Below are 45,142 nucleotides of genomic sequence, written 5' to 3'. Positions count from 1 at the left end.
GTCTGCTCGCGCAGGGGACGGGAGTTACTTGACCAGGGTGAACTGGCACACGTTGGTGTAGCCGTCGCGGAACAGGTCCGAGCAACCGCGCAGGTACTTCATGAAGGTGTCGTACTCCTGCTCACCCTTGAGCTCGATGGCCTTGTCCTTGTGTGCTTCCAGCGCATCGGCCCAGGCGTTCAGGGTGGGCACATAGTTCTTGCCGATGAAGTGGTGACGCTCGATCTTGAAACCCGCCTCGGTCGAGTACCGGTCCACCTGCTCGACCTGGGGCAACTTACCGCCGGGGTAGATCTCCTTGAGGATGAAGCTGATGAAACGCAGCAGGCTCATCGTGGTCTTGAGGCCCATCTGCTTACCCTCTTCGGCGGTGGGCACCACGATGGAGTGCAGCAGGAAACGGCCGTCGTCGGGCAGCAGGTTGTAGTACTTCTTGAAGAAGGTGGCGTAGCGCTGGTAGCCGGCGTCACCGGCCCCGTCGGCGAAGTGCTCGAACGCCCCGAGCGACACGATCCGGTCGATCGGTTCGTCGTCGAATTCCTCCCAGCCCTGCAGACGCACCTCTTTGCGCCGCGGGCTGTCCATCTCGGCGAACTTCTGCTCGCAGTGGGCGAGCTGGTTCTCGCTGAGCGTCAGGCCGATGACGTTGACGTCGTAGTGCTCGACGGCGTGCCGCATCGTCGAACCCCAGCCGGAGCCGATGTCGAGCAGGGTCATACCCGGCTCGAGGTTCAGCTTGTCCAGCGCCAGCTTGCGCTTGGCGAACTGCGCCTCCTCGAGCGTCTTGCTCTGCGGCTCGTCGATGTTGGGTTTCTCGTCGAAGTAGGCGCAGCTGTACGTCATCGACGGGTCGAGCCACAGCTTGAAGAACTCGTTCGACCGGTCGTAGTGCGACTGCACATCTTCAACCGGGGGCTGTAGTTGGGTGCCTTCTGAAGTCATTAAAACGACGCTACCTGCTCTGTTTAGATGGATGCAATTGCCGCGACGGTCGCCTCGGCCTGATCGTCGTGCTTCGCCGCTTCACCGAGCATAGTGACAATGCTGGTCACTACCGGATTTCCGTCGGCATCGGTCACTTCGCTTCGGATTTCGGCCAACACCGTCCCGTGGGACTGGATCACCGAATCCAAATACGTGTCGAAGTGTAGTTCGTCGCCCACCAAGATCGGCCGGTGGAACAGGAACTTCTGGTCACGATGCATTACCCGGGCGATGTTGATCGGGATGCTGAACTTGGTGAAAATCTCCAGCTGCACGCGCCGACCGGCGATGGCCAGGAAGGTCAGCGGGGCCGGCAGCACTTCGTAACCGGCTTCGGCGGCGACGGCTTCGTCGTAGTGGATCGGGTTGTCGTCCTTGACCGAAGCGGCGAATTCCCGGATCTTCTCCCGCCCGACCACGAAGTGGTCTTCCTGCCGGTAGTGCTTACCGATGATGCCTTCGGCTCCCTGAGGAACAGTCATGCCGCCGCTTTCTCGAATAGTTGCTCAGCGGCGCAGCTTATCAGCGCGGTTGCCGTCGAGAGGCGAGCGCGGCCAACGCGCCCCCGGCGGCTCCCAGCGCCAATGCCGACGGAACGCCGATGCGGGCGGCTTTGCGGGCGGTCCGGAAGTCGCGGATCTCCCAGCCCCGTTCACGGGCCAGGCTGCGCAACCGGGCGTCGGGATTGATAGCGACGGCGGTACCCACCAGCGACAGCATCGGGACGTCGTTGTAGCTGTCGGAATAGGCGGTGCAGCGCTTGAGGTTCAGGCCTTCCCGGATCGCCAGCGAGCGCACCGCGTGCGCCTTGCCGACGCCGTGCAGGATGTCGCCCACCAGCCGGCCGGTGAACACCCCGTCCACCGATTCGGCCACCGAGCCCAGGGCGCCGGTCAGCCCGAGCCGACGGGCGATCGTCGCCGCGAGCTCGTACGGCGTGGCGGTGATCAGCCATACCTGCTGGCCGGCGTCCAGGTGCATCTGAGTGAGCTCGCGGGTGCCCGACCAGATCTTGTCGGCGATGATCTCGTCGTAGATCTCTTCGCCCAGGCGCACCAGTTCGTCGACGGACCGGCCCTCGATGAAGGCCAGTGCCTTGCGCCGCCCGGCCGCGACGTCCTCGGCGTTCTCCTTGCCCAGCACCTGAAACTTGGCCTGGGCGTAGACGAATCCGAGTACGTCGCGGTAGGTGAAGTAGTCGCGGGCGGCCAGCCCGCGGCCGAAGTGCACCGCCGAGGAGCCTTGCACCAACGTGTTGTCGACGTCGAAGAACGCGGCGGCGGTCAGGTCGACCGGCGGCGGCGGACGATCCTCTGCGGGGGCGGCGTGCAGGTCGTCGAGGGCGCGTTCGGCGCTGGCGTTGGCGGCCAGGTTCTCCAATTCGGGGTTACCGGTCTGGACGGCGTTTTTCGCGGGGTCGGAGGAAGCCATCTCAAACCTCCCAGATCGCTGTGTAGCCCGGTTCGCGGTCCCTGCAAGCCGCCGACGTCAACCCTATCCGGCCGCGCCGTCGAACGGATTCAACCGCGGCTCGCGCCCGGCGAAATGCCACACTGATGCCCATGACGCCAACCGCACGCCGCCCCCGGGTGGAGTTGCTGACCCGCGCCGGATGTGCGATCTGCCTGCGGGTCCACGCCCAGTTGGCCGAGTTGGCCGGCGAGTTGGACTTCGACCTGACCAGCGTCGACGTCGACGCCGCGGCGGCCGCCGGAAACCCCGGCCTGCGGGCCGAATTCGGCGACCGGCTGCCGGTGGTACTGCTCGACGGCCGGGAGCACAGCTACTGGGAGGTCGACGAACCCCGGTTACGCGCCGACCTCGCGGCCCGCTGACTGTGACCGGCATCCGTCCCGCGGCATTTGGTAGCCCACCTGCGAACCGACTACCGTAGGTAGCAGTTCACTTTCCGACGCTGCAAGGGAGCGGGCCAGGTGATGCTGCCGTGAGCATCCTGCTCTTCGGAGTTTCGCACCGCAGTGCGCCGGTCTCCATCCTGGAACAACTCAGCATCGACGAGTCCGATCAGGTCAAGATCGTCGACCAGGTGCTGCAGTCCCCGTTGGTGACCGAGGCCATGGTGCTCTCGACGTGCAACCGTGTCGAGGTCTACGCCGTGGTCGAGGCGTTTCACGGCGGGCTCTCGGTGATCGGGCAGGTGCTGGCCGAATACTCCGGCATGTCGATGGGCGACCTGACCAAGCACGCCTACGTGCGCTACAGCGAGGCCGCCGTCGAGCACCTGTTCGCGGTGGCCAGCGGCCTGGATTCGGCGGTCGTCGGCGAGCAGCAGGTGCTCGGCCAGGTACGCCGCGCCTACGCGTCCGCAGAGGCCAACAGTGCCGTCGGCCGGGTGTTGCACGAATTGGCCCAGCGGGCTTTGTCGGTGGGCAAGCGGGTGCATTCGGAAACCGCGATCGACGCCGCCGGTGCCTCGGTGGTGTCGGTGGCCCTCGGCATCGCCGAGCGCAAGCTGGGCACCCTGGCCGGCAAGACCGCCGCGCTGGTCGGAGCGGGGGCCATGGGTGGGCTGGCGGCGTCGCATCTGGCGCGCGCCGGCATCGGGCGGGTGTACGTCGTGAATCGGTCGGTAGCCCGGGCGCAGCGACTGGCGGCACGGCTCACCGAGTCCGGTGTACCGGCCGAGGCGCTGGGCTTGGACGGGCTGGCCGATGCCTTGGCCGACGCCGACGTCGTGGTCAGTTGCACCGGCGCGGTGAGCCCGGTGGTGTCGCTGGCCGACGTGCACCACGCGCTGGCCGGCGCCCCCCGCGACGAAGCCACCAGGCCTTTGGTCGTCTGCGATCTCGGGATGCCCCGCGACGTCGATCCGGCGGTGGCCGGACTGCCCGGCGTCCTGGTCGTCGACGTGGACCGGGTGCAACACGAGCCGTCGGCGCACGCCGCGGCGGCCGACGTCGACGCCGCTCGCCACATCGTCGCCGCCGAAGTCGCCGCCTACCTGGCGGGGCAACGGATGGCCGAGGTCACCCCGACGGTCACCGCGCTGCGCCAGCGCGCCGCCGACGTGGTCGAGGCGGAGTTGCTGCGCCTGGACAACCGGTTGCCCGGGCTGGAGAGCGCCCAGCGCGAAGAGGTGGCCCGCACGGTGCGCCGCGTCGTCGACAAGCTGCTGCACGCGCCCACGGTGCGGATCAAGCAGCTCGCCAGCTCTCCCGGCGGCGACAGCTACGCCGAGGCGCTGCGCGAACTCTTCGAGCTCGATCAGACCGCTGTCGATGCGGTGGCCGCCGGCGAATTACCGGTCCTGCCAATCGGATTCGACAACCACTCAGCCGACTAACCGATTGGCGCATGTGATTCGGATAGGCACTCGTGGCAGCCTGCTGGCCACCACCCAGGCTGCGACCGTCAGGGACGCACTGATCGCCAACGGCCATCCCGCGGAGCTGGTGACCATCAGCACCGCGGGCGACAAGTCGTCGGCGCCGATCGAAACGCTCGGAGTGGGGGTGTTCACCACCGCGTTGCGCGAAGCGATGCAGGACGGCCGCGTGGACGCCGCGGTGCACTCGCACAAGGACCTGCCGACCGCCGACGACCCCCGGTTCACCATCGCGGCCATCCCGCCACGGGAGGACGCCCGCGATGCCGTCGTGGCCCGCGACGGGTTGGTGCTGGGAGAGTTGCCGGCCGGTTCGCTGGTCGGGACGTCTTCGCCGCGACGGGCCGCACAGCTTAGAGCATTGGGTCTCGGTTTGGAAATCCGCCCCCTAAGAGGCAACCTAGATACCAGGTTGAACAGGGTAAGCAGTGGTGATCTTGACGCCATCGTGGTGGCCCGGGCCGGTCTGGCTCGACTGGGCCGTCTCGACGACGTCACCGAGACATTGGAGCCGGTGCAGATGTTGCCAGCGCCTGCTCAGGGCGCGCTCGCCGTCGAATGCCGGGCGGGCGACAGCGGGCTCGTCGCGGTGCTGGCGGAGCTGGACGACGCCGACTCGCGGGTGGCGGTCACCGCGGAGCGAGCTCTGCTCGCCGAACTGGAGGCGGGTTGCTCCGCGCCGGTGGGGGCGATCGCCGAAGTGGTCGAGTCCATCGACGAGGAGGGGCGCATCTTCGAGGAGCTGTCGCTGCGCGCTTGCGTGGCGGCGCTGGACGGGTCCGACGTGATCCGCGCGTCCGGCATCGGCACCTCTGAGCGGGCCCGGGAGCTGGGTCTCTCGGTCGCCGCGGAGTTGTTCGAGCTGGGCGCCGCAGAGTTGATGAGGGGAGCACGGGAAGAGCCCGTGCAAGGAGATTGAAAGAGACTGTGGGAGCGACAACGATGACGCGAGGGCGTAAGCCGAGGCCGGGCCGCATCACATTCGTGGGCTCTGGTCCTGGCGACCCCGGTCTGCTGACCACCCGGGCCGCGACGGTACTGGCCAATGCGGCGCTGGTGTTCACCGACCCCGACGTGCCGGAGCCGGTATTGGCGCTGATCGGCAAGGATCTGCCGCCGGTGTCGGGTCCGGCGCCCGCCGACGCGTCGGGCAGCACCGACGCGCCGACCGGGTCGGAGGTCCCGCCGGCGGTGGTGGCCAGCGGTCCTGACATCCGCCCGGCGCTGGGTGATCCGGCCGAGGTCGCCAAGACGCTGACCCACGAAGCCCGGTTGGGCGTCGACGTGGTGCGCCTGGTGGCCGGTGACCCGCTGGCCGTCGACGCGGTCATCACCGAGGTGAACGCGGTCGCACGGACCCACCTGCACGTCGAGATCGTGCCCGGGCTGTCGCCCAGCAGCGCCGTGCCGACCTATGCCGGGTTGCCGCTGGGTTCGTCGCACACCGTCGCCGACGTGCGCGACCCGCATGTGGATTGGGACGCTCTGGCCGCCGCGCCCGGTCCACTGATCCTGCAGGCCACCGCCTCGCATCTGGCCGATGCCGCGCGCACGCTGATCGACCACGAGTTGGCGGACTCCACGCCGTGCGTGGTGACCGCGCAGGGCACCACCTGCCAGCAGCGTTCGGTGGAGACCACACTGCAGGGTCTCACCGACCCCGCCGTCCTGGGCGGCGGTAACGATCCGGCCGGCCCGTTGACCGGGCCGCTGGTGGTGACCATCGGCAAGACGGTGACCAGCCGGGCCAAGTTGAACTGGTGGGAGAGCAGGGCGCTGTACGGCTGGACCGTGCTGGTGCCGCGCACCAAGGACCAGGCCGGTGAGATGAGCGAGCGGCTCACCTCCTACGGCGCGCTGCCGATCGAGGTGCCGACCATCGCCGTCGAGCCGCCGCGCAGCCCCGCGCAGATGGAGCGTGCCGTCAAGGGACTGGTCGACGGCCGGTTCCAGTGGGTGGTGTTCACCTCCACCAACGCGGTGCGCGCGGTGTGGGAGAAGTTCGGCGAGTTCGGTCTGGACGCCCGCGCGTTCTCCGGGGTCAAGATCGCCTGTGTCGGCGAGTCGACGGCCGACCGGGTCCGCGCGTTCGGGATCAGCCCCGAGCTGGTGCCGTCCGGTGAGCAGTCCTCGATGGGCCTGCTGGACGAATTCCCGCCCTACGACAGCATTTTCGACCCGGTGAACCGGGTGCTGCTGCCGCGCGCGGACATCGCGACCGAGACGTTGGCCGAGGGCTTGCGCGAGCGTGGCTGGGAGATCGAGGACGTCACCGCCTACCGGACGGTGCGGGCCGCGCCGCCGCCGGCGGCCACCCGCGAGATGATCAAGACCGGCGGCTTCGACGCGGTGTGCTTCACCTCCAGCTCCACCGTGCGCAACCTGGTCGGCATCGCCGGCAAGCCGCACGCGCGGACCATCATCGCCTGCATCGGCCCCAAGACCGCCGAGACCGCCGCCGAGTTCGGGTTGCGGGTGGACGTGCAGCCCGACACCGCCGCGGTGGGTCCGCTGGTGGACGCGCTGGCCGAGCACGCGGCCCGGTTGCGGGCCGAGGGTGCGCTGCCGCCGCCGCGCAAGAAGAGCCGCAGGCGATGACGTATCGTGCGTTGACTCTGCGTCCAGGGCGCAATTGTTCGAGTAACTTCCGCCCTCAACGCAGAGTCAGCGCACGGATGAGGCCCTAGCCGTGCGACAGCGTCCGCGCCGGCTGCGTGCCACGCCCGCGCTGCGGCGTCTGGTGGCGCAAACTTCGCTGGAGCCAAGGCATTTGGTGCTGCCGATGTTCGTTGCCGACGGCATCGACGAACCACGCCCGATAGCGTCGATGCCGGGGGTGGTGCAGCACACGCGGGACTCGCTGCGCAGTGCCGCCGCCGACGCGGTCGCCGCCGGGGTGGGCGGACTGATGCTGTTCGGGGTGCCGCGCGGGCAGGACAAGGACGCGCTCGGCTCAGCCGGTACCGACCCCGACGGCATCCTCAACGTGGCGCTGCGCGACCTGGCCAAGGACCTCGGCGACTCGACGGTGTTGATGGCCGACACCTGCCTGGATGAGTTCACCGACCATGGACACTGCGGCGTGCTGGATGCGCGCGGCCGCGTCGACAATGACGCTACCATCGCCAGCTACGTGAAACTTGCTGTGGCACAAGCGGAGTCGGGCGCACACGTGGTCGGGCCCAGTGGCATGATGGATGGTCAGGTGGCCGCTATCCGCGACGGCCTGGACGCAGCGGGTCACACCGACGTGGTGATCCTGGCGTATGCCGCGAAGTTCGCCTCGGCGTTCTACGGTCCATTCCGCGAGGCGGTCGCCTCCAGCCTCTCCGGGGACCGGCGCACCTATCAGCAGGAGCCCGGCAACATCCGGGAGGCGTTGCGCGAAGTGGAGTTGGACCTGGCCGAGGGGGCCGACATCGTGATGGTCAAACCCGCTTTGGGATATCTGGATGTGGTAGCCGCAGCGGCGGCGCGATCGGACGTGCCGGTGGCGGCGTACCAGGTGTCGGGGGAGTATTCGATGATTTGTGCGGCGGCAGCCAATAATTGGATCGACGAACACGCCGCGGCACTGGAGTCGTTGACCAGCATCCGGCGGGCGGGGGCCGATATCGTGCTCACCTATTGGGCCGCGGACGCGGCGGGATGGCTTTCTTGAACCGGTGAGGCGCACATGACAGCAGCGGGGGATCCCACGGAAGACCAGCCCCTGTTCTACGAACCGGGTGCCAGTCGGTACTGGTTGCTGGCGGGCCCGGCGTCGGCGGCATCGCTGATCTACATCCAGTGGAGCAACCATGTGCAGATCTCGCTGCTGGTGCCCGCCGTCTTCCTCGTGCTGGTGACGGCGTTCGTGGGGTTACAGGTGCACGCCGCGCGGATCCACACCTCCGTCGAGTTGACCGAGGACGCGTTACGGCAGGGCACCGAGACCATCCTGGTGTCCGAGATCGTCAAGGTGTTCCCGGAAGCCGAGAACTCGGTGGCCTCGGGGAAAACGCTGGCCAGATGGCAGACGGCGCGGGCGCTCGGCGAGCTCGTGGGGGTGCCGCGCGGCCGCTACGGCATCGGCCTGAAACTCACCGGCGGGCGCACCGCGCAGGCCTGGGCCCGTCGTCATCGCCACCTGCGGGACGTGCTGACCCCGCTGGTCGAGCGGCGGCATGGGCCGTTCGTCCCGGATATCGCCGACGATCTGGACATCGACGACGACGAGTCGCAGCTGTGAAGGCCCGCGCTGTCGTCGAACTGATGCTGGCGGGGGCCGCGGCGGTGGCGACGGGTTTGTGCTGGCTACATACCCGCTCGACGATCGCGGTTGCGCCGGTGGTCGAGGGGCAACCGTCCACGTGGTCGGTCGTCTACCACCCGCAGCAGTTGGTACTGACGCTGTCGTTGGCGACGGTCGCCGGGATTTTCGCGGTGGTCGGTCTGGCCAGGTTGCGACGGACCGCTACGCGGACTTCTTGACCAGCGGCAATACCAGCCGGCGGCGCGCCGCGATGCCGTCGGCCAGGTGCCGCAGTGCCGCGTGCACCGAGCGGGTAACCGGGAACGGTGTGTCGTCGGAGTCTGCCAGCAATGCGCCCACGATCGGGTTGGCGACGATCATCCACTCCACCCCGGCGGCGCGGCACTCCTCGTCGAGCACGCAGAACAGCGAGATCCCGGCGGTGGAGAAGTGATCCAGTTCGCTGAGGTCGAGAACGATCGGGCTGTCACCGAGGACGAAACGCCGGACATACTCGCCGACCCGGTCGACGTTGACGGCGTCGATCTCGCCGCGAATGGTGACCACGGTGGCCAGGTGGCGGCAGTGCGCTCGGATCTGTGCACCGCCACAGTCGACGGCGCCCGAAACCGGTCCTGCGATCGCAATCGTCATGAACTGCCCCATTTCCCCGCGGCCGTCTCCCCAACCGTGGAAGACCAAACCTTGCCTATAAGGTGCCCGCAAAACATAAAGGGACCGGTAGTTACGACTAATTCTTTGCTAAGAAGCGGCTGTTAGGCTGCTCTGGCCAGAGACCAGACGGAAAGAACCACGTGCCAAGCGGAGAACTCAAGGGCCAGATCAAAGGTGAGATCAAGGCCCTGACCGGACTCCGCATCGTCGCCGCGGTATGGGTGGTGCTGTTCCACTTCCGGCCCATGGTTGCCGACGTCTCGCCCGACCTGCGGGAGAACCTGGCGCCGGTGCTCAACTGCGGCGCGCAGGGCGTCGACCTGTTCTTCATCCTCAGCGGGTTCGTCCTGACCTGGAACTATCTCGACCGCATGGGCCACTCATGGTCGCTGCGCGCCACCGTGCACTTCCTGTGGCTGCGGCTGGCCAGGGTGTGGCCGGTGTACCTGGTGACCCTGCACCTGGCGGCCTTCTGGTGGATTCTCACCCTGCACATCGGGCACACGCCCTCACCCGACATCGGCCGGCTGACCGCGATCAGCTACGTGCGGCAGGTGCTGCTGATCCAGCTCTGGTATCAGCCCTACTTCGACCTGTCCAGCTGGGACGGGCCGGCCTGGTCGATCAGCGCCGAATGGCTGGCCTACCTGCTGTTCGGCGGGCTGGTGCTGATCATCTGGCGGATCCAGCACGCGACGCGGGCGCGTGGGCTGATGATGCTGGCGGTCGCGGCGTCCTTGCCGCCCGTGGTGCTGCTGCTGGCCAGCGGGGTCTTCTACACGCCGTGGAGTTGGTTGCCGCGCATCGTGACCCAGTTCGCCGCCGGAGCGATAGCGTGCGCGGCCGTGCGCCGGCTGCGGCTCGGCGAGCGCGGGCGTCGCATCGCCGGGTATCTGTCCCTGCTGCTCGTCGTCGCACTCGTCGGCATCCTGTACTTCCTCGATGCGCACCCGATCACCGGGGTGTATGACAGCAGCGGGGTAGTCGATCTGCTGTTCGTGCCGCTGGTGATAACCCTGGCGATCGGCATCGGCAGCCTGCCGGCGCTGCTCTCGACGCGACTGATGGTCTACGGCGGGGAGATCTCCTTCTGTCTGTACATGGTGCACGAGTTGGTGCACACGCCGTGGACGTGGGCGGTGGTGAACTTCGAATTGCGTCCTTGGGAGCAGGACAGTCCGTGGAAGTGGAATATCTTTGGGCTGCTGGCGATCTCGGTGGGGCTGTCGATGCTGCTGTACCGGTTAGTGGAAGAGCCCGCGCGGCGTTGGATGCGCCGGATGGTCGACGCCAGGCCCACCCCCGCAGGCCATGAACCCGACGATTCCCCGGGCACCAATCTCGATCCCATCCACGTCGCACGCGAAGAGAACTCGGCGCGGGCCGCGGCGATCTGACGCTCACCGCGCGTTGACGAGTGTTCGCGTCGACATCGGCCTACGATTCAGGGACTGGTCTGAAACGTCTTTATGGAGGCGCGTGGTGGTGGGTCGGCTGGCCACGTGGGTCATCGGTGTCGCGTTCGTGCTCGGTCTGGTCGCTCCGATCACGGCGCAGTCGGCTTATCGCCCAACGAGTTTCGACTTCCGGATGAGCCGCATCGCGGTAATCGGCGACTCCTACACCACCGGCACCGACGAGGGTGGGCTCGGGCCGAAAGCGTGGACGGCCCGTGCCTGGCAGCTGCTGTCGGCGCGGGGCCTGCGCATCGATGCCGACGTGGTGGCCGAGGGCCGTGCCGGGTACGGCATGGTCGGTTCCCGCGGCAGCGTGTTCGCGGATCTGACCGCGCGGGCGGTCAAGCCGGACGACGTGCTGGTCATGTTCTACGGCTCCCGCAACGACCAGGGTGTGGAGCCCGGGTTACTCGCCGACCGGGTGCGCATCACCTTCGAGGCCGCGCGCCGTCTGGCGCCGTCGGCGCGGTTCCTGGTGATCGGACCGCCGTGGCCCACCGCCGACGTGCCCGTTGCGGTATTGCAGATTCGCGACGTGCTGCACGTCGCGGCCCGGGGCGTCGGTGCGGCGTTCGTCGATCCGATCGACCAGCGCTGGTTCGTCGACCGGCCGGATCTGATCGGCACGGACGGCGTGCACCCGAACGATGCGGGGCATTTATACATGGCGCGCAAGATCGCGCCGTTGGTGCGTACGCAGTTGGCGCGGTGAGCGGGGCTCGACCTGACCGGAACGCCCAACGCTACGAGGGCGCCAGCGCGCTCCCCTTGCGCCACTCGTCCCAACTGATCGTCCAGTCGCCGTTCTGCTCGATCTTCAGCGGCGCCCCACCGGTGTTTCGCACCTCGACGACGTCGCCCGGCACGGAGAAGTCGTAGAACCATTTGGCGTTCTCGCCGTTGAGGTTCAGGCAGCCGTGCGAGGTATTGGTATGGCCCTGAGCCCACACCGTCGAATCCAGCTGATGCAGATAGATGCCGTCGATGCTGATCCGGGTGGCGTAATTGATCGTCTCGCGGTATCCGAGCCGGGAATTCTTGGGCAGCCCGAATGTCGAGGAATCCATGATCACCGGGTTTCCCCTGTCCAGCACGGTGTAGACGCCCGGCGGGGTCCAGAATGACAAGGTCCGTCCGCCGACGGTCTCGGTACCGCCCATCCCCATTGAGGTGGGCATCGTCCGGACCAGTCTCCCGTTGTCGAAGACGCTGACCATCTTGGTGGTGTCATCGGCGATGGACACGTGCGCATCGCCGATGCGAAATGACACCCGGCTGTCCTCCTGCCCGAACATGCCGCCGCCCAACGCAATACCGTAGATCTTGGCTTCGGCCGTCACCGTGGTACCGGGTGCGTAGTAGTGCTCGGGTCGCCAGTGGGCGTTCTGCGAGTCGACCCAATGCCAGGATCCCGGCACGGCGGGGTTGGTGGTCACCACCAACTGGCGCTCGGCGGCGGCCCGGTCGGCGATCTCCTCGTCGAAGTGCGCGACGACCACTGTTCCGACCCCGTAGGTGCCGCCTTCCCGCAACGCGGCCTCCGACGTCATCGTGAACGACACCTTGGTCTGGTTGGACGGCCGCACCGTGGCGAAGGACGAAACCTGCCTATTCTCAACGCCGTTGGTTCCGCGGCTGGTGACATTGAGGGTGTAGGTGCGCGCGTAACCCAGCGGGCCGGTCGGTTTCCACACCGTGCTATCGGGTGTCATGACGCCGTCGATCGGCTTGCCGGCGTCGTTGACCATGCGCACCTCGACCAGTGTTCCCGTGTCGGCTTTCACCTGCACCGGCGCCGCCGGTTGGACATCGCGCGCATCCGGCCCCGGCGTGATCGTCACCCGCGCGGGACCCGTCGCGGCCGGCGCGTCCCCCGGGGAATGGCAGGCGGATACCGCCAGTCCGAGCACCACGAGCACGCACAGAAACCGACCTAGGAACATATTGGCTTTCATCACCGAGGGAATTAGCCAACGACATGGGCTTCAAACCGTTGCCTAGCTCACCCGGACGCGAGAGATCATGGCGTTATGGCCGACGACGAGCTCGATACCCTGTACCGGGTCCCGGCGGATCAGTTCACCGCCGAACGCAAGAACCTGGCCGCCGCGGCCAAGAAGCGCGGCGATAACGAAGCGGCCAAACGGATTTCCGCAGCCCGCAAACCCACCACAGCGGCGTGGATCGTCAACCGGTTGGTGATCGACCATAGGGACGCGCAGACCCGCTTGGGCGAGCTGGGTGACAGCCTGCGCGACGCGCACGCCGCGATGGACGGCGCACAGATCCGCGAGTTGTCCGCCCGGCAACATCGTCTGATCAACGAACTCACCGAAGCCGCAATCGATGCGGCCGAGGTGAAGAACCCGTCGGCGTCGATTCGCGACGACATCACGGGCACGTTGCAAGCCGCGATCGCTGACCCCGAAGTGCGCGCGCGTCTCGGCCGCCTGACCAAGGCCGAACGCTGGTCGGGCTTCGGCGAGTTCGGCGACAGCGCGACGGTTTCAACAGCCGCCGGACCCAAGCGGTCCGCGCCGGCGGCCAAGCAGGCGCCGGAGCGGGAGCGGGAAAAGTTGACGGCCGCGGTGGCCGCGGCCGAGCAGGCGGCGGCGCAAGCTGACAGCGTGCTGGCCGACCGGCGAGCGGAGCGTGACGCCGCCCGGACGCGGCGTGACGAAGCAGCAACAGCTCTGAGCAAGGCAGAGCGCGCTCTAGCCAGTGCTGAGAACAACTACGAAAAGGCGCTCAAAGCCGGTCGCGATGCCGCGCAGGCGCTGAAAGAGGCCAAAGCTGAACTGAAACGGACGTAGCAACCCCAAACCGGTTGCCGCTCAGTCGATTCGCGTCTCAGTCCTCCGCGTGCCGCTCGTAGTCCCAACGTTCGAGTCGAGCCTGCAGCTGCACTAGACCGAGTCCGGCGACCGGCGCGGCTGCGGTGAGCAGTACCGCAACAATCGGACTCATCATCAAAACCTCCAAAACCCTTTCATTCGTACCACGTTCGGCGCGAGATCGTGGTTCATTCGGCAACGATGTCGCCACGAATTCGACGCAATTCAGGCACCCGACAGCGCGCGGTCGGCCAACGCCCCGATCACCGGCGCCAGCAACTGCGCGTACTGCGTGGTGACGTGGTTGTCGTCGCGGAACACCAGGGTGTTGCCGACGATCATCGGGCAGCGCTCGGGGGTGCAGAACAGGTCGGTCAGGTCCGCGTAGGAGCCGCCGGCCGCGGTCGTCACCCGCTGCTCGGCCGCGACGCCGTCGCCGTTGACCGCGACCGATCGCCCCGGTGCGCAGGCGCCCGCGTTGTCCAGATGCGCGGACAGGCACGTCGGCGCCGAGGACTGCGGGTCGGCGACCGGACCCAGCACCAGTACGGTCGACCCCATGCCGCGCAGGTAGGCGACGATGGCCCCCAGTTTGTCGATCCAGGCCGGATCGTAGGAGGCGAAGCTGAAGTCGCCGTGATAGCGCCGGCTCATGCTCAGCACCACCAGCCGCGGCCGCTCGGCCCGCAGCCGGTCGACGATCTCGGCCCGCCACTGCTCGCACTCGGTGTACTTGCGGCCCAGGTAGGGACTGACGATCGGCAGGTCCAGGAACGGGCAGGTGACCTTGGCCATCGTCTCCAGCCGCCAGTGCCGCTCGGCGGCGACCCGCTGCAGCGCCGGGTCCCACATCGCGGCGTGCGAGTCGCCGATCAGCGTGACCCGGACAGGCGAGGCGGTGTCCGCGGTCGCGCATTCGCTCTGGCCGACGTCGCGCCAGGAACGCATGCAGCCGTTGACGAACACCGGCGCCTTGTCAGCCGGCGCCGCGGCCAGCGACGGGTTCAGATTGGACGGCACCGCACGCAACCCGGCAGATGCCGCCAACGCCGCACGGGCCTGCGCGAACGCCTGACGTACCGCGGCTTCCTGCGGACTGACCTGCGGGTCGGGGACCGGAGGCAGCGCCGCGATCTTGGCCTGCGGAGCCGCGGCCCCATGACCCACCGGCGCCGGCACGGCCGTCAGCAACACCGCACACGCGCACGCCGCGACGGCACTGGCCGCACCGGCGACTGCCAGGCTGGCCTTGGCCGAGCGGCGCAACGCCGCGGCGAACCGGCCGGGATTCTCCACCGCATGCATGGTGATCAGCGCAAGACCGGCCGACACCGTCGTCGCCGCCAGCCGGCCCGGCAGCCCGCCGGGATCGCCCAGCAGGGGCGGCAGCAGCAGCAGCACCGGCCAGTGCCACAGGTACCACGAGTACGACACCCGCCCGATTGCCCGCATCACCGGCGGGCACAGCACCCGGCCGACCCCCATGCCCCCGGTCACGCAGCCGCCGCCGATCACCAGCGCGGTGCCCAGCACCGGCAGCAGGGCCGACGTGCCGGGATACGGGGTGTGCGGCCCCAACTGCGTGCAGGTCAGCAGGATCAGCCCCAGACCTCCCCAGCCGACGATCGTCGCGGGCAACAACGGCAGCCGCCGCCACTGGTCGATGGTCAGCGCCACCAGCCCGCCGGCGGCCAACTCCCAGGCCCGGGTGGGCAGCGAGAAGAACGCCCATGGCGGCGAGATATGCGTCCAGAACACCGCCGCGGCCAACGACGCCGCACCGACCACCGCCAGCACCACGGCATACGGTGCCGTCCTGGACATCAGGCCGGGGCGGAACCGGCCGACCAGCCACGCCGTGCCGATGATCAGGGCCGGCCACACCAGATAAAACTGCTCCTCCACACCTAGCGACCAGTAATGCTGGAACGGTGACGGCAGGTCGGAACCCATGTAGTCGGTGCCCTGGACCGCGAACCGGTAGTTGCCGACGTAGAGCATGCTGGCGATGCCGTCGACGAACACCCGTCGGGCCTGCAGCGGTGGCAGCACGATGGCCGCCGCGACGGCGGTGACGACGCCGACGGCGGCCGCCGCCGGCAGCAGGCGCCGGGCGCGTGCGGCGTAGAAGCTGCCCAGCGCAACGGTTTTCGTGGTCGACACTTCGCGCCAGAGCAGTCCGGTGATCAGGAACCCGGAGATGACGAAGAAGATGTCGACGCCGATGTAGCCGCCGCCGATGCCGGGGATGCCCGCGTGGTAGAAGACGACGGCGATCACCGCCACGGCACGCAGGCCTTCGATGTCCGGCCTGAAGCGTCCCCGGGGAGTCATCGGCTAGGTCGCCATCCAGGCGAGCTCGCCGGGTAGTTGGCCACGCCAGAATTCGACGTCGTGTCCGCCGGGGGAGAAGCTGCCCGCCGGCTTCTTCTTGAGTTGGCCGACGAACTGGCTGCTGGCGAAGAAGAAGCGGTCACCGATGCCGCAGTCGACCCGGATCGGTATCGAGTTCAGCACCGGGAGGCCGAATACCGTGTTGCGGTTCCAGTCGTCGACGCTGTCGAACGCCCCGGGTGCGGCGCCGAGGTAGGACAGGTACAGCGCCGGGCTGATCGCGCAGATCCCGGCGGTGCGGGCCGGTCCGAGACGGGCGCCCAGCAGCAGTGCGCCGTAACCACCCATCGACCAGCCGAGGAATCCGACGCGGGAGGTGTCCATCCCCATCGAGGTGAGCATCGGCAACAGTTCTTCGAGCACCATGGTCCCGGCGTCCTCGCCATTGCTGCGCCGGTGCCAGTAGGAGCTGGCGCCGCCGTCCACACCCACCACCGCGAACGGCGGTTTGCCCTCGGCGACCAACTGCGCCAGCGCATCCTCGACGCCGCAGTCCAGCATCATGTTCGCGTCGCTGTCTTTGCCGTGCAAGGCGATCACCGGGCGCAGCATCTTGGTCTGACCAGGCGGCATGGCGATCACCCAGTTGGTCTTGACCCCGCCACGCGCGGCTGAGACGAACGAACCGGTGAGCTTGGTCGGCAGCGTCTTGCCCGCGGTGGGAGGGTCGAACGGCGCCGGAGCCTGGGGCGCGGCAAGGGGTTTGGCTGGATCCAACAGCGCACCGAGCGCGAACAGGCCCGCAGCGCCCGCGCCGGCGCCCATGCGCAGCACCGTACGGCGGGACAGGTCGGCCACGAGCGTCAATGATGCCGTGCCGACGGCCTTCTCGGGGATGAGCCACGCCGTATTGCAAGGCAGTCGTAACGGCGGTGTGACCCCCATGGTGCCCCGAGGCGTGGATGTGCTGTGGTTAGCCATGGCTAGCACTTCGCAGCTGCGCCAAGACTTGTCGCAACGGCAGCTCAGCATGATCGCCCTCGGCGGGGTGATCGGCGCCGGGTTGTTCGTCGGCTCGGGTGTGGTGATCGCGACGACCGGGCCTGCCGCGTTCCTGACGTACGCGATCTGCGGGCTGTTGGTCGTCCTGGTGATGCGGATGCTGGGCGAGATGGCGGCGGCCAATCCGTCGACCGGCTCGTTCGCCGACTACGCCGCCACGGCCCTGGGCGGCTGGGCAGGGTTTTCGGTCGGCTGGCTGTACTGGTACTTCTGGGTGATCGTCGTCGGATTCGAGGCCGTCGCCGGCGGCAAGGTGCTCAATTACTGGTTGCCCGCGCCGCTGTGGCTCCTGTCGTTGTGCCTGATGGTGTTGATGACGGTCACCAATCTGTTCTCGGTGTCCTCGTTCGGCGAGTTCGAATTCTGGTTCGCCGGAATCAAAGTCGCGGCCATCGTGGTGTTCCTGGGTCTGGGTACCGCCTTCGCGGTGGGGCTGTGGCCAGGCCGGCGGTTGGACTTCTCCAACCTGACCGCCCACGGCGGATTTCTCCCCCACGGTGTGGGTGCCGTGCTCGGCGCCGTCGTCGTGGTGATCTTTTCCATGGTCGGTGCCGAAGTCGTCACGATCGCCGCCGCCGAGAGTCGCGACCCGGAACTGGCCATCGCGCGGGCGACCAGGTCGGTGGTCGCCCGCATCGTGGTCTTCTTCGTCGGCTCGGTGCTTCTGCTGGTGGTGGTCACGCCGTGGAATTCGTTGGAACCCGGGGCATCACCGTACGTCGGCGCGCTGACGCACATGGGCCTGCCGGGCGCGGATCAGGTGATGAACGCCGTGGTGCTCACCGCGGTCCTGTCGTGTCTGAACTCCGGCCTCTACACGTCGTCGCGGATGTTGTTCGTCCTCGCACGCCGACGGGAGGCGCCCGTTGCGCTGGTCAAGCTGAGTCGGCGCGGGGTGCCCGCCATCGCCATCCTGTGTTCGTCGGTGATCGGGTTCGGCTGCGTGCTGATGTCCTGGCTGTCACCCGACACGGTATTCCTGTTCCTGCTCAACTCTTCTGGCGCGGTCATCTTGTTCGTCTACCTGCTGATCGCGCTGTCGCAGATCGTGTTGCGGCGCCGCACATCACCGGACAAGCTGCGGGTGACGATGTGGTTGTTTCCGGTGCTGTCGATCCTGACCACAGTGGGGATCATCGCCGTGCTGGTGCAGATGGCCTTCGATGCCCAGGCGCGCAGTCAGCTGTGGCTCAGTCTGTTGTCCTGGGCGGTGGTGGTCGGGGTGTATTTCGTTGTGCCGAGCAGACGCAAAAGCCCCTGAAACGGGACGTTTCAGGGGGCTTTCGCGTCTGCTCGCGCGGGATACCGAGAGGTGAACGACCGCAGTGTTTTTCGAGACGCCTCCGCCGGCGGTGATCGCCGGCGGAGGCACGTCTCGGTTAGGCGGCCGGCCGGCGAGTGGCGGTCGGTGCGACGGTGGCGTCGTTGCGCCGCCCCCTCAACCCCGCCAAACCGGCCAGGCCGAGGAGACCGGTGAGGCCCCACAGACCGGTTTTGTCGCTGTTCTGGTTGTCGTCCTTGTCGGCCAGCGTGGTGGTCGACGACGGGGCAGGAGCCGGGTCGACGGAGGCACTGGCGATGCCTGCTCCGCCGAAACTGAGAGCCGCTGCCGTCCCGAAGATGGCGATTGCCTTGCGCATTTCAAATTTTCCCTTCGACCGTGATCGAGCGGAATGGATTTGGAACCAGTGTGTTCTAGTTCCTCGGATGACGGCAGAACGGATCTCCGCAGTGCCGCGTGCTCGACATACCCGGGCGTTTAGCGCTCAAACCTGCTTTCGCACACGGTTTCCTCATCCAGATACACGATGCGGAACGGACCCACCGGAATGCGAAGCCATTCCTGTCGTCAGCTGCGCCATTGCCTTTCAACCGATTTGACCAACGCGGTCAGCGTCGCGTTCACCGGCGCTTCGATCCCGACCCGAGCGCCCTGCCGTGGCACCGCGCCGTTGATGACGTCGATCTCGCTGACCCGGCGCGCCTCGTGGTCGAGCAGTGCCGAGGGTTTCGCGTCGGGCATGCCCGCACCGAAGTTGCGCACGTGCGCCACGGGATCGGCGACGTCGATGGCGATGCCGGATGCGCGCGCCACCGTCCACGCCTCCGTCGCCGCGGCCCGACTGACCGGGCCGATATCCGGATCATCCATCACCTGACCGACGGTCAGGCCCGTCAGCGCACACGGCGCGCTGTAGGCGACATTGCAGATCAGCTTCTCCCACTGCATGGCGGCGATGTCGGTGACCGCGGCGGCGTCGAAGCCCGCAACGGTCCACACCTGCGCCACTTCGGCAACCGCCTCGTAGGACAGCGACGAGTAGGCACCAAAACGCATGGCGCGCATGGCGTTATGGTGCACATGTCCGGGTGCGACCCGCGCCGCGCCGAAGCCGCTGGCGATCCCGACCGCCACCCGTTGCTCGCCGACGATGCCGGCGACCGTATCCGCTGAGCCCAGACCATTCTGGATGGTCAGCACCGGCGTGGCAGCACCGAGCATCGAAAGTGCCTGTCGGGCACCGGTGCTCACGTCGGCGGCCTTGACGGCTAGCACGATCAAATCCATCGGCTCGGCCGGGGCGACGGTGTCGGCGCGCACCCGCACGGTCTGGTCGTAGTCGGGTCCGCTGACCCGCAGACCGTGCTGGGTGATCGCGTCGATGCCGGGTTGGTAACTGTCCACCACCAGCACGTCGTTGCCCGCCGCGGCCAGTTTGGCCGCATAGATCGAACCCATTGCACCGCAACCGATTACCGCGATCTTCATGCGTCCGCTCCCAGCTCGGTGATCAGTTCGGCCAAGCCGGGCTTTTGTTCCAGCCCGAAACCCGGCGCGTCGGTCGGCGAGATGCGGCCGGCCTCCAGCACGCAATCCGGCGAGTAGCCGCCGAACGGCTGGAACACCCCCGGATAGGACTCACATCCGCCCAGGCCCAACCCAATCGCGATGTGCAGGTTGATCAGGTGGCCGCCGTGCGGAAAGGCGAACCGGCGGTCGAAGCCGTGCGCCTCGAGCACCGAGAGCATGCGGGCGTATTCACCCAACCCGTAGCTCAGCCCGGCGTCCATCTGGAAGATGTCGCGGCCGGCCCGCATGCCGCCGTACCGCACCAGGTTGACGACGTCGGGCACCGAGAACAGGTTCTCCCCGGTGGCCACGGCACCGTCATAACAGTCCGTCACCGCATGATTCAGGTCGAAATCCAGCGGATCGCCGGGTTCTTCGAACCAGCGCAGCCGGTAGGGCGACAACACGGCCGCCCAGTCGGTCGCCGCGGACCGGCCGAATCGGCCGTTGGCGTCCACCGCGACCCGCCCACCGTCACCGACCAGGTCCACCGCGGCCTCGATGCGGGCCAGGTCCTCAGGCATCGACGCCCCGCCGATCTTCATCTTCACCGCGTCATACCCCAGGTCCAGGTAGGAGCGCAGCTCGGCGCGCAGTCGCTGCACGCCGGCGCCGGGGGAGTAGTAGCCGCCGGCGGCGTAGACGGCGACCGACGTGGCCGACTGCCGTCCGAAGTGCCGGGCGATCGTGGCGTGGGCGGGCTCGTCGTTGAGTTTGGCGTTGAGGTCCCAGCAGGCCAGTTCCAGGGCCGCCGCGGCGGCGGCCCGGTCGCCGTGCCCGCCGGGCTTCTCGTCACGCAGCGCACACGCCAGGACCGCGGCCGGGTCGAGCAGGCCCGCGTCGTCCAGCAGCGCATCCGGGGACGCGGCGAGCACCCGCGGGATCATCCGGTCGCGCAGGATCCCGCCCTGGGCGAATCGACCGATCGAGTCGAATGCCACCCCGACCGTGCGCCGGCCGTTCCGGACGGCGGTGATCGCCAGCAGCGAGACGGTGTGCCCGGCGAAGCTGACCAGCGCATTCGCCGGCGCACCGTTGCCCTCGCTGCGAAGGGCGACAGAGCGCTCCCGGATCGCGGTGAGTTTCATCACCCGAACCGGTGTCCATGCGGTAGTTGCATAGCCAAACTTCTACACCCTGTAGTTGAAGCGGCCGCAGCGGCTGGGACACTGGTCGGCATGGGTGATGGCGGTCCGGCGAGCGCGCGGGTAGCGGCGTCCGCGCGGCTGTTCGGCGAGGCCGGCTCGGTCATTCCCGGGGGAGTCAACTCGCCGGTGCGGGCGTTCACCGCGGTGGGGGGGACTCCGCGCTTCATCACGCAGGCCAATGGCTGCCGACTCACCGACGCCGACGGCAACACCTACGTCGACCTGGTCTGTTCCTGGGGTCCGATGATCCTGGGCCACGCGCACCCCGCCGTCGTCGACGCCGTGGTCAAGGCCGCCGCCGACGGTCTGTCGTTCGGCGCTCCGACCCCGGCCGAGACCGAACTGGCCGCCGAGATCATCGGGCGGGTGGACCCCGTGCAGCGCATCCGGTTGGTGAACTCCGGTACCGAGGCCACCATGAGCGCGATCCGCCTGGCGCGCGGCTACACCGGACGTCCGAAGATCGTCAAGTTCTCCGGCTGCTACCACGGGCACGCCGACGCGTTGCTCGTCGACGCCGGCTCGGGAGTGGCGACCCTGGGTTTGCCGTCCTCACCCGGGGTCACCGGTGCGGCCGCGGCCGACACAATCGTGTTGCCGTACAACAACATTGAGGTAGTGCGGGAACTCTTCGCGCAACACGGCGAGCAGATCGCCGCCGTGATCACCGAGGCCAGTCCCGGAAACATGGGTGTGGTGCCACCCGCGCCCGGTTACAACGCCGCACTGCGCAGCATCACCGCCGAACACGGCGCGCTGCTGATCGTGGATGAGGTGATGACCGGCTTCAGAGTCAGCCGAAGTGGTTGGTACGGAATCGATCCCGTCGATGCCGACCTGTTCACCTTCGGCAAGGTGATGAGCGGCGGACTGCCGGCCGCGGCGTTCGGTGGCCGGGTCGAGGTGATGGAGCGACTGGCCCCCCTGGGTCCGGTGTATCAGGCCGGCACCCTGTCGGGTAACCCGGTGGCGGTGGCCGCGGGGCTGGCGACGCTGCGGACCGCCGACGACGCGGTGTATGCCGCGCTGGACGCCAACGCCGACCGGCTGGCCGCGCTGCTCACCGAGTCGCTCACCGCGGCCGGTGTCCCACACCAGATTCCGCGGGCCGGGAACATGCTCAGCGTGTTCTTCGCCGAGGCGCCGGTCACCGATTTCGCCACCGCTCGCGCCAGCCAGACCTGGCGTTACGCGCCGTTCTTCCATGCCCTGCTCGACGCGGGCATCTATCCACCGTGCAGCGCTTTCGAGGCGTGGTTCGTCTCGGCCGCGCTTGACGACGGTGCTTTCGGACAAATCGCCGACGCGTTGCCCGCCGGCGCTGCCGCAGCGGCCGCGGCACAGGAGGACCAAATCTGATGGCCGAGACGACCAGGGTGCACGTGGTGCGCCACGGCGAAGTGCACAACCCCACCGGTGTCCTGTACGGCCGGCTGCCCGGATTCCGGCTGTCGGACAACGGCGTCGCGCAGGCGGCCGCGGTCGCCGACTTCCTGGCCGACCGCGACATCGTCGCGGTGATCGCCTCTCCGCTGAAGCGCGCACAGGAGACCGCCGCACCCATCGCAGCGCGGCACAACCTGACCGTGGACACCGACCCCGACCTGATCGAATCGGCCAACTTCTTCGAGGGCAAGCCGATGAGTCCGGGCGATGGGGCCTGGCGTAGCCCGCGGTACTGGTGGCAGCTGCGCAACCCGTTCCGGCCGTCCTGGGGCGAGCCCTACATCGAGGTCGCGACCCGGATGGCGGGCGCGGCGGAAAAGGCACGCGCGCGCGGCGCCGGCCACGAGGCGGTGTGCGTGAGTCACCAACTGCCGGTGTGGACGCTGCGCCTGCACCTGACCGGCAAGAAGCTCTGGCACGACCCGCGGCGCCGGCAATGCGCCCTGGCCTCGGTGACCACGCTGGTCTACGACGACGACCGCCTGGTCGACGTGGAGTACTCCGAGCCGGCGGCCCCGTGAGGCTCTTGGCTGTTGCCGTACTGGTGCTGGCCGGGCTGCTGACCGGCTGCTCCGGGCGCGACGCCGTCGCCCAGGGCGGCACGTTCGAGTTCGTGTCGCCGGGCGGCAAGACCGACATCCGCTACGACCCGCCGGAAAGTCGCAGCCGGCCGGGACCGTTGTCCGGGCCCAGCCTTACCGACCCCGCGCGCACCCTGTCGCTGGACGATTTCCGGGGAAACGTCGTCGTCGTCAACGTGTGGGGCCAATGGTGCGGCCCGTGCCGGGCCGAGATCACCCAACTGCAGCGGGTGTACGACGCCACCCGCTACTCGGGGGTCTCCTTCCTGGGGATCGACGTGCGCGACAACAGCCGGCAAGCGGCGCTGGACTTCGTCAACGATCGGCACGTGACGTTCCCGTCGATCTACGACCCGCCGATGCGCACTTTGATCGCGTTCGGCGGTAAATACCCGACCACGGTGATTCCGTCCACGCTGGTGCTGGACCGCCAGCACCGGGTGGCCGCGGTTTTCCTGCGTGAACTGCTGGCCGAGGATCTGCAGCCGGTCGTGCAGCAGGTGGCCGCCGAAGCGCCTGCCGCTGCGAGGTCGGGGCCGCAGTGAGTGGTTTCGCCCACCTCGCCGCCGCCGGCCCGCTGGTGGTCGCGCTCGGAGTGTGCATGTTGGCCGGGCTGGTGTCGTTCGCGTCGCCGTGTGTGGTGCCGCTGGTGCCGGGTTACCTGTCGTATCTGGCGGCGGTGGTCGGCGTCGAGGAAGAACAAGAGTGCCCCGGCACGCTCAAGGCTCCGCCCGCGGCGCGTTGGCGAGTGGCCGGGTCTGCGCTGTTGTTCGTCGCCGGGTTCACGACGGTGTTCGTGCTGGGCACTGTCGTCGTGCTCGGCATGACCGCGGCGCTGATCGACAACCAGCTGGTGCTGCAGCGGGTCGGCGGCGTGCTCACCATCGTCATGGGATTGGTGTTCGTGGGACTCATCCCGGCGCTGCAACGTCAGGTCCGCTTCAGCCCCCGTCAGGTGACGACGACGGTCGGCGCGCCGCTGCTGGGCGCGGTGTTCGCGCTGGGCTGGACGCCCTGCCTGGGGCCGACGCTGACCGGGGTGATCACGGTGGCCTCGGCGACCGACGGCGCCAACGTGGCGCGCGGCATCGCGCTGGTGATCGCCTACTGCCTGGGGCTGGGCATCCCGTTCGTGGTGTTGGCGTTGGGCTCGGCCCAGGCGGTGACCGCGCTGGGCTGGTTGCGCCGGCACACCAGGGCAATCCAGGTCTTCGGTGGCGTGCTGCTGATCTCGGTGGGCGTGGCGCTGGTCACCGGGGTGTGGAACGACTTCGTGTCCTGGCTGCGCGACGCGTTCGTCTCCGACGTGAGGCTGCCGATCTGATGACCCCCAGAGAGGCGCGAGGGGCGCCCGAGGTGGCGCGAGCAGACGCAAAAGCACCTGGCACGGGCCCTCTGGCGGGGCTTTTGCGTCTGCTCGCCCCGAGAAAGCTCGCGGGCAAGGCGCGCAACACCTGGCGGTCGCTGACCTCGATGGGCACCGCGCTGGTGCTGCTGTTCCTGCTCGCGCTGGGCGCGATTCCCGGAGCTCTACTGCCGCAGCGCAGCCTCAACGCAGCCAAGGTCGAGGAGTACCTGCACACCCACCCGATGATCGGCCCGTGGCTCGACGAGTTGCAGGCCTTCGACGTGTTCTCCAGCTTCTGGTTCACCGCCATCTACGTGCTGCTGTTCGTGTCCCTGGTGGGGTGTCTGACGCCGCGGATCCTCGAACACGCCCGCAGCCTGCGCGCCACCCCGGTGGCCGCGCCCCGCAACCTGGCGCGGCTGCCCAAGCACGCCGAGGCACGACTCGCGGCCGACCCCGCCGAGGTGAACGCGCTGGCCAACACCATCAAGGACCGGCTGCGCGGATGGCGCACCGCGATCAGACACCACGACCAATCCGTCGAGGTCTCCGCGGAGAAGGGCTACCTGCGCGAGTTCGGCAACCTGGTGTTTCACTTCTCGCTGCTGGGTTTGTTGGTCGCGGTGGCCGTCGGCAAGCTGTTCGGCTACGAGGGCAACGTGATCGTCATCGCCGACGGTGGCCCCGGCTTCTGTTCGGCGTCCCCGGCAGCGTTCGACTCGTTCCGGGCGGGCAACACCGTCGACGGTACCGCGCTGCACCCGATCTGCCTGCGGGTCAACAACTTTCAGGCGCACTATCTACCGTCGGGGCAGGCCACGTCGTTCGCCGCAGACATCGCCTACCAGGCCGGTGGCGATCTGGACGCCAACATCTGGCGGCCCTACCGGCTGGAGGTCAACCACCCGCTGCGGGTAGGCGGCGACCGGGTCTATCTGCAGGGCCACGGGTACGCGCCCACCTTCACCGTGACGTTCCCGGACGGGCAGACCCGCACCTCGACCGTGCAGTGGCGACCCGACAACCCGCAGACCATGTTGTCCTCCGGCGTCGCGCGCATCGACCCGCCGGCCGGCAGTTATCCCACCGCCGAGGAGCGGCGCCAACACCAGATCGCGATCCAGGGTCTGCTGGCCCCGACCGAGCAACTCGACGGCGCCCTGCTGTCGTCGCGGTTTCCGGCGCTCAACGCCCCGGCGGTGGCCATCGACGTCTACCGCGGCGACACCGGCCTGGACACCGGCCGGCCCCAGTCGTTGTTCGACCTGGACCCCCGGCTGATCGAACAGGGCAGGCTGACCAAGGAGAAGCGGGTCAACCTGCGCGTCGGCGAGCAGGTCCGCATCGACCGGGGCCCGGCCGCGGGCACCGTCGTGCGCTTCGACGGCGCCGTGCCGTTCGTCAACGTGCAGGTCTCGCACGACCCCGGCCAGTACTGGGTACTGGTCTTCGCGATCACGATGATGGCCGGACTGCTGGTGTCGCTGCTGGTGCGCCGCCGCCGGGTGTGGGTCCGGCTCCTGCCGGACCCCGACCGCCCCGGTACGGTGAACGTCGAATTGGGCGGCCTGGCGCGCACCGACAACTCGGGGTGGGGTGACGAGTTCGAGCGGCTGACCCAGCGGCTACTGGACGGGCTGGGTGACGGGGACGCACCTGCCGGCATCCCCGCTGGCATTTCCCCGAAGGCCGGAAGGGACGTCACGTGAACACCTCTAATATCGACATCGATCTGGCCCGCTACTCGGACTGGGCGTTCACCTCGGCCGTGGTGGCCTTGGTCGTCGCGTTGTTGCTGCTGGCCTACGAGCTGGCCTACACCCGCGCCCGCAAGCTCGAGCCGGTCGCCGCGGGCGGCGTCAGCACCGACAGCGTCATCCCCGGGGTCGTGTCGGACACCCCGCAGCGACCATTCGACGAACGCGTCGGGCGCGCCGGCCTGGCCGTGCTGTACCTGGGTATCGGGTTGCTCTTCGCCTGCATCGTGCTGCGCGGCCTGGCCACCATGCGGGTGCCGTGGGGCAACATGTACGAGTTCATCAACCTGACCTGCATGTCGGGCCTGTTCGCCGGCGCGATCGTGCTGCGCCGCCCGCAGTACCGCCCGCTGTGGGTGTTCCTGCTGCTGCCCGTGCTGATCCTGCTGACGGTGTCGGGTCGTTGGCTCTACGCCAACGCCGCGCCGGTGATGCCCGCCTTGCAGTCCTACTGGCTGCCCATTCACGTCTCGGTGGTCAGCCTGGGGTCCGGGGTGTTCCTGGTCGCCGGGATCTGCAGCATCCTGTTCCTGCTGCGCACCTCGCGTTTCGGCGACCCGGGCACCGAGGGCAGGCTGGCGCAGCTGGTGCAGCGCTTCCCCGACGCCCAGACGCTGGACCGGATCGCCTACCGAACCACGATCTTCGCCTTTCCGGTGTTCGGGTTCGGCGTCATCTTCGGCGCGATCTGGGCCGAGGAGGCCTGGGGCCGCTACTGGGGTTGGGACCCCAAGGAGACGGTGTCGTTCATCGCGTGGGTGGTCTACGCGGCCTACTTGCATGCCAGGTCGACGGCCGGGTGGCGGGACCGGAAGGCCGCCTGGATCAACGTCGCAGGATTCGTCGCGATGGTCTTCAATCTCTTCTTCGTTAACCTGGTGACCGTCGGACTGCACTCCTACGCGGGTGTGGGCTGAGGCGACAAAGGGGGAGCAGCGAGTGTCAGAACATCCGACGCCGGGCGTGGGGACGCCACGCGTCCACCCGGGCACCGGATCCGACGTCAATGCCGACCAGCAGACCGTCCAGGCGCAGCAGCCAGAGGCGACGACCCGGGCTTTCGCCGGGTTCCGCACCGAGCGGCGGACTCCCGCCGCCGCGGACAGCGCCGTCGGGTCGGCCAGCATGGCGCCGCCGCCGCAACCGGTCGAATTGCCGCACGCCCGGCCGCAGTGGGAGCCCGCACCGTCGACGGGACCGGTGACCGCGGTGACCCGGGTGGACCCGACGGCCTACGGCGCCTACTACCCCGGGCCGCCCGACCAAGCGGGAACCGCGGAGCGGCCCCAGTTCCGTCCGGAGCCGCTGCCGCAGACGCCGTATCCGGAGCTGTCGAGCACCGTGCTGCTGCGACCGGTGAAGCCGCCGCCGTCGGAGGGTTGGCGACGGGCGCTGTACGTGTTATCGGGCCAGCTGATCAACCTGGGCGAGAGCCCGCGGGCGATGCGGCACAACAACCTGGTCGCCCAGATCAACCGACCGCTGCGCGGCAGCTACCGGATCGCGGTGCTCTCCCTGAAGGGCGGGGTGGGTAAGACCACCATCACCGCGACCCTGGGATCGACGTTCGCGTCCGTGCGCGGCGACCGGGTGGTGGCCGTGGACGCCAACCCCGACCGCGGCACGCTGAGCCAGAAGCTGCCACTCGAGACACCGGCCACCGTGCGGCATCTGCTGCGCGACGCGAAGAGCATCGATCGTTACAGCGACGTCCGCAGCTACACGTCGCAGAACGAGAGCGGGCTGGAAGTGCTGGCCTCGGAGAACGATCCGACGGTGTCGGAGGCGTTCAGCGGTGACGACTACACCCGGATCGTGGACATCCTGGACCGCTTCTACGGCCTGGTGCTCACCGACTGCGGCACCGGCCTGCTGCATTCGACGATGTCGGCGATCCTGGCCAAGTCCGACGTGCTGGTCGTGGTCGCTTCTGGGTCCATCGACGGTGCCCGCAGTGCCTCGGCGACGCTGGACTGGCTGGAAGCACATGGGCACGAAGACCTGGTCCGCAACTCGATTGCGGTGATCAACGCGGTCCGCTCCCGCTCCGGCAAAGTCGACATGCAGAAGGTGGTCGACCACTTCGCGCGGCGTTGCCGTGCGGTACGGGTGGTGCCGTTCGACGCCCACCTCGAGGAGGGCGCCGAGATCAGCCTGGATCGGTTGAAGCGCGAAACCCGCGATGCTCTCGCCGAATTGGCTGCGGTGGTCGCCGAGGGTTTCCCGGGCGACGCGCGGCGCGCCAACCCGAACTTCGTCTAACGGGGTTTGTTGTCGCCAAGCCGGCGCAGGAACTCCGGATCGTCGTCGGGTCCGATGACGCGGGTCCGCGGCGGGCTCGTCTGCGACCGCGCCGCACGCCAGCCGAGATAGATCAGCGTCCCTGAGATCAGGACGACGAGCAGGTAAAGCACGCGACACCTCCTCCAAGCGAATATACCCGCGACGTAGTCTCAAGATGTGTCAGAAGCGCGTCGCGACAAGAGCACTGGCGTGATCGCCGTCGTCGTCTACGCGGTGGCCCGACTGGTGCTGGTGGTGGTGATCGGCGGTGCGATCTACGGAATCGCGCGCCTGCTCGGGGTGGACGATTTCCCGGTCGCCGTCGCCGGGCTGTTCGGACTGGTCGTGGCGATGCCGCTGGGCATGTGGGTGTTCAGCCCGCTGCGACGACGGGCGACGACCGCGCTCGAGGCGGCCGGGTCGCGGCGGCGGGCGGAACGCGATCAGTTGCATGCCCGGCTGCGGGGCGAGCAGGCGGCTGAAAAGGACCAGATCTAGGCGTCGCTGTGCTGCGGCAACCGCACCACTTGCGCGGCGTAGGTCAGCCCGGCGCCATAGCCGATCAGTAGCGCCAGATCGCCCGGCTTGCCCAGCCCGGTTTCCATCAAATCGGCGATGGCCAGCGGAATGGACGCCGCCGACGTGTTCCCGGCGTGCTCGATGTCGTTGGCGACGACGGTGTCCGGGCGCAGCTGCAGGTTCTTGACCAGCAGGTCGTTGATCCGGGTATTGGCTTGATGGGGCACGAACACGTCGATCTGGTCGGGTCCGATCCCGGCCGCCTCGAGCGCCCGCCGGCCGACGTCGCCCATCTTGAACGCCGCCCAACGGAACACCGCCGGGCCTTCGAGCCGCACGAACGGACGCGGCCCGCTGGGATTCTGGGCGAAGGTGATCCAGTCGATGTCCTGCCGGATGGCATTGGACTGTTCACCGTCGCTGCCGGCAACGGTCGGACCGATGCCCTGCTCGGACGTCTCGCCCACCACCACGGCCGCGGCGCCGTCGGCGAAGATGAAGCAGTTGCCGCGGTCGTACATGTCGATCGTGGGCGACAGCTTTTCGGTGCCGACCACCAGCATCTTCGCGGTCACCCCGCCGCGGATCATGTCGGCCGCGGTGCCCAGAGCGTAGCCGAAGCCGGCGCATCCCGCGGACAGATCGAAGCCGAGCACATCCTTGGCGCCCAGTGCCGCCGCGACCATCGGGGCCGCCGGTGGGGTCTGCAGGAAATGCGTGTTGGTGGTGACGATGACACCGTCGATGTCGGCCGCGGTCAGCGACGCGTTGGACAGCGCCCGTCGGCAGGCTTCGGCTGCCATCGACGCGGCGGATTCGTCATCCGCGGCGAACCGGCGCGTCTTGATGCCGGTACGGGAGTAGATCCACTCGTCGGAGGAGTCGATGTTCTGGCAGATCTCGTCGTTGGTGACGACGCGTTCCGGGCGGTAGGCCCCGACGCTGAGCAATCCGACCTTCTTGGGGCCGCTGGCCGAGGCGATCTCAGACATGGCCGTCCTTCCCGCGTCAACTCGAGCTCCCTCAAGGGACTCTAGGCGTGCCGGTGCCGGTCGTTCATCCGGGTCTAAGGCTTCAGCGCAGTTTGGACAGGCAAAGCACGATCGGTGGTGAATACGCGGTGGTCTGGACCCATTCGCCGCTCGAGCAGTTGGACGTGCTGGTGGTGCGTTTGACCACTCGGTCGGTGGCGCTGCTCGAGCCGCAGCTCGCGGCCGAGACCGTCACCTCGCGGCTGCCGTCACGCTTGACTGCACCCGGCACCCGCCGGATGCAGTCACCGACCTTGGCGGCTTTGATCGTCCGCGCGGAGGCGTCGGGACTGTTGCGCGACGGGGTGGTGGTGCGCGGCGCCGCCGAGTGCCGGGTGTCCGTCCGGTGCAGCACCGAACCGAGGCTGGCCATGAAGACCAGCGCGACGACGACGGCGATCGCGGACAGCGCCGTGCCGACATATCCGATGGCCAGGCCGGCGATGGCCAGTCCGCGCCCATCCTGGCCGGTCCGCTTGATCTGGGACAGCGAGATGTGGCCCAAGATGATCCCCAGCGGAGCCAGGACCAGCGAACACACCAGGGCCGCGATCGCCAGCGGGTTCGTCGGCCGACTCGGCGGATTAGGCGGATAAGGCGGATTAGGCGGATAGGGCGGATACGGTGACTGACCGTCGTACGGCGTGTTCATGAAACCCCCTGCAGCACAGTGGTTTGCGCTGTATGTCCTGGACCGGACAGTAAGGTATCACCCCGCCAGCGTCAGCGCGCCGGCCACCGCTGTCGCCCAGATCACCATGACCAGGCCGGTGTCGCGCAGCACCGGGATCAATTCCTGCCCGCCGCGACCGGAGCGCACCGGGCGGTCGGCGCGCAGCGCCAGCGGCGTGGCCACCAGACCCGCCGCGCACCACGGCGTCGCCAACATCAGCACCAGCGTCAACAGGCCGGTGAGCGCCAGCAGCGCGTGGTAGAGCACCCGGGTGCGACCGTCGCCCAACCGGACCGCCAGCGTGATCTTGCCGGACACGGTGTCGGTGGGGATGTCGCGCAGGTTGTTGGCGACCAGCACCGACGACGAGAGCGCCCCGATCGCCACCGCCAGCACCACGCCCACCCAGTCGATCCGCAAAGCCTGCGTGTACTGGGTGCCGAGAACGGCGGTCAACCCGAAGAACACGAACACCGCGGCCTCACCCAGCCCGGAGTAGCCGTACGGCTTGGATCCGCCGGTGTACAACCAGGCCGCGGCGACACACGCGATCCCGACCCCGATCAGCCACGGCCCGCTGACCAACGCCAGCGCCAACCCCGAACAGCAGCCGAGGAACAGGCTGACCAGCGCCGCCGTGGCCACCGCTCGCGGGGTGGCCAGGCGCGACCCCACCAGGCGCATCGGGCCGGCCCGCACGTCGTCGGTGCCGCGGATGCCGTCGGAGTAGTCGTTGGCGTAGTTGACACCGACGATGAACGGGACCGCAACCCCCAGCGCCAGCAGCGCCTTCCACCACACCGCCGCGTGCAACCAGGCGGCCGCGCCGGTGCCCGCGATGACGGGTGCCACCGCGTTCGGCAGCGTCCGCGGACGAGCGCCGGACACCCACTGGGCAATAGTGGCCACCAACGCATCCTGCCCTATGCCCGACAATGGGCGGATGCTCGGAGTGATCGGTGGCACCGGCTTCTACACGTTTTTCGAGTCCGACACCCGCACCGTGTCGGTGGACACCCCGTGGGGCCGGCCCAGCGCACCCCTCACGATCGGTGCCGTCGGCGGGCACGAGGTGGCGTTTCTGCCGCGGCACGGCGCCAAGCACGAATTCTCGGCGCACACCGTGCCCTACCGGGCCAACATGTGGGCGCTGCGCTCGGTGGGGGTGCGGCGGGTGTTCGCCCCGTGCGCGGTCGGCAGCCTGGATCCCGAGGTCGGGCCGGGCACGGTGGTGGTTCCCGACCAGCTGATCGATCGCACCAGCGGCCGGGCGGACACCTACTTCGATTCCGGCGGGGTGCACACCAGTTTCGCCGACCCGTACTGTCCGGCGCTGCGGACGGCCGTCACCGGACTGCCCGACGCCCCTGATCTCGTCGACGGCGCCACCATGGTGGTGATCCAGGGTCCCCGGTTTTCCACCCGCGCGGAGAGCCGGTGGTTCGCCGCGGCGGGGTTCCAGCTGATCAACATGACCGGCTACCCAGAGGCGATACTCGCCCGGGAACTCGAATTGTGTTATGCGGCAATCGCTTTGATCACCGATGTCGATGCCGGCGTGGAGGTGGGAGAAGGCGTGACCGGTGTGGACGTGTTCGCCGAGTTCGAGAAGAACATCCCGATGTTCAAGGACCTGGTGCGTGCGGCCATCGGCCGGGTCGCCGCCGAGCGCACCTGCACGCACTGCCGGCGGCACGCCGGGGTCCCGTTGCCGTTCGAGTTGCCATGAGGGTGTTGCTGACGGGAGCGGCGGGGTTCATCGGCTCCCGGATCGCAGCCGCGCTGCGGGCGGCCGGTCATGAGGTGGTCGGGGTGGACGTGCTGCTGCCCGCCGCGCACGGGCCGAACCCGGTGCTGCCGGAGGGTTGCCATCGGGTCGACGTCCGCGACGCCGGCGCCCTGGCCCCGCTGCTGGGCGGCATCGACCTGGTGTGTCATCAGGCCGCGATGGTGGGGGCCGGGGTGAACGCCGCGGACGCACCCGAATACGGCGGCCACAACGACTTCGGCACGACGGTGTTGCTGGCGCAGATGTTCGCCGCCGGGGTGTCGCGTCTGGTGCTGGCCTCGTCGATGGTCGTCTATGGCCAGGGCCGGTACCGGTGCCCGCAACACGGATCGGTCGACCCGTTGCCGCGCCGGCGCGCCGACCTGGACGCCGGCAGCTTCGAGCACCGCTGCCCGCAGTGTGGGCAACCGGTCACCTGGCAGCTGGTGGACGAGGACGCCGCGCTGCGACCGCGCAGCCTGTATGCGGCCAGTAAGACCGCGCAGGAGCACTACGCACTGGCCTGGTCGGAGGCGACCGGCGGTTCGGTGGTCGCGTTGCGCTACCACAACGTCTACGGTCCCGGCATGCCGCGCGACACCCCCTATTCGGGGGTGGCGGCCATCTTCCGTTCGTCGCTCGAGAAGGGTGAGGCCCCACAGGTTTTCGAGGACGGCGGCCAGATGCGTGACTTCGTCCACGTCGACGACGTCGCCGCCGCGAACCTGGCCGCGGCCGGCGTCGACCACGGCGGTTTCGTCGCGGCCAATGTCTGTTCCGGGCAACCGATTTCGATCCTGGAGGTGGCGACCGCGTTGTGCGCGGCCCGCGGTTCGTCGCTGGTGCCCGCCGTCACCGGCCGGTACCGCAGCGGGGACGTGCGCCACATCGTCGCCGACCCGGCCCGGGCCGCGGATGTCCTCGGGTTCCGGGCGGCCGTGCCGCCCACCGAGGGGTTGCGCGAGTTCGCGTTCGCGCCGCTGCGTTAGGACGGGTTGTTGGGCGGCCGATAGATCTTCGGGCGCGGCCCGGTCTGACCCGGACGGAAGATCCGCGGTGACGGCCCCGGCCCGGACAGCACCGTCGTCGGCGCGTCGTGCCCGCCACCGGGGACGCTGAACTGGGTCGTCCGGGCTTCCGACGGCGGCGGCGGCGGACCGCCGGGACGGGTCGGGATGGGCACGGGCGGCCGTGTCTGCCCGGTCGATCCGGTGGCGGGGCGCTGCCGGCGCGGCCGGCGCCGCGGTTTGCGGATGCGTCCGGCCACGATCACCGCGAGGAAGGTGCACAGCGCGAGCCCGCACAGCGTCACGTCGAAGGTGCTGGCGATCTGCTGCGCGAGGTCGTTGCCGTAGACGGGGTTGACCGAGACCTGCTCGAACCGGGGAGCCAGCACGACGCCGAGAATCACCCGGGAGATCATCAGGGTGAACACCAACCCGCTCAACCAGACCAGCAGCCGCGATCGCAGTGCCCCCTGGGCCAGCTTGGTGCGCAGCCACCACGCCAGGGCCCCGGTGGCCAGGTCGAACGTGGCCAGCGTCACGGTGTCATAGCGCGAATACGGGTAGTCCAGCATCACCGCGACCACCAGGTCGGTGATTCTCATCAGCATCGACCCCAGGCACCAGACGACGATCAGCGTCAGGCTCTTGCGGATCGCGGTGCGCCAGATCTCCCGGTCGGCGCGCGTCTGGGCGGAGCTGAACAGGGCCAGCGGCGCGAACAACGCCGCGGCGCCGGCCCACGCCAGGAAGCCTTCGTAGCCGACGCCGGCCGTCGAGGTGTTCTGCGCGATGCCGTGGAATGCGTCGATCTCACGACCGACCGGCAAACTCCACACCAGGATCCCGGCGAGCAGCGTGGAAGTGCCCAGCGCCAGCGTCGCGAGCCGGGATCCGTGGGTGTTGCGCAGGACCCACCGCGAGGCGACCAGGACGGCGGTCAGTGCCACCGCCCCGTACACCAACGCCGTCAGGATCACCGTGGTGTTGCGGGTACCGAAGGCTTCCGACCCGTTGATGCCCTGTAGGGCGTACCGCAACCGCCAGCACAGGTTGAAACCGGCGCTGAGCGAGGCTCCGAACATCGAGGCATATCCGAGCAGCCGCGCCGCGCGCAGCCACCGGTGGTACCGCTGCTCGTCGGTGACCGGGCTGGTGAGCACCGGTTGTGCGCTCAACAGCGCACCGGCGAACCCGAGCCAGCCGCCCGGGCCGACGCCGCCGGGCACGTGGACCTGACCGCCGAATTTGATGGATTGGATTACGTCGAACCCGATGAATCCCGCGAGCAGTAGCAGGTAGGGGATGTTCAGGCTCAGCCGCAGCCGCGCGGCGGTGACGGGGTCGAGTCGCAGGAACGACGTCAGGGCCGCCGCCAGCGACAGCAGCGTCACCAGCCCCAGCAACCCCCACAGCAGCGTGCTGCTGCCCGGGATGCCCAGCCCGAAGTACAGGTTCCACGGGAACAGCGGCGCGAGGACGAGCAGCACGGCGGCGATCAGGTCGCGGATGGTGTTGCGTCGCTTCGTCAGAACTCCGGGCGCCTCGGGCGCCGTTCGCGCGGCCGGCGCAGACCCCGGGCCGGCAGCCGTCCGTTGCGTGCCCACGATGGGGCCGGTCGGCGTTTCGTCGCTACTGACGCTCACGAGGCCCCCAGGGGTCGAGGTCGGGTGCTGCTGGCGCGGGTCGGTCGTGCGGCAAGGGAACCCCCTGCCGGGGCCACTGCGTTGTTCGGTTTGCGAACATATTCTCCATTCGGACGAGGCGGCAGTGGCTGTGAGCAGGTTATGAAGACCGTTGGGATCCGCACTGAGCGTCCCCGCCGGTTCGGAATCCGGTTACGCTGCGCTCATAGGGAAGGAACCTTGTCGCCCGAAATGACGAATATTGCCTGACGGTATCGCAGTTTAATTATGCCGGGACATTGCTGGTTGTGGGGTAGCCAGCTCGAAGGAGAGAGCCGCAGATGGACGTCGTGTTGGGGGTGGCGGTCACGGGCCGGGTCGCACGCCTGGCCCTAGTCGACGCGGCCGCCCGCGGTAACGAGGTGATCGATCAGTATTCGGTCGATCTCGCCGGAGACCCGATCAGAGCACTGACTGACACCGTGGTCGGCACCCATCGGTTGCTGGCCGGCGAGGGACACCGGCTGCTCGCGACCGAGTTGAATTGGCCCGACCGGTACCGGGTCGACCAGCTGGCGCAGGCCCTGGGCTACGCCGGCGTGACGAATATCCAGGTGATCTCCGAGCCGCAGGGGTTCAGGGGACGCCCGGGAGTGGGGAGTGCGGTCGCCGCGGCCCTGCTGTTCGGCAGTCAGATGAGGAGTCCGTCGGCATCTGCCGATCCGGACGCACCGCCGACGATGATGGGTTCCTCGCCGATGGACGGCGGTTACAGTCCCGGAGCCGACGCGACCATGGCGGCTCCGGCCGTGTCGCCGGATGCGACCATGGCGGCTCCGGCGCTGGGGGACGGCGGCGGTTACGGGCCGACGGGTTCGGGTGTCGATCAGTCGGTGCCCGGGGACGGCGGCTTCGGGCCCGCCGGCTCGACCATGGCGCAACCGGCGCTTCCCGGCGACGGCGGCGGGTCGGCCGGCTCGGGCGTGGATCAGTCGGGGCTGCCCGGAGACGGCGGATTCGGCTCTTCCGGGGGCGGCGGCGGGTATGGCTCGCCGATCGAGAACCCGCATCTGCCTGCCGATCACGGCGGTTTCGGACCGCCCGGCTCGGGCGCCGATCAATCGGCCTTTCCCGCCGACGCCACGATGGCGGCGCCGATCTCGGGTGACGGCGGTGGGAACTCCGGCCAGGGTGTGACGTCGGGTGATCCGACTCTGGTCTCGTATTCGCAGTCGTATCCCGATGGGGGTGTGTCGTCGGGCGACCCCGGTCTTGCCGGCGACCCGCACGGCCATGCGTACTTCCACTCCGGTGCCCCGGCGGGTGACCCCGGTGTACCGGGGGACGCGACCGCCGTCATGCAGCCCGCCGACGGCGGGGCGCCGGCATCGGGGGACGAGCAGTTGGCGTACTCGCAAGCCAGCGAATACGACATCCTGCCGGTGGACACCGACGGCATGGACGACTACGGCGACGAGTACGGCGAGGAATTCGACGACGGGTTCGACGAGGACGATCCCGACGCCGCCGGCAGCCAGCCCCAGAGTCTGCGGCGGTTGCTGATCAGCAACGCCGTCGTGGGCTTCGCGGTCCTGGGTTTTTCGTCGTTGGCGGTGGCGGTCGCGGTCACCGTCCGTCCGACCGCGGCGTCCCTTCCGGTCGAAGGCCATCAGAACGCGCAGCCGGGCAAGTTCATGCCGCTGTTGCCGACCGAGCAGCAGGCGCCCGTGCCGCCCCCGCCGCCCGAGGCCCCGACGGTCGGGTTCCAGGGCGGCACCGTTCCCGCTGTCCAGGTGCCGCGACAGCAGACCTCGCCCGGGGCCCCGGCCGCCCCGATCCCGAATCAGGTGCCGGCCGCTCCGGTTCCCGTCCCGGTGCCGGTCATCATTCCGTACCCGGGCTGGCGGCCGGGCATGCCGACGTGGCCGGTGGCGACGCCGACGACCCCGCCGACCACGTCGTACACCACCCCGTCCACCACGCCGCCGACGACGCCGCCCACCACCACGGCGGTCACCACCCCGCCGACCACCACGGCGGTCACCACCACGCCGGCCACCACGCCTCCCACTACGACGGTGGTCACCACCCCGCCGACCACTCAGGCGCCGCGGACCACGACGATTCCGCCCACGACGGTCGCCCCGACCACCGTGGCTCCGACCACCGTCGCTCCGCGACCGTCCACCGCCGCTCCGCAACCCACCCAGGCCCCGACGCAGCAGACGGTGGCACCGCCGACCCAGGCGCCGCAGACCCAGGCGCCGGCGCCGCGCACCCAGGCGCCGCAGACTCAGGCACCGGCGCCGCGCACCCAAGCCCCGCAGACCCAGGCGCCGGTGCCGCGCACCCAGGCCCCGCAGACCCAGGCGCCGCGGACGCCGAGCGGTCCCCGGTGAGCTGATCCGGCGGGATCAGGGGTCTGCCGTGTCCGACGTGACCGTGGTGCTGCCGTGTCTGAACGAGGAAGAATCCCTGCCGGCCGTGCTGGCCGCGATTCCCGACGGCTACCAAGCGCTGGTGGTGGACAACAACAGCACCGACGGCACCGCGCAGGTCGCCGCCCGGCACGGCGCGCGAGTGGTCGCCGAGCAGCGACCGGGTTACGGCGCGGCGGTGCATGCCGGCGTGGAAGCCGCGACGACGCCGATCGTCGCGGTGATCGACGCCGACGGCTCGATGGACGCCGGTGACCTGCCCCGACTGGTCGCCGAACTGCAGCGCGGCGCCGACATGGTGACCGGCCGGCGCCGCCCGGTGCCCGGCCTGCACTGGCCGTGGGTGGCGCGCGTCGGCACGGTGGTGATGAGCTGGCGGTTGCGCACCCGACACCGCCTACCGGTACACGACATCGCGCCGATGCGGGTGGCGTGGCGCGATGCGTTGCTGAATCTGGGCGTCGTCGACCGACGGTCGGGGTATCCGCTCGAACTGCTGGTCCGTGCCGCCGCCGCGGGCTGGCGAGTGGTCGAACTCGACATCAGTTACGGCCCGCGCACGGGCGGCAAGTCGAAGGTGAGCGGGTCGCTGCGGGGCAGCATCACCGCGATCGTCGACTTCTGGAAGGTGATTTCGTGACCTTGCCGGTCACCGTGCTGGTGGTGGCGAAAGCGCCGGAACCGGGCCGCGCCAAGACCCGGTTGGCGGCGACGGTCGGCGACGAGGTCGCCGCGCACATCGCTGCCGCCGCCCTGCTGGACACCCTGGACGCGGTGGCTGCGACGCCGGTGGCCGCCCGGGTCGTCGCGTTGACCGGTGATCTGGACAATGCCGCCGGTGCCACCGACATCCGGCAACGGCTGGGGTCCTTCACGGTCATCGAGCAACGCGGTGCGGACTTCGCCGAGCGGCTCGCCAACGCCCACGCCGACGCCGGCGGAGACGCCCCGGTGCTGCAGATCGGGATGGACACCCCGCAAGTGAGCGCCGGGTTGTTGGCCGACTGCGCCCGGCGGCTGCTCGAGTCGACCGGGGTGCTCGGGCTGGCCCGCGACGGCGGCTGGTGGGTGCTGGGACTACCCGACGGCACCGCCGCGCACTGCCTGCGCGGGGTGCCGATGTCACAGCCGGACACCGGCGAGCTGACTCTGAAAGCGTTGCACGACAACGGTATCGACGTGGCACTGGTGCAGCAGCTGGACGACGTCGACGTGATCGACGACATTGCCGCGGTACGCCGAGCCTGCGACCCGCAGAGTCGCTTTGCCCGCGTCACCCGGACGGCCGGGCTGTGAACACCTCTACCAGTTGGTGAAGACGACGCTGTTCAGCAGCAGCGCCCCGGCTGCGTTCACCGCCAGCCACCACCGATGCGACCGCACCGGCAGCAGCGCCGGCGCGGCGGTCAGCCAGATGGTGAACGGCAGCCAGATGCGCTCTGTCTCGGCCTTGCTCAGCATGCTGAGGTCGGCGCAGACGATGGCGGCCAACGCCGCCAGCAACAGCAGATGCACACCCGAGCGGCGGTGGACCGCGGCTCGGTCGAATACCCGGCTGATCCCGGCGACGCTGCCCAGGCCGATCGCACAGACCGTGCACGCCAGGTTGCCCCAAACCCAATACTGAAACGGCCGGTCCTGGGCGACGCCCTGCCAATAGCGTTGCTGCACAAGCTCATAGCCGTCGAACCAGAAGAAGCCCGCCTGCGCGAACGTCACCGCCACCGCCACCGCGGCGAGCAACGCCGGTCCCAGAGCCCGTATCCAGGCACGCCGATCCGGTGCCGAGATCAGCACCGCCACCGCCGGCAGACCCAGCAGCACCAGTCCGTAGCTGAGGAAGACGCTCCAGCCCAGCAACACACCCGAGGCCGCGGCCACCAGTGCGGGAAACCGGGCCGCACCGTGCACCGCCACCGCCAGCAACGCGATCCCCCACGCCGCGACCCCGGCGAAATAACCGTCGGCCGACACCGCCACCCAGATCGCCGTCGGTGCGACGGCCACGAACGGCGCTGCGCGGCGGGCCAGCTCTTCATCGGCCAGCACCCGCACGGCCACCAGCACCGCTGCCGCCGCGCTGGAACCCGCCAGCAGACACAACAGGCCGGCCCAGGCGCCGCCGTGCAACCCGATCCGGTCGAGCCAGACGAACGTCAGCAGCGCACCCGGCGGATGGCCGGAGACATGGGTGGCCCACGAGTGCGGCTGGAAGTCGAGGATCCGGCCGGCGAACGTGCGCAAGGTCGCGCTGATGTCGCCGACGCCGGGCACCTCGGCGAGGTATTCGTCGCGGGTGGTCAGGCGGCCGGCGAAACCGCGTTGCCAGCCGTCGATCATCGCCAGCGAGAACGCCCACGCGCAAGCAATCGCCCAGCTGCCCACGGTCAACGCCCGCCACGAAAGACGTTGTGCCACAGCCGGACCCCACCACACGACAACGGCGGCAATCACGATCGCCGGCACCGTGCCCCAGCCGACGTGGGCATCCCAGTAGCCGAAAATCGGCGTGGCGCCGGCGCGGGTGCCGAACCGGTCCAGGCCGGTGTCGCGGCGCGGGTCGATTCCCCAACCGATCCGCGGCAGCACGAACGCGGCGGTCACGAGTATGACCGCGGCCGTCACAGCCAGCACTTCCCGCCGTGCGATTCTCACGAAAGATCAGCCTAGAGAACCGAACCGCTGCATCAGGGCCACTCGGTCGACCTTGCCGATGCCCCGGCGCGGGAGTTCCTCGACAAAATGCAGGTCGCGGGGCGCGGCGGTGAGGTCCAGGGTCTGTGCGACGTGGGTTCGTAGCGCGTCCAGTGTCGGCGCCGGCGACCCCGCGCCCAGCACGATCGCGGCGACGACCCGTTGGCCCAACCGATTGTCGGGGACACCGAAGACCGCGCAGTCGGCCACCGCCGGGTGGGTGCGCAGCGCGGCCTCGACCGGATCCGGCAGCACGGTCAACCCGCCGGTGCTGATCGCGTCGTCCACCCGGCCCAGGACGGTAAGCGTCCCCGAATCGTCCAGCGCGCCAAGGTCGTCGGTCACGTACCAGCCGGGTTCGGCGAACGGGTCGGGGTCCACCGGATTGCGGTAACCACGGGCCAGGGTGGCCCCGCCCAGCACGATGCGACCTTCGGGGCGCACCCGCAGCCCCACCCCGTCGAGCGGCACGCCGTCGTAGACGCAACCTCCCGCCGTCTCGCTCATGCCGTAGGTGCGTACCACGGTGATCCCGGCGTCGGCTGCCGCGTCGAGCACCGGACGCGGCGCCGGTCCGCCACCCAGCAGCACCGCGTCCAATTCGGCGACCGCCGCGGCGGCGGCGGGATCCGCCAGCACCTTGGCCAACTGCGCGGCCACCAGCGACGTGTAACGCCGCCCGGACCCCAATCGCCTTACCGCAGAGGGCAATTCGCCGATGTCGAAGCCGGCGGATACGTCCAGCTCGACGGGTGCGGCACCGGCGATCACACTGCGGACCAACACCTGCAGGCCGGCGATGTGATATGGCGGCACGGCCAGCAGCCAGCGACCGGGTCCGCCGAGGCGCCGGTGGGTGGCCGCGGCGCTCGCGCTCAGCGCACTGGCGGTCAGCAACGCTCCCTTGGGAGGTCCGGTGGTCCCCGACGTCGTTACCACCAGGGCGATCTCGTCGTCGATGTCCTCGCCGACCCGCAGGGCGCGCGCAACGGCATCGGAGCCGGGCTGGTCCGGCACGACGACGAGCGCGGGTTGCTGTCCGTCGAGCATGCGTTGCAGGACCGGCAGCAGCAGGGCGCTGGCCGAGCCCGGCGGGACGCGCAGCGCCCCCAGGACGGCTATGTGTGGTCTCCGTTGTCGCGGGCGTCGTCGAGCGGCCAGCCGCTGGCGGCCAACCGGGTTCGGACGCGTTCGACGTCCTCGGGTGCGGGCAGTTCGTCGGTGAGTTGCGTGATCGCCACGCCGATGTCGATGTTGTCGATGTTGAGTTCGCCACGCCGCGTCAATTCGGTTGCGACGGTCTTGATTTCGTCGTTGGTGAGCCGACGCGCCAGCAACGCCAGTACCGCGAACGAGTCCGTCGGCGGAATGCCTTCCGGATATCCCGCACGCAGCCACGAGACGATCGAGCTGAGGAATCGGTTCATTGTGCGATCAACTTACCCGGCGGATCGGTGCCGAAAACTAGGTCGACCGGGGTTGCGGGGTCACGGCTTGGCCCCGAGGAACGGATAGTGGGTGTGATGGGCGATGAAGTCGCGGGCGATGAAGAGCACCCCGAGGATGACGACGGCGACGACAAGCGCATAGATCAGCCAGGCCAGCGCCACCGACAGCGGATGCTGCTTGCCCGCATCGCCGCTGCCGGTCGACTGCAGTCGCACCCCGAGAGCGAAGAAGCCCGGCAGCGCTGCGCCGGTGAGCAGGCTGAACACCAGGATCTTCAACGTGGCCGCGTAGTTGAACCAACCGTTCATGAGGCGTTCCTCGCCGGTATCTGGCCGTCGGCGCCGAACTCCGGTGCCGAGGTATCCGGATCAGCGCCGGTGACCGCGGTCGGCGTGGTATCGACCTCGAGTCCGGCGGTGAGGTTGCCTTCCCAATCCTTGTTGACGTTCTTGTGGTCGATTTTGACCTTGCGCGACTGCCGGTAGATCGCCGCGGAGATTCCGATCAGCAGGCTGAAACCGATGATCGCGCCCGGGTAACCGCCGATCAGGTGCACGATCCAGTAGGTGAGCGCTCCGACCAGGCCGGCCAGCGGCAGCGTGACCAGCCATGCGGTCGCCATCCGGCCGGCCACGCTCCAGCGCACCTCGCCGCCCGGCTTGCCCAACCCGCTGCCCATCACCGAGCCGGTGCAGACCTGGGTGGTGGACAGCGCGTAACCGAAGTGCGCGGACAGCAGAATGACTGCGGCCGAGGACGATTCGGCTGCCATGCCCTGCGGTGACTTGATCTCGACCAGACCCTTGCCCAGGGTGCGGATGATCCGCCAGCCCCCCAGGTAGGTACCGGTCGCCATTGCCACGGCACACGCCACGACGACCCACAGCGGCGGTACCGTTGCCGCCTTGCTGACCGCTCCGTAGGAGATCAGCGCCAGGAAGATGACGCCCATCGTCTTCTGCGCGTCGTTGGTGCCGTGCGCCAGCGAGACCAGCGACGCCGAGCCGATCTGGCCGCGCCGGAAGCCGGCCTCGGTACGTTCGGTCGGGACACCGCGGGTGATGCGGTACACCAGCCAGGTGGCCAGCGCTCCGATGAAGATCGCCAGGAGCGCGGAGACGACGGCCGGGATGATCGCCTTCGATATGACGCCCTTCCAGATCACCCCGTGCCCGCCGACGGCGGCGAGCGTGGCGCCGACGATGCCGCCGATCAGTGCGTGCGAGGAGCTCGAGGGGATGCCGAGGAGCCAGGTCAGCAGGTTCCAGACGACACCCCCGACCAGGCCGGCGAACACCAGCTCGAGGGTCACGATGTGCGAGTCGATCAGACCCTTGGCGATAGTGGCGGCGACCGCGGTGGACAGGAACGCCCCGATCAGGTTCAGCACCGCCGACAGCGCTACCGCCACTTTGGGCTTGAGCGCCCCGCTGGCGATGGAGGTCGCCATGGCGTTGCCGGTGTCGTGAAACCCATTCGTGAAGTCGAAGGCAAGCGCGGTGATCACGACGATGATCAAGAGGAACAGCTGCAGGTTCACAGGGCCTGATTCTGGTGGTCGGAGCATTCCCATGTCGAACGATCGACGAGGGGAAATGCAGGAATATCGCGAGTCGTCGCCAGATGTTACCTGTCAGTTCACCGTGGGTTCGTCCGCGCTCACTGACGGGTGTCGGTGCGCAACGGATGACCGCTGGGCACCTGGATGAAGATCAGTGTGACGCCGTCCGGGTCGGTCACATGCATCTCGTGCAGACCCCATGGTTCCTGCCGCGCTTCGCGGGCGATCGGCACGCCTCGGCTGATCAGTTCGGCCTGCGTCGCCTGCAGGTCGCGCACTTGCAGCCACAGTGCGCCGGGGAACGGTCCCCGGGAGTGGTCGGGTTCGTCGTAACCGGTCAGTTCCAGCAGCGACTGCCCGGCGAAAAACACTGTCCCTGCGCCGTATTCGCGGGCGATCGCCAGGCCGATCTCGTCCCGGTAGAAGCGCAACGAACGCTGATAGTCCGCCGGACGCAGGAGCATCCGGCTCGCGAGGATCTCCATGTCCTCGTGTCTATCACGAGCCGCGCCCCTGCATCAGACTGTTGACCCAGCGAGGGCCCACGGTGTTCAGCGCCTTGGCCGCCAGCGCCATCCGTGGCGCGATCCGCACCGGCCGGGTGCGGGCTGCGGTGATCATCCACTCGCCGGCCTCGCTCGACGTCAGCGCGGGCAGCCCCTGGTAGGCCTTGGTCGGGGCGATCATCGGGGTGGCCACCAGCGGGTAGTACAGGGTCGTCGAGTGCACGCCCTTGCGGCCCCACTCGGTCTCGATGATCCGGCTCACCGCCGAGAGGGCAGCTTTGGAGGCGTTGTAGACGGCGAACAGCGGCGATGCTTCGGACAGCACGCCCCAGGTCGAGACGTTGATGATGTGACCGTCGCCGCGCTCGATCATCCCGGGCGCCAGCCCCCGGATGAGCCGTAGCGGCGCATAGTAATTGAGCACCATGGTCCGCTCGACGTCGTGCCAGCGTTCCAGCGATTCGGCCAGCGGCCGGCGGATGGGGCGGCCGGCGTTGTTGATCAGGATGTCGATCCCGCCGATACGTTCTTCGACATCGGCGACGAGGGCGTCGACGGCGTCCATATCCGAGATGTCGCACGGCACCGACAGGGCCGTCCCACCCGAGGTGGTGATCCGGTCGGCCAGTTCGTCCAGCAGGTCCCGGCGGCGCGCGACGACGACGACCGTGGCGCCCTGGTCGGCGAACTGCTCGGCGGCCGCTTCCCCGATGCCCGAGGATGCGCCGGTCAACAGGATGCGTTTGCCGGCCAGGTCGACGGGCTTGATCGCGGGCCGGTTGAGTAACACCTGGGGTGCCGCGGGCGGGCGCATGCTGGCCAGCACCAGCTGATCGGATAACCGTCGCAGGGGACTCTTGCTCACGTGCGGAGTCTAGGTCGGGCGCCCTTTCGCCCGAGTGTCACGCTAGCGTGACGCTCGGCGGTCATTGCCACGCTAGCGTGACGCTCGGGGGGCCGGGGGCCTAGAAGTACCGGGGGAACGGGCTCCAGTCCGGCGGCCGCTTCTCCAGGAACGCGTCGCGGCCCTCGACGGCCTCGTCGGTCATGTAGGCCAGCCGGGTCGCCTCGCCGGCGAACAGCTGCTGGCCCACCAGGCCGTCGTCGAGCAGGTTGAACGCGAACTTCAGCATCCGTTGTGCTTGAGGAGATTTCGCGTTTATCTCGGCGGCCCACTGCACACCGACGGACTCCAGCTCGGCATGGTCGACGACCTCGTTGACCGCCCCCATCCGGTGCATCTGCTCGGCGGTGTACGGCCGGCCCAGGAAGAAGATCTCGCGGGCGAACTTCTGACCCACCTGACGGGCCAGGTACGCGCTGCCATAGCCGCCGTCGAAACTGCCGACGTCGGCGTCGGTCTGCTTGAACCGGGCGTGCTCCCGGCTGGCCAGGGTGAGGTCGCAGACCACGTGCAGGCTGTGCCCGCCGCCGGCCGCCCAGCCGTTGACCAGGCAGATCACCACCTTGGGCATGAACCGGATCAGTCGCTGTACCTCGAGAATGTGCAGCCGGCCGGCCCGCGCCGCGTCCA

Annotated in this window: 46 protein-coding genes and 1 pseudogene (1 of these 47 only partly in view); 24 read left to right on the top strand and 23 right to left on the bottom strand. The window is 68.9% G+C overall.

The window, feature by feature from the left end:
• Nucleotides 1–24 precede the first annotated feature (24 nt).
• Genes AC5Y46_RS12380 through AC5Y46_RS12370 form a run of 3 tightly spaced genes read right to left on the bottom strand, consistent with a single transcriptional unit; the run spans nt 25 to nt 2,415 of the window.
• Nucleotides 25–942: a cyclopropane mycolic acid synthase family methyltransferase gene (locus AC5Y46_RS12380; RefSeq protein ID WP_499944760.1), complete on the bottom strand. Its 918-nt coding sequence runs from the start codon at nt 940–942 to the stop codon at nt 25–27.
• Nucleotides 943–965: 23 nt separating this feature from the next.
• Nucleotides 966–1,466 carry an FAS1-like dehydratase domain-containing protein gene (locus AC5Y46_RS12375; RefSeq protein ID WP_499944761.1) on the bottom strand — a complete coding sequence of 167 codons (501 nt, stop codon included), beginning with the start codon at nt 1,464–1,466 and terminating at the stop codon, nt 966–968.
• Nucleotides 1,467–1,506: 40 nt separating this feature from the next.
• The gene (locus AC5Y46_RS12370) at nt 1,507–2,415 is read right to left on the bottom strand and encodes an HAD family hydrolase (RefSeq protein ID WP_499991288.1); all 909 of its coding nucleotides are present in this window, start codon (nt 2,413–2,415) and stop codon (nt 1,507–1,509) included.
• 131 nt (nt 2,416–2,546) lie between these two features.
• Between AC5Y46_RS12370 and AC5Y46_RS12365 the strand changes: the two are divergent.
• The 7 genes and pseudogenes from AC5Y46_RS12365 to AC5Y46_RS12335 all read left to right on the top strand — a co-directional run bounded on the left by AC5Y46_RS12365 (nt 2,547) and on the right by AC5Y46_RS12335 (nt 8,803).
• Nucleotides 2,547–2,878, top strand: a pseudogene (locus tag AC5Y46_RS12365) (glutaredoxin family protein).
• Nucleotides 2,879–2,929: 51 nt separating this feature from the next.
• On the top strand, nt 2,930–4,288 hold the full coding sequence (locus tag AC5Y46_RS12360) for a glutamyl-tRNA reductase (RefSeq protein ID WP_499944763.1): 1,359 nt from the start codon (nt 2,930–2,932) through the stop codon (nt 4,286–4,288).
• A gap of 13 nt (nt 4,289–4,301) precedes the next feature.
• Complete coding sequence (hemC, locus tag AC5Y46_RS12355) at nt 4,302–5,249, top strand: hydroxymethylbilane synthase (RefSeq protein ID WP_499991283.1); 948 nt, start codon at nt 4,302–4,304, stop codon at nt 5,247–5,249.
• 23 nt (nt 5,250–5,272) lie between these two features.
• Nucleotides 5,273–6,928, top strand: coding sequence for a bifunctional uroporphyrinogen-III C-methyltransferase/uroporphyrinogen-III synthase (locus AC5Y46_RS12350; RefSeq protein ID WP_499991281.1), 1,656 nt, complete (start codon nt 5,273–5,275; stop codon nt 6,926–6,928).
• A gap of 91 nt (nt 6,929–7,019) precedes the next feature.
• The gene (gene hemB, locus AC5Y46_RS12345) at nt 7,020–7,991 is read left to right on the top strand and encodes a porphobilinogen synthase (protein WP_499991279.1); all 972 of its coding nucleotides are present in this window, start codon (nt 7,020–7,022) and stop codon (nt 7,989–7,991) included.
• A gap of 15 nt (nt 7,992–8,006) precedes the next feature.
• Nucleotides 8,007–8,561 carry a transport-regulating membrane protein Mce1N gene (gene mce1N / locus AC5Y46_RS12340; RefSeq protein ID WP_499944767.1) on the top strand — a complete coding sequence of 185 codons (555 nt, stop codon included), beginning with the start codon at nt 8,007–8,009 and terminating at the stop codon, nt 8,559–8,561.
• Nucleotides 8,562–8,584: 23 nt separating this feature from the next.
• Nucleotides 8,585–8,803 (top strand): hypothetical protein, encoded by a 219-nt coding sequence (locus AC5Y46_RS12335; protein WP_499991315.1) that lies wholly within the window; start codon nt 8,585–8,587, stop codon nt 8,801–8,803.
• On the opposite strand, the gene AC5Y46_RS12330 is transcribed toward AC5Y46_RS12335, so the two are convergent.
• Nucleotides 8,787–9,218 (bottom strand): STAS domain-containing protein, encoded by a 432-nt coding sequence (locus AC5Y46_RS12330; protein ID WP_499944769.1) that lies wholly within the window; start codon nt 9,216–9,218, stop codon nt 8,787–8,789. The genes AC5Y46_RS12335 and AC5Y46_RS12330 overlap by 17 nt on opposite strands.
• 161 nt (nt 9,219–9,379) lie before the next feature.
• Here AC5Y46_RS12330 and AC5Y46_RS12325 point away from each other — a divergent pair, with 161 nt between their 5' ends.
• Nucleotides 9,380–10,636: an acyltransferase family protein gene (locus AC5Y46_RS12325; protein ID WP_499991277.1), complete on the top strand. Its 1,257-nt coding sequence runs from the start codon at nt 9,380–9,382 to the stop codon at nt 10,634–10,636.
• 88 nt (nt 10,637–10,724) lie between these two features.
• A complete protein-coding gene (locus AC5Y46_RS12320; RefSeq protein WP_499991312.1) occupies nt 10,725–11,408 on the top strand; it encodes an Rv0518 family GDSL lipase in 684 nt (227 codons plus the stop codon).
• A 31-nt stretch (nt 11,409–11,439) separates the two neighbouring features.
• Here the strand turns inward: AC5Y46_RS12320 and AC5Y46_RS12315 are convergent, their stop codons facing one another.
• Nucleotides 11,440–12,651 carry a L,D-transpeptidase gene (locus AC5Y46_RS12315; RefSeq protein WP_499991309.1) on the bottom strand — a complete coding sequence of 404 codons (1,212 nt, stop codon included), beginning with the start codon at nt 12,649–12,651 and terminating at the stop codon, nt 11,440–11,442.
• Nucleotides 12,652–12,726: 75 nt separating this feature from the next.
• Here AC5Y46_RS12315 and AC5Y46_RS12310 point away from each other — a divergent pair, with 75 nt between their 5' ends.
• Nucleotides 12,727–13,509, top strand: coding sequence for a hypothetical protein (locus AC5Y46_RS12310; protein ID WP_499991274.1), 783 nt, complete (start codon nt 12,727–12,729; stop codon nt 13,507–13,509).
• A gap of 246 nt (nt 13,510–13,755) precedes the next feature.
• On the opposite strand, the gene AC5Y46_RS12305 is transcribed toward AC5Y46_RS12310, so the two are convergent.
• Complete coding sequence (locus tag AC5Y46_RS12305; protein WP_499991272.1) at nt 13,756–15,864, bottom strand: acyltransferase family protein; 2,109 nt, start codon at nt 15,862–15,864, stop codon at nt 13,756–13,758.
• A 3-nt stretch (nt 15,865–15,867) separates the two neighbouring features.
• Complete coding sequence (locus AC5Y46_RS12300; RefSeq protein WP_499991306.1) at nt 15,868–16,731, bottom strand: alpha/beta hydrolase; 864 nt, start codon at nt 16,729–16,731, stop codon at nt 15,868–15,870.
• Between the two features lie 112 nt (nt 16,732–16,843).
• On the opposite strand from AC5Y46_RS12300, the gene AC5Y46_RS12295 reads away from it, so the two are divergent.
• Nucleotides 16,844–18,187, top strand: a complete 1,344-nt coding sequence (locus AC5Y46_RS12295; RefSeq protein WP_499991270.1) for an amino acid permease — start codon at nt 16,844–16,846, stop codon at nt 18,185–18,187.
• Nucleotides 18,188–18,305: 118 nt separating this feature from the next.
• On the opposite strand, the gene AC5Y46_RS12290 is transcribed toward AC5Y46_RS12295, so the two are convergent.
• From AC5Y46_RS12290 to AC5Y46_RS12280, 3 genes are all read right to left on the bottom strand, one after another.
• Complete coding sequence (locus AC5Y46_RS12290) at nt 18,306–18,566, bottom strand: WGxxGxxG family protein (protein ID WP_499944258.1); 261 nt, start codon at nt 18,564–18,566, stop codon at nt 18,306–18,308.
• Nucleotides 18,567–18,775: 209 nt separating this feature from the next.
• Nucleotides 18,776–19,696 (bottom strand): ketopantoate reductase family protein, encoded by a 921-nt coding sequence (locus AC5Y46_RS12285; RefSeq protein ID WP_499944259.1) that lies wholly within the window; start codon nt 19,694–19,696, stop codon nt 18,776–18,778.
• Nucleotides 19,693–20,865 carry an enolase C-terminal domain-like protein gene (locus AC5Y46_RS12280; protein WP_499991266.1) on the bottom strand — a complete coding sequence of 391 codons (1,173 nt, stop codon included), beginning with the start codon at nt 20,863–20,865 and terminating at the stop codon, nt 19,693–19,695. Before AC5Y46_RS12280 ends, AC5Y46_RS12285 begins: the two co-directional genes overlap by 4 nt.
• A 90-nt stretch (nt 20,866–20,955) precedes the next feature.
• Between AC5Y46_RS12280 and hemL the strand changes: the two genes are divergently transcribed.
• From hemL to AC5Y46_RS12245, 7 genes are all read left to right on the top strand, one after another.
• A complete protein-coding gene (gene hemL, locus AC5Y46_RS12275) occupies nt 20,956–22,284 on the top strand; it encodes a glutamate-1-semialdehyde 2,1-aminomutase (RefSeq protein WP_499991262.1) in 1,329 nt (442 codons plus the stop codon).
• Nucleotides 22,284–22,892, top strand: coding sequence for a histidine phosphatase family protein (locus AC5Y46_RS12270; RefSeq protein ID WP_499991260.1), 609 nt, complete (start codon nt 22,284–22,286; stop codon nt 22,890–22,892). Before hemL ends, AC5Y46_RS12270 begins: the two co-directional genes overlap by 1 nt.
• Entirely contained in the window at nt 22,889–23,497 is a 609-nt protein-coding gene (locus tag AC5Y46_RS12265) for a TlpA disulfide reductase family protein (RefSeq protein WP_499991259.1), read from the top strand. Before AC5Y46_RS12270 ends, AC5Y46_RS12265 begins: the two co-directional genes overlap by 4 nt.
• Entirely contained in the window at nt 23,494–24,276 is a 783-nt protein-coding gene (locus AC5Y46_RS12260) for a cytochrome c biogenesis CcdA family protein (protein WP_499991258.1), read from the top strand. The genes AC5Y46_RS12265 and AC5Y46_RS12260 overlap by 4 nt, the downstream gene beginning before the upstream one ends.
• Before the next feature lie 149 nt (nt 24,277–24,425).
• A complete protein-coding gene (locus tag AC5Y46_RS12255) occupies nt 24,426–26,009 on the top strand; it encodes a cytochrome c biogenesis protein ResB (protein ID WP_499991303.1) in 1,584 nt (527 codons plus the stop codon).
• Nucleotides 26,006–26,974 carry a c-type cytochrome biogenesis protein CcsB gene (ccsB, locus tag AC5Y46_RS12250; RefSeq protein WP_499991256.1) on the top strand — a complete coding sequence of 323 codons (969 nt, stop codon included), beginning with the start codon at nt 26,006–26,008 and terminating at the stop codon, nt 26,972–26,974. The genes AC5Y46_RS12255 and ccsB overlap by 4 nt, the downstream gene beginning before the upstream one ends.
• Before the next feature lie 22 nt (nt 26,975–26,996).
• Entirely contained in the window at nt 26,997–28,319 is a 1,323-nt protein-coding gene (locus AC5Y46_RS12245; RefSeq protein WP_499944266.1) for a MinD/ParA family ATP-binding protein, read from the top strand.
• Here the strand turns inward: AC5Y46_RS12245 and AC5Y46_RS12240 are convergent.
• Nucleotides 28,316–28,471 (bottom strand): hypothetical protein, encoded by a 156-nt coding sequence (locus AC5Y46_RS12240; RefSeq protein WP_499944267.1) that lies wholly within the window; start codon nt 28,469–28,471, stop codon nt 28,316–28,318. The genes AC5Y46_RS12245 and AC5Y46_RS12240 overlap by 4 nt on opposite strands.
• A gap of 46 nt (nt 28,472–28,517) precedes the next feature.
• On the opposite strand from AC5Y46_RS12240, the gene AC5Y46_RS12235 reads away from it, so the two are divergent.
• Nucleotides 28,518–28,838 carry a DUF4229 domain-containing protein gene (locus tag AC5Y46_RS12235; protein WP_499991255.1) on the top strand — a complete coding sequence of 107 codons (321 nt, stop codon included), beginning with the start codon at nt 28,518–28,520 and terminating at the stop codon, nt 28,836–28,838.
• On the opposite strand, the gene fabH is transcribed toward AC5Y46_RS12235, so the two are convergent.
• The 3 genes from fabH to AC5Y46_RS12220 all read right to left on the bottom strand — a co-directional run bounded on the left by fabH (nt 28,835) and on the right by AC5Y46_RS12220 (nt 31,472).
• On the bottom strand, nt 28,835–29,851 hold the full coding sequence (gene fabH / locus AC5Y46_RS12230) for a beta-ketoacyl-ACP synthase III (RefSeq protein WP_499944269.1): 1,017 nt from the start codon (nt 29,849–29,851) through the stop codon (nt 28,835–28,837). The genes AC5Y46_RS12235 and fabH overlap by 4 nt on opposite strands.
• 82 nt (nt 29,852–29,933) lie before the next feature.
• Nucleotides 29,934–30,542 carry a DUF4190 domain-containing protein gene (locus AC5Y46_RS12225; protein WP_499991252.1) on the bottom strand — a complete coding sequence of 203 codons (609 nt, stop codon included), beginning with the start codon at nt 30,540–30,542 and terminating at the stop codon, nt 29,934–29,936.
• A 57-nt stretch (nt 30,543–30,599) separates the two neighbouring features.
• The gene (locus tag AC5Y46_RS12220) at nt 30,600–31,472 is read right to left on the bottom strand and encodes a 1,4-dihydroxy-2-naphthoate polyprenyltransferase (protein WP_499991251.1); all 873 of its coding nucleotides are present in this window, start codon (nt 31,470–31,472) and stop codon (nt 30,600–30,602) included.
• Between the two features lie 34 nt (nt 31,473–31,506).
• On the opposite strand from AC5Y46_RS12220, the gene AC5Y46_RS12215 reads away from it, so the two are divergent.
• Nucleotides 31,507–32,292 carry an S-methyl-5'-thioadenosine phosphorylase gene (locus tag AC5Y46_RS12215; protein WP_499991249.1) on the top strand — a complete coding sequence of 262 codons (786 nt, stop codon included), beginning with the start codon at nt 31,507–31,509 and terminating at the stop codon, nt 32,290–32,292.
• Nucleotides 32,289–33,320 (top strand): NAD-dependent epimerase/dehydratase family protein, encoded by a 1,032-nt coding sequence (locus tag AC5Y46_RS12210; RefSeq protein ID WP_499991247.1) that lies wholly within the window; start codon nt 32,289–32,291, stop codon nt 33,318–33,320. Before AC5Y46_RS12215 ends, AC5Y46_RS12210 begins: the two co-directional genes overlap by 4 nt.
• On the opposite strand, the gene AC5Y46_RS12205 is transcribed toward AC5Y46_RS12210, so the two are convergent.
• Nucleotides 33,317–34,867 (bottom strand): DUF7937 domain-containing protein, encoded by a 1,551-nt coding sequence (locus AC5Y46_RS12205; protein WP_499991300.1) that lies wholly within the window; start codon nt 34,865–34,867, stop codon nt 33,317–33,319. The two genes, AC5Y46_RS12210 and AC5Y46_RS12205, sit on opposite strands and share 4 nt — an antisense overlap.
• A 434-nt stretch (nt 34,868–35,301) precedes the next feature.
• Between AC5Y46_RS12205 and AC5Y46_RS12200 the strand changes: the two genes are divergently transcribed.
• Genes AC5Y46_RS12200 through AC5Y46_RS12190 form a run of 3 tightly spaced genes read left to right on the top strand, consistent with a single transcriptional unit; the run spans nt 35,302 to nt 38,694 of the window.
• On the top strand, nt 35,302–37,359 hold the full coding sequence (locus AC5Y46_RS12200) for a DUF7159 family protein (RefSeq protein WP_499991246.1): 2,058 nt from the start codon (nt 35,302–35,304) through the stop codon (nt 37,357–37,359).
• A 28-nt stretch (nt 37,360–37,387) separates the two neighbouring features.
• Nucleotides 37,388–38,038, top strand: coding sequence for a glycosyltransferase family 2 protein (locus AC5Y46_RS12195; RefSeq protein WP_499991245.1), 651 nt, complete (start codon nt 37,388–37,390; stop codon nt 38,036–38,038).
• Entirely contained in the window at nt 38,035–38,694 is a 660-nt protein-coding gene (locus AC5Y46_RS12190; protein ID WP_499991244.1) for a TIGR04282 family arsenosugar biosynthesis glycosyltransferase, read from the top strand. Before AC5Y46_RS12195 ends, AC5Y46_RS12190 begins: the two co-directional genes overlap by 4 nt.
• 6 nt (nt 38,695–38,700) lie before the next feature.
• Here the strand turns inward: AC5Y46_RS12190 and AC5Y46_RS12185 are convergent, their stop codons facing one another.
• From AC5Y46_RS12185 to AC5Y46_RS12150, 8 genes are all read right to left on the bottom strand, one after another.
• On the bottom strand, nt 38,701–40,053 hold the full coding sequence (locus AC5Y46_RS12185) for a hypothetical protein (protein WP_499991243.1): 1,353 nt from the start codon (nt 40,051–40,053) through the stop codon (nt 38,701–38,703).
• A 6-nt stretch (nt 40,054–40,059) separates the two neighbouring features.
• Nucleotides 40,060–41,142: an o-succinylbenzoate--CoA ligase gene (gene menE, locus AC5Y46_RS12180; protein WP_499991242.1), complete on the bottom strand. Its 1,083-nt coding sequence runs from the start codon at nt 41,140–41,142 to the stop codon at nt 40,060–40,062.
• Nucleotides 41,143–41,210: 68 nt separating this feature from the next.
• Nucleotides 41,211–41,519, bottom strand: coding sequence for a DUF3349 domain-containing protein (locus AC5Y46_RS12175; RefSeq protein WP_499991239.1), 309 nt, complete (start codon nt 41,517–41,519; stop codon nt 41,211–41,213).
• 60 nt (nt 41,520–41,579) lie between these two features.
• Nucleotides 41,580–41,849 carry a hypothetical protein gene (locus AC5Y46_RS12170; RefSeq protein WP_499944281.1) on the bottom strand — a complete coding sequence of 90 codons (270 nt, stop codon included), beginning with the start codon at nt 41,847–41,849 and terminating at the stop codon, nt 41,580–41,582.
• Nucleotides 41,846–43,081, bottom strand: a complete 1,236-nt coding sequence (locus AC5Y46_RS12165; RefSeq protein WP_499991238.1) for an inorganic phosphate transporter — start codon at nt 43,079–43,081, stop codon at nt 41,846–41,848. Before AC5Y46_RS12165 ends, AC5Y46_RS12170 begins: the two co-directional genes overlap by 4 nt.
• A gap of 119 nt (nt 43,082–43,200) precedes the next feature.
• Entirely contained in the window at nt 43,201–43,587 is a 387-nt protein-coding gene (locus AC5Y46_RS12160) for a VOC family protein (RefSeq protein ID WP_499944283.1), read from the bottom strand.
• Between the two features lie 13 nt (nt 43,588–43,600).
• The gene (locus tag AC5Y46_RS12155; protein WP_499991237.1) at nt 43,601–44,473 is read right to left on the bottom strand and encodes an SDR family oxidoreductase; all 873 of its coding nucleotides are present in this window, start codon (nt 44,471–44,473) and stop codon (nt 43,601–43,603) included.
• A gap of 100 nt (nt 44,474–44,573) precedes the next feature.
• Nucleotides 44,574–45,142: the 3' portion of a 1,4-dihydroxy-2-naphthoyl-CoA synthase gene (locus AC5Y46_RS12150; protein ID WP_499991235.1), read on the bottom strand. 334 nt of this gene lie beyond the right edge of the window; 569 of the gene's 903 nt are visible here — the last part of the coding sequence; its start codon lies off the right edge, out of view; the stop codon is at nt 44,574–44,576.

The organism is Mycobacterium sp. NGS59 (genome assembly GCF_059812345.1).
The sequence above is the reverse complement of the archived record's forward strand: the minus strand, read 5'-3'. Positions and strand labels throughout refer to the sequence as shown.

Bases quoted from the DNA above. Each gene is read 5' to 3' on its own strand.
- AC5Y46_RS12380 (WP_499944760.1), bottom strand. From the start codon at position 942: ATGACTTCAGAAGGCACCCAACTACAGCCCCCGGTTGAAGATGTGCAG.
- AC5Y46_RS12215 (WP_499991249.1), top strand. From the start codon at position 31,507: ATGCTCGGAGTGATCGGTGGCACCGGCTTCTACACGTTTTTCGAGTCC.
- fabH (WP_499944269.1), bottom strand. From the start codon at position 29,851: ATGTCTGAGATCGCCTCGGCCAGCGGCCCCAAGAAGGTCGGATTGCTC.
- AC5Y46_RS12225 (WP_499991252.1), bottom strand. From the start codon at position 30,542: ATGAACACGCCGTACGACGGTCAGTCACCGTATCCGCCCTATCCGCCT.
- AC5Y46_RS12285 (WP_499944259.1), bottom strand. From the start codon at position 19,696: ATGAAGATCGCGGTAATCGGTTGCGGTGCAATGGGTTCGATCTATGCG.
- AC5Y46_RS12350 (WP_499991281.1), top strand. From the start codon at position 5,273: ATGACGCGAGGGCGTAAGCCGAGGCCGGGCCGCATCACATTCGTGGGC.
- AC5Y46_RS12200 (WP_499991246.1), top strand. From the start codon at position 35,302: ATGGACGTCGTGTTGGGGGTGGCGGTCACGGGCCGGGTCGCACGCCTG.
- AC5Y46_RS12290 (WP_499944258.1), bottom strand. From the start codon at position 18,566: ATGCGCAAGGCAATCGCCATCTTCGGGACGGCAGCGGCTCTCAGTTTC.
- AC5Y46_RS12370 (WP_499991288.1), bottom strand. From the start codon at position 2,415: ATGGCTTCCTCCGACCCCGCGAAAAACGCCGTCCAGACCGGTAACCCC.
- AC5Y46_RS12175 (WP_499991239.1), bottom strand. From the start codon at position 41,519: ATGAACCGATTCCTCAGCTCGATCGTCTCGTGGCTGCGTGCGGGATAT.
- AC5Y46_RS12330 (WP_499944769.1), bottom strand. From the start codon at position 9,218: ATGACGATTGCGATCGCAGGACCGGTTTCGGGCGCCGTCGACTGTGGC.
- AC5Y46_RS12295 (WP_499991270.1), top strand. From the start codon at position 16,844: ATGGCTAGCACTTCGCAGCTGCGCCAAGACTTGTCGCAACGGCAGCTC.
- AC5Y46_RS12310 (WP_499991274.1), top strand. From the start codon at position 12,727: ATGGCCGACGACGAGCTCGATACCCTGTACCGGGTCCCGGCGGATCAG.
- AC5Y46_RS12315 (WP_499991309.1), bottom strand. From the start codon at position 12,651: ATGAAAGCCAATATGTTCCTAGGTCGGTTTCTGTGCGTGCTCGTGGTG.
- AC5Y46_RS12170 (WP_499944281.1), bottom strand. From the start codon at position 41,849: ATGAACGGTTGGTTCAACTACGCGGCCACGTTGAAGATCCTGGTGTTC.
- AC5Y46_RS12280 (WP_499991266.1), bottom strand. From the start codon at position 20,865: ATGAAACTCACCGCGATCCGGGAGCGCTCTGTCGCCCTTCGCAGCGAG.
- AC5Y46_RS12335 (WP_499991315.1), top strand. From the start codon at position 8,585: ATGCTGGCGGGGGCCGCGGCGGTGGCGACGGGTTTGTGCTGGCTACAT.
- AC5Y46_RS12255 (WP_499991303.1), top strand. From the start codon at position 24,426: ATGGGCACCGCGCTGGTGCTGCTGTTCCTGCTCGCGCTGGGCGCGATT.
- mce1N (WP_499944767.1), top strand. From the start codon at position 8,007: ATGACAGCAGCGGGGGATCCCACGGAAGACCAGCCCCTGTTCTACGAA.
- hemL (WP_499991262.1), top strand. From the start codon at position 20,956: ATGGGTGATGGCGGTCCGGCGAGCGCGCGGGTAGCGGCGTCCGCGCGG.
- AC5Y46_RS12375 (WP_499944761.1), bottom strand. From the start codon at position 1,466: ATGACTGTTCCTCAGGGAGCCGAAGGCATCATCGGTAAGCACTACCGG.
- AC5Y46_RS12210 (WP_499991247.1), top strand. From the start codon at position 32,289: ATGAGGGTGTTGCTGACGGGAGCGGCGGGGTTCATCGGCTCCCGGATC.
- menE (WP_499991242.1), bottom strand. From the start codon at position 41,142: ATGCTCGACGGACAGCAACCCGCGCTCGTCGTCGTGCCGGACCAGCCC.
- AC5Y46_RS12160 (WP_499944283.1), bottom strand. From the start codon at position 43,587: ATGGAGATCCTCGCGAGCCGGATGCTCCTGCGTCCGGCGGACTATCAG.
- AC5Y46_RS12270 (WP_499991260.1), top strand. From the start codon at position 22,284: ATGGCCGAGACGACCAGGGTGCACGTGGTGCGCCACGGCGAAGTGCAC.
- AC5Y46_RS12305 (WP_499991272.1), bottom strand. From the start codon at position 15,864: ATGACTCCCCGGGGACGCTTCAGGCCGGACATCGAAGGCCTGCGTGCC.